This window comes from Paenibacillus sp. BK720, from assembly GCF_011761545.1.
Taxonomy (GTDB): Bacteria; Bacillota; Bacilli; order Paenibacillales; family Paenibacillaceae; genus Pristimantibacillus.
Genome location: NZ_JAASRQ010000006.1, coordinates 1 through 57,671, shown reverse-complemented (window position 1 = coordinate 57,671; position 57,671 = coordinate 1). Strand labels below are relative to the sequence as shown.

The window sequence follows — 57,671 nt, the reverse complement described above, 5'->3', positions numbered from 1 at the left end:
GGTGAAAAGCGGCCCGCCAACAGGCGGCCGAAGTCAGATCAGGTCTGGTTACAGGTGCATAATAGAGTCCCGTGTCGTAGACGCGGGATTTTTTGTGTTCAGGGGGGGAAGTCGGGTCTTATCGAATGGGAATGGCGACTGGAGCATGAAAATGGTGGAGTTGCGGGAACTTAAGACCCTGCGGGGGTCTTATGGGGGGGAGCTAGTTTGGTTGGGATAAGACCCTGTCGGGGTCTTATCGAGAGAGGAATGGCGACTGAAGCGTGAAAATGGTGGAGTTGCGGGGACACAAGACCCTGCGGTGGTCTTATTGGGGTTGAGACTAGCTAGTTTTGGTTAGGATAAGACCCTGTCGGGGTCTTATCGAGTGAGGAATGGCGACTGGAGCGTGAAAATGGTGGAGTTGTGGGGACATAAGACCCTGCGGGGGTCTTATTGGGGGGAAGACTAGCTAGTTTGGTTGGGATAAGACCCTGGCAGGGTCTTATCGAATGGGAAGATGAACTTGAGCCAGTTAGAGTCTAGGAGTGGCGGCCTGCAACTTGTAAGTACGGACTCGATGGACAGTCGCTTTTGCAGGCTGTAAATAATTTAAACTAACCATTTCTATTAACAGTTTGCGTGCATACTTTGAGCTTATCGATAGTAATAGGCTGATATCTTTTGGCGTCACTGGTTTGCGGACAAGCTGCATATAGCGCAGAATTTCTTTTTGCTGCAAGGATAGATTGTTGTTGTTGAAGGTAAGACTGAAGAGCTTGCCGAACAGCTGCTGTAGGAGTTGCTGGCATTGGCGCGGCCTGCTCTTGACGTCGTCATAGGAGAAGCGGATCACCATCCAGCCGTCCAGGATGAGATGGTTCTGGCGCATGAGGTTGTCGGCGAATTGTCTGCGGTCAGCATCCCGCAAGTGTGGGCCGTAGCCGTCAATTTCGATGCAAATCTTGTAGGGCTCGCGCAGATAGGCATAGTCCAGAAAACGTTGACCATCCTTATAATCATCGACCTCGTATTCAGCGTGCAAATGTTCAAGCTTGCCAATAGCCGGCAGCCAAACCTGCTTAAGAAATAAGTCCTCTGCATGCCGTTCCTCGGATAATCTGCGTTTACGTTCACTGCCGCCTGCTTGAAGCTGAGACTCTAACCATTGTTCATAAAGGGTATCGAGTACCTTAACCAGAATAATCACTCCTCCTTAGCAAAATAAAAAGCACACGGCTCCCCCGTTGGAAACGAGAAAAAGAGCGGTGTGCTTCACACGCATGATTTCATTTGCATTTATTTTACAATAGTCGCATCAGAGTGTCGATTACCCATTTTATCCCCCTTGTCCTCATGTCCGTAACCACTGGGCGCATAGCGGCATATATTGTCACAAAGAGGAGGTGGCCGACCTGATTGCGATTTTTCTTCTTGTGATAGGCTGCTATGCTTTGGCCGCCGCATCGGTGCATGTGGCTTACAGGCTCAGGCGGGGTAAAATCCGCGAAAGCAAGCATTATGTTCTTGTTGCTCATGATCAGCATATGAAGATGGAAATGTTTCTACGCCAGTTTTCTTCTTATTCGCGCCGAATGGGGACGGATGTTCAGCTTACGGTAGTCGATAACGATTCCGCGGACCAGACCGCTCAGATTGTAGACCGTCTCCGGCGGGAGAACGGGAATATTACGGTTTTTGCGGATGAAGGTTCGAAGGATAGAAAGCGCTCACAATCTGGGGAAGATTCTGCAGGGCTTATCTGGATGCTAAGAAACGAAGGGATTGTAAGCAAGCCTGATCAGGCTATCCTTGTGGATTTGCAGAATCCATCCGATTTGTCGAAAATGCCGTTTTGAGCTATAATGGAAGTTAATTGGAAGCACGGAGTGAAGCACACCCCGATGATGCAATGGCATCGTTGAGGTGTGCTTTTTTGCGTGCGCAGGGAGGGAAACGGTTGAAGGCCTTTGTGTATGTCGTTCGTGTTTGCGGAGAATGGTCAGCCCGGATGTCGATTGCGCCGGAAGTGGACCGGTTGTTCTGGATGGAGGAGGGGCTAGCGGAAGCTAGTAGGATAGTAGATGGTCGTTATGGAGGGATGAGAAAGAAAGATAACGGACGGAGTGTTGCGGTCCAAACAAGACTTAAAGGGGAGAGAGCGGAAGAAGGATGGCTGTGGGAGGAGGCATTGCCATTGGGGGATGCCATTCGCTGCGTGGAGCTTTGGGAGCGAGATGCCGGGAGCCGTGCCTCGCGGGATAGCAGTGGTGTCGGTAGTGCTCAGAGTCGGGGAATTGCAGGGAGTGTAGGGAGTACAGTCGGCAGTGGCGGCGGGCCGCTGGCTTCGCTCGCGGCCTGCGTGGAGCAGGCGCGCCGCGAAGCGGGCGCGCCAATGCAAGGGCCGGGCCCGCAGGCTGCTGGCGATGCCAGCCTGCGGGCCCGGCGGTGGGCGCGAGCCGCCGCTGACGCGGGCGGCTCCAGCCCCGGCACCGCGCGCGCTGCTGCTCGCGCGCGGGAGGCCCTGGCGGCCGCTGCGCAGCAGGCCGCCGCGGCCCTGCAGGGCCGTGCGCTGCTTCGCAGCGAAGCGCACGCCCTGCTCGAGGGCGCCGCCGCCGATATGGGCGGCGCACTGCAGTTGGCGCAGCTGCTAGGCTGGCTGCGCCTCAAGGGCGCTGTCGCCGCCGAGCACGGCCGGCGGCGGCGCGAGTGCCGCTGCAGGCGATGCGGCAGCGGCGAAGCGCACATGCACCGCACGCCTTGCGCAGCGTGCGGGCGCATGTGCGCCTACTGCTCGGCATGCCTCACCATGGGGCGCAGCCGCGAATGCGAGCTGCTGGTGCTTGGCATGCCGGCATCTCCACTAGAGGCCGGCTCAACACCGGCCGACCTCAACAAGTGGCGGCTCAGCCCCGCGCAAGCTGCCGCCACGGAGTCGGCGCTTCAGTTCATCGAAGCGCCACACCAGCCACACCCTCCACAGAAGAACAAAGAGTTCCTCCTCTGGGCCGTCACCGGGGCCGGCAAGACGGAGATGATATTCCCGCTGGTCGAGTCGGTCATCTCCCGCGGAGGGCGGGCGCTGATCGCCACTCCGCGCCGGGATGTCGTCATTGAGCTCGATCCCCGCATCCGCAGGGCGTTCCCGCAGGCACGGGTCGTTACTTTATACGGCGGCAGCGAGCAGCGTTGGGAAGCGGGAGACATTACGCTGGCCACTACGCATCAGCTGATGCGGTTCCATCAAGCTTTTGATCTCGTCATTATCGACGAGCTTGATGCGTTTCCCTACCACGGCGATCCGATTTTGCATTACGCGGCGGACAAAAGCCGTGCGCCGCATGCCCCAAAGCTGCTGCTTTCGGCCACGCCGCCAACCGAGCTGCAGCGGCGTGTTAAATCCGGACAGCTGCCCCATGCCAGGGTACCCGTCCGCTATCATCGCCATCCGCTGCCCGTACCGGTTCTAATTCGCACACCGTCCGTCGCAAAGCTCCTTCAGACGGGAAAAATACCGAGAGCGCTGCTCGCGGCGCTTAACCATTCTCTAAACCGCGGAGCTCAGCTCTTCATCTTCGTTCAGCGGATCTCGCAGGTTGAGCCGATGGCCAAGCTGCTGGGCAGGCTGCTTAAGCAATCTGCCGTCGAAGGGACCTCGTCTCAGGATCCGGACCGGGCCGATAAGGTAAACCGATTCCGCAAAAGCGAAATCCGCGTATTAGTCACCACGACCATCCTGGAGCGGGGAGTAACCATTCCGCGCAGCGATGTATATATTTTAGACGCGGACGGACGGTTGTTTGACGAGGCTTCGCTGGTTCAGATGGCGGGAAGGGCGGGGCGTTCGGGAGAGGATCCGAATGGCTATGTCTATTTTTGCGGCAGAGAGCGAACCGGTGCTCAAGCTGCAACCATCAGTCAAATCCGCGGAATGAACCGGATTGCCCGCAAACGGGGATACCTGCTCCCGGAGGAACGGGCCGGTTCATGGTGGAGCCGAATCTTCAAGCGTTCCAATTAACCTTCTTTATATCTATCGCCCATACATCCGCCCGCTAGATCCAGCTCTTTCATCAAATACTGAATCCTATTAATAACAACACCGTCAAAGGAGGTCACTCATGCATGCGGCAAATCCTTACACAACTATTCCGGCGCTCCACCTCCGAGCTGCGCCACTCCTTGCATTATCTGAAACCCAGCTCGGGAGAATGCCCCTTTTGCGGAAAAGGAATAAAGCAGGCTTCACCAGGCCTATCAACGCCTCAAGCCGATAGCCGGAAAACGTATCTATCCTATCTCCCGCCCGCTTTTACCCGTTCAATCTGCTCCTCTTGCCTCGCGGCCATCCCATGGCTTATCCCAATCAAATGCCGCGTTTGCGGCAGGGGAATCACTTGTCCGGACTGCATCCGCCGGATGGACCCCATGTTTATCGCGAATCGAAGCGCCGTTCAGTACAGCAGCGAGATGAGAGAATGGCTGGCTCAATACAAGTACAGGGGGAATGAGAGGCTGGAGCCGCTGCTCGCCCAGATGATGCTCCCGGCCTTTGAAGCCATCACGAAGGAAGCGGAAAAACAAAGCTTTTCTGCGCAGCCACCCTCAATTCCCATCTGGGATGCCGTTACCTTCGTGCCGGTCAGCATGGAGCGGGCAGAGGAGAGAGGCTTTAATCAGGCCGAGCGGTTCGCTTCTATTTTGGCCAAGCATCATCGGCTTCCTCTGTATAACCTGCTCGTCCGGGAGCGGCATACCGGGAAGCAAAGCTTCAAAACCCGCCTGGAGCGAATGAAGGATACGCAGCGATTGTTTCACGCCAACCCGCATACGATGGCGCTTTTGCGGAACAATGTCCTAAGGTCCCCTATGAATGCCCAAGTCCGATCTATACGAATTCTACTAGTCGACGACATCTACACAACAGGCAGCACGATCGGAGCTTGCGCGGCAGCGCTGCATCAGCATTCGGAGGTCCCGCTCGACATTTATTCTCTTACTTGGGCCAGATCCTAGCGGCAGAAAGTCCTTTTGCAAGATTACTAGTGAAAAAACTCCCAATATCCGTTAAAATAACCGTAACAACCTTATGATTGCTGGAATGGGGAATCGACGATGAATGTAGAAAACTGCCCTCGGTGCGGGAAGATTTTTGCCAAAAACTTCCGTGATGTCTGCCCTGCGTGCATCCGGGAAATTGATAAAGAATACGAACTGTGCTCCACTTACTTGCGCGAGAACAAGGGCGCTGTTATTACCGAGCTGCACGATGCCACCGGCGTTTCGATTAAACAAATTACGAAGTTTATTAAAGAGGGGCGTATTTCGCTGCTGAATGCCCCCAATCTTATGTATCCTTGCGAAGTATGTGGTACACTGATCCGTGAGAACAATATTTGCGGCAACTGCCGCGCCCGCCTGCTGAAGGACACTCAACACATGCACGAGGATGAGGCAAGGAACGCGGCCCTCCGCGCGGAAGAAAGAGTTTCGTACAAAGGCATTGATAAATATAAAAACCGGCAAAATTAATATGTAGCCCCATAACTTGGCCTATTCATTTTCCTGCTAGCTGAACCGATAATACTTTTAAAGGTTATCGGTTTTTTCTATTGTGGGACCAAAGAGGTGATTATTCATGAAGATAAATGAAACGAATCGGATCGGCGCGTACAACCCCTACCAGAAGCAAATGGAGCAGCGGATAGATGGTGCAAATAAGAAGAAACAGAAGGATATCGTAGAGATCTCCGCGGAGGCAAAGGAAATGCTCTCTACCAGTCAAACGAACAATCCGGAAAGGCAGAAGCGCCTGGAAGAATTGAAGCAATCCATCTCAGCGGGAACCTACAAGGTTGACGCCGGCAAAATCGCAGACAAGCTGCTTCCTTACCTGAAGGGATGATCCGTAAATGAACGAGCATATCAGGCAGATTTTAATCACCCTGCAGGAGCTGTTGGATGCGCACCGCGAGCTTATCAGGCATGCCAACGAGAAGACGGAAGCCATCCGCTTGGAAAATGTGGAGGCGGTATCGCTTATTACAAGCCGCGAGAAAAAAAGCGTGCAGCGTATTGTTGACCTGGAACAGACCCGTCTGCTTCAGGTTGGACGGTTTACGGTTGAACAAGGCCTTCGCAACATGCGCTCCCTGAAGATGGAGAAGCTGATTCAGATGGTCTACCACGCGGAGCAGAAGCTGGAGCTTCAGCAGATGTGGAGGGAGCTGTCCGCCGCGATCAAGGAGCTTCAGGACGTCAATACGTTTAACCAGCAGCTGATCCGGATGAATCTGGATTATCTGCAATTTACGCAGGACCTGCTGCTTGGCGCCCCGGAGGACGAGGTTACCTATCACCGCGCCGTACAAGGAATGAATGTGCAGCGTGCTAGTCGCTATAATCTCAAGACTTAAGGGAGAGGACAAGATACGATGACATCGACATTTCATGGTCTGGAGACCGCGAAGCGAAGTATATTCACGACGCAAACGGCGCTGAACACGACCGGTCACAATATTTCTAACGCCAATACGTCGGGTTATTCCCGCCAGCGGGTTAACTTTACGGCTGCCCGTCCCATCGAAGCCTATGGCTATTCCCATTCCACGGCTGCGGGGCAGCTTGGTACGGGCGTGGAAGCAACCTCGATCACGCGGGTAAGAGACAAGTTCTTGGACAGTCAGTTCTACAGCGAGCATAAGTGGCTCGGGAATTACACGGTTCAGTCGGATACGCTCGAGAAGCTGGAGACCATTGTGAATGAGCCAAGCGATACCGGCCTGCAGACCGTGATCTCGAACTTCTGGAACAGCTGGTCTGACCTCAGCAAGACGCCTGAGAGCGCGGATGGACGCGCCGTACTGGTTGAACAGACCAAAGCGATGATGGACGCTTTTAACTATACATACAAACAGCTTACCGATTTGAAGTCCGACTTGACGGAAAACGCTCAAATCAACCTCGACAACCTCAAATCGATCTCCAGCACGATTGCCAACCTGAACGGACAAATTCAGCGAATTGAAGGCATTGGCGACGACGCGAATGACCTGCGCGACCAACGCGATGCTCTGGTTGACGAACTGTCCGGTCTGGCGAATGTCAAGGTGTCTGATTTATCTGACGGTTACACCATCACGATGGGCAACGTTACCTTGGTTGCGGGTAAATCCGCCGAAGGGTCGCAAGGGTTAACGCTGGACGATATGACGGCTGCGATCGAGAATGGCGACCTGAATAACGGGGCTATCTACGGCACGATGCAGTCGCGCGATAATTATGTTCAAGGCTATATGGATCAACTGAACCAAATGGCGAACACAATCGCGAATGGGGATCTCCAAGTTACGATTCCCAAAGGTTCGGTTCTTCCCGAAGGTACCGTGCTTAACGGCGTTACGTACGCAGGTGCCAACCGTACGCTGACGGAAGATTTGACCGTAACGGTGCAGGGTCTGAACGGCTTGCATCAGCTCGGTTATACGATGAACGGGGAGCAAGGCGAGCCGCTGTTCACCGATGCGGATGGCAATACGGACAATTTGACCGCAGCCAATATCCAGCTCAATCCAAAGATCGCAGCAGACCCTACGCTGCTTGCCACCTCCATGAAAGTGACGTTTAATGCCGACGGTACGGAGACGGTTGTAGCTGGTAACAACTCGATGGCCGTTCTGATGTCACAGGCGCGTGACACGAAGTTTGCGTTTGATGCGACGGACAACAATACGATTAACGGATTCTTACGCGCGGTAGTTGGCCAATTAGGCGTGCAGTCCAAGGAAATGCAGCGGCTGCAGTCGAATCAGCAAACGATCGTTGACCAGGTGGATTCCCGCCGTATGTCGGTCAGCGGCGTTTCCCTTGACGAGGAAATGTCCGATCTCGTGAAGTTCCAGCATGCCTATAACGCATCCGCACGCGTGATGACCGTTATCGACGAGACGCTGGACCGTATTATTAACAGCATGGGCCGCGTCGGCCTGTAATCGACAAGATAAAGCCGGAGGTGCAGCCACATGGCATTACGCGTAACGCAAAGAATGATGTCTTCCCAAATGCTTGGCAACATAACCAACAATCTCAACAGCATGAATAAGCTGCAAAACCAACTCGCTACGGGTAAAGCGATTAATAAGCCTTCCGATGACCCAATCGGGATTACGTTCGCATTGCGCTATCGCGGCGAGATTGCATCCAATGATCAATACACGGATAACGCAGATGCAGCTATGTCTTCCCTGGAATATATGGATACGACCATTGGACAGGCTACGGACATCGTTCAACGGTTCCGTGAACTAATCGTAAAAGGTGCCAATGGAACGTTGGAACAAACCAGCATGACCGCTATTCAAACCGAAGTTTCCCAGTTGTACAACCAAATGGTGGAGATTGGTAACGGCCAATTTAACGGGAAACAAATGTTTAACGGAGAGCAGACAGGCGTAAAGCCTTATTCCACTCTTGGGCTGGATCAGCAGTCCGATCCTTCGGCAGATCCTCCAATTCTAAAAGCCTTCAGTAACCAGACGGATACCGGAAGCATTCAATACGAGCTGTCTCCGGGGATGACGATGGACGTAAACATGACGGGCAACGATGTGTTTGGTGCTCCGGTTACGGATGAATCCGATACGACTAGCGATAACCTGTTCCAGCTTATGCACCGTGCTTACGATATGCTGGGATCTGGTGATCAGGAAGGTCTGAAGGATCTGCTTGGTCAGATTGATACAAGAATGAGCACGATGCTGACCGCAAGAGCTCAGATCGGAGCGCGGGTTAACCGCGTGGAAATCGTGCAAGGAAGACTTTCGGACGTGGATATTAACCTCCAGCAAATGCAGCAAAAAGTAGAAGACGTCGATATGGCCGAAGCAATCACGAATATTACAACCTTAGAGAACGTATACCAAGCTTCCTTATCGGCAGGGGCAAAGATCATTCAACCGAGTCTTGTTGACTTCCTGAGATAGGGTGGTTTAATGGCTATTGGACAAATTCAAATTCACCAGCAGCCAGCCCTTATTGGAATTCAGGTAAGGCCGCCGGAGCAGCATATCGAGCAGCCGCAGGCCACGATCGATATGCGCCAGATCCCGGCAAAGCTGTCGATTGAGCAGCCTATGGGGGTACTGGAGGTCAACCAGGACCGGGCCTGGGATGCGCTTGGGCTGGCAAACAACCTGGAAGTAACGAGCAGAATTTATTCGCAAGCCAAAGAAATCGCGCTGCAAGGCGTTGCCCGCCGGATGGAAGAAGGGCGGCAGCTAGCGGATCTTGCGCATGTGAAGAGTAATCCTGTAGCCAGCTTGTCAAAAGACTGGCGGATCGAAGGACCGCCGATGCCCGTTACGGGACCAGCGTCTATTGATAATGTGGATCTATCTTTTACGCCGGGCAAAGTGCAAATATCGGTTGAGCAGGGCGGAGTCGAACTAAACGTCACGCCTAACCGCCCCATTCATGAATATACGCCGGGTAAAGCGGAAATTTACATGAGGCAATACGCCTCCGTGCAGATAACGCCGCCAAGCATCGACACGGTTTTATAGGATTTTACATTGTTCATAGAATTCGGTTTAATAACTATAGGCCTTATGCGTATCTTTATACGGGGCCTGTAGTTTTCTTTTTATATATTGAAGACGAAGAGGGGATTCGATTGACTACCTACCAGTTCGATAACGGAATACCGGGCTTTGAACATCTGCGGCAATTTGTGTTTTCCGAGGTTGAAGGAGAAATGCCGGTCAGGCTGATGCAATCCGTGGAGGACGAGAATATCGCGTTTCTTATTGCCAGCCCCTTTTATTTTTATAAGGATTATGAATGGGACTTGCCGGATTCGGTCATGCAAGAGCTGAGGCTGGATGACGAGAAGGATGTTGAGGTCTGGTCCGTAATTACTCTCAATAAAGATCCGAATAAATCGACGATAAATTTGCTGGCGCCAATTGTATTAAACAAGACGACAAAGCGCGGCAAGCAGCATATTATCCACGACCATGCTTATAGCCCAAGAGCGCCTTTATATCAAGCCTAAGGAGGAGCGTTATGCTCGTATTATCTCGTAAGACGGATGAATCGATTATGATTGGCGGCAATATTGAGATTGTCGTTCTTGGTGTCGAGGGCGAGACGGTAAAGCTGGGTATTCGCGCCCCCAAGGATATTGAAATATTCCGCAAAGAACTGTATATGAACATTCAAGCTTCCAACCGGGAAGCAGCGAGCAGTCTGTTTGCTATTAACGATGTTGTTCAGCTGCTTAAACAAAATCGATCGGACAAATAAAAAGAACAGAGAAAAAATAGAAATTTTTGTTTTTCCTCTATAAAAAATCCCGAATGCTGTCGATATAAATAATAAGCGCGGGGGAGGGGCGGCCGACCCTTTCACCGTAAGCTTCCGCAAGGATGCGGAACTAACAGACATTCAGGGAGGAAATAACAATGCGTATTAATCACAATATTGCAGCTCTTAACACTCTGAGCCAGCTGAACAACGCTTCTAGCGCTCAAAGCAAATCGATGGAAAAACTGTCTTCCGGTCTTCGTATCAACCGTGCAGGTGACGACGCTGCTGGTCTGGCAATTTCCGAAAAAATGCGTGGCCAAATCCGCGGTCTGGACATGGCTTCCAAAAATGCTCAAGACGGCATTTCCTTGATCCAAACAGCTGAGGGCGCTTTGAACGAAACTCATAGCATCCTGCAACGTATGCGCGAGCTGGCTAACCAATCCGCAAACGGAACTAACACGGATACAGACCGTGGCGCTCTGCAAGACGAAATGAACCAATTGACTTCCGAAATCAACCGTATCGGCAATACAACTGAGTTCAATACTCAAAAATTGCTGAAAGGCGACGGTTCGCAAAACCTGGCTAAGCTGGGCGTAGATATCGGCGCTGTTTCTGTTGATACTGCTGGTACTGATGCTTCCTCGACTGAAGCAAAAGTTTCTTTCAATCTGGGTACTCTTGCAGCAGGTAATACTGCAGCTATCAACCTGAACGGTCAGGCCTTTACAATTACTTATGCAAACACAGCTGGTGCAGCTGCAGGTGACACTACTGCTACAGCTACAACAGCTTCCATCGCATTGGGTGGCGCAACATTGGCAGCAGGTGACGATGCAGCCGTAACTAAAGCTACTGCAGACGCTTTGCAAAAGTTCATTGACAATAATGATGCTTTGAAAGGAAACTACAAAGTTTCCCAAAACGCTGCTGGTGATATCACAGTTGAAGCAGTTAAAGAAGGCGCTATGTCCGGTTCTAAAGGTACTATGAGCGTTACAGCTGCTAATAACGTAACGTTTGGTGGTACATATACTTCCGGTACAACTATTCAAGGTACTAACACTAATGCAACTGCCGCAAGCAAATCGATTGACCTCGCTGGTCTGGATTTCACGAAGCTTGAAGGTAAAGGAATCACTATCGGCGGCCAACAAATCGAGTTCTACAATGCTGATAAAGGCGCTTACAAAGGTAACGCTCAAGGTATTGATATTAGCGATGTTACAAACGAGGATTCGCTTGTAGACGCAATCGTTAAACAAGCTAAAATTGATGGTGTAACACTCTCGCAAGACCCAGCAGCTGCTGGTGCTGCTCAGTATAACCTAGTTGTAACTTCCAATGAAACCGGCCTGGCTAGCAAAGTAGAAGTTGCTGACGGCGGCGTTCAAAAAGACTTCAAAACATCGTTCCAAATCGGTGCTAACACTGGTCAATCCATGAGCTTGGAAATCGCTGATATGCGTTCCCATGCTCTGGGTATCACTGGTAAAGCAGGCGACAAAGGCTTTACTACTGATAACTCGGTAACTGACGGCACTAACGACCTGAAAAACGAAGCCGCTCTGAACATCTCCACTAAAGAAGATGCTTCCAGCGCTATCGCGATTCTGGATAAAGCTACTCAATCCGTATCGAGCGCACGTTCCAAGCTGGGTGCTGTTCAAAACCGTCTGGAGCACACAATCAACAACCTGGGTACAGCTTCCGAGAACCTGACTGCTGCTGAATCCCGTATCCGTGACGTTGATATGGCGAAAGAAATGATGGAGCAAACGAAGAACTCGATCCTTGCACAAGCTGCTCAAGCTATGCTTGCTCAAGCGAACCAACAGCCGCAAGGCGTACTTCAACTCCTCCGTTAATCTTTAACCATAACGGAATAAAGAGAGACCTTAGGCGACTAAGGTCTCTTTTTTATAGGATTTGCTTAAGGTACCTATAATAATCGCTTTTTTATATGCCGATATAATAGGTAACATCAATCTGGCAGGAGGAAAATTCGGATGAGTTCAAATTTCTCTATCTCAGGATCGAATTTTCCATCGGAACGAATTTCAGCATCTGAAGCACCAAAGAGTATTCCAAGCAAAGAAGATTATGCAGAAACTTCGGTACAGATGGAAGCAGTTGCTCAAGGAACGCGAACCTATACCAGCTTTGAAGATGTTAAGATGGCAGAGCTGCGTGGCGAAAAGATAAGCATTGGTGAGCAGCAGTTATTTAAAAATATTGAGCAGGCTGTTAAAGCTATGCGAGGAAGACCAACAGAATTGCAATTTGACGTACACAAACAAACCCATCTTGTCGCAGTAAAAGTGAAGGATAAAGAAACGGGCGAAGTATTAAGAGAGATCCCTCCGGAGAAGTCTCTGGACTTTATCGCAAAACTATGGGAAATGGCAGGCTTAATTGTTGACGAGAAACGGTAACGATCAGGAGGGATAAGAGTGAGTACTTTACGCGTAACCGGGTTAGCATCGGGTATGGATTATGAGAGCATGATTAAACAGATCATGGATGCCCAACGAGTCCCACTAGACAAGCTCAACCAGAAGAAACAGATTAACCAGTGGAAGCAGGACGATTATCGGGCGATCAACAACAAGATACTGGATTTCAAAAATGCTGCATTTGACATGAAGCTACAATCCGGTTATTTGACGAAAACTGCTTCTTCCTCAAATACAAACGTAGCAACGGTAACAGGAACAGCAACAGCGATTGAAGGATCGTATACGTTGCAGGTTGAGCAGTTAGCCAAAGCAGCAACGCTCAAAAGCGGAACTTTAAACGGATCAACCGTTGGCAAGGATACAACGATTACCGTCAATGGGGTTAATGTTGAGGTTAAGAGTTCGGATACCTATCAGGATCTGGCCAATAAGATCAATGCAGAGTCCGTGAAAACAGGGGTAAAGGTAGCCTATGATTCTACCCTGAAGACAATGTTCTTTTCTTCCGCCAAAACAGGCGCAGCTGCGGATATTGATCTTAGGGGTTCGGATGTAGGAAGCATTTTAGGCCTGACTACCAGCACAACAGCTGCGACCACAACAGGAAGTGTGAAGCTGGCATCTGATACTTCATTAGCCTCTTATGCAGGAAAAGCATTCTCCCTTAAAATCGGTGGGCAAGAATATAAGGTTGATCTTACCGATAAATCGACAGTTGGTGATCTGGTTTCGAAGATGAATGATTCGCTTAAGAATACGGGTGTTTCTTTATCTTTGAATTCCGCTGGCAATCTGGTTATTGATAATCCGGATAAAAGTAAAACGATTGACTTTACAACAGGCTCCGACGCTGGTGTGGTAGGAGCGCTTGGTTTAACGGGTGCTACGCCTACCGATACAGCACCGTCCATTTATACACAAGGTCAAAACGCTAAAGTAAAGTTTAACGGCGTAGAAGGCGAATATGACTCAAACACTTTCACCATTGCCGGCCTTAGCATTACGGCGAAGTCGGAAGGAGCCGATGTAACGAGCATTGGCGTTACGCAGGACGTTGATTCTGTATTCAACAAGATCAAATCCTTCGTAGATAAGTACAATGATCTGATCGGCTCGATCAACTCGGAGTTGTCTGAGGAGAAGTATCGCGATTTTGCTCCGCTGACCGACGCTCAGAAGAAAGAGATGACGGATGATCAGATTAAACAATGGGAAGATAAAGCAAAAAGTGGTATGCTGGCTAATGATTCCGTTCTTACATCAAGCCTCTATTCGATGAGACAAGCCTTATCTTCCTCGATTAGCGGCCTAGCGTCGGGGCAATTAAAGAACCTGTCCGATATCGGGATTTCTAGCTCATTAATTAGCGGAACCGCTGTTAGCGGCAGCTACTTGGATAAAGGCAAGCTATATATTGACGAGACAAAGCTCAAACAAATGATCGCAGAGAAGCCGGATGAAGTTATGGCTCTGTTTAACGCAGATGATAAGGATAGTAAATCCACTGCGGGAGACGGTGTTGCCACAAGGCTGTATAATCAAGCGAGTGCTATTTTCAGTCAGATTGTAGATAAAGCGGGAACAAGCACATCCGTTAAAAATACGTTTGTTCTTGGTAAAGAATCACTCGATCTGGATAAGCAGATCTCGGCTCTCCAGACCCGTCTCGACGACATGGAGACCCGTTATTACAACCAATTCACCCAGATGGAAACCTACATCAGTCAGATGAATTCACGCAGCTCAAGCCTTGCTTCGCTGCTTGGTTCCTAGGAGGCTAATAACCTATGCAATACCAACCGCGCAATCCATACATGCAGACTTCGGTTCAGACGGCTAATCCCGCTGCTTTGCTTATCATGCTTTATGACGGGGCGATTCGTTTCTGCCGTCAGGGCATTGAGGCTATCAAGGAGCGGCGGAATGCGGACGCGCATACGAGTCTCATGAAGACGCAGGAAATCATTAGCGAGTTCATTATTACCCTGGACCGTTCGAATCCGGTATCGGAAAGCTTGCTGCTGCTTTACGATTATTTCAACCACCGGTTAATCGAAGCCAATACCCGCAAGGATGCCGCCCCGGCCGAGGAGGTGCTTGGACACCTGATCGACCTGAAGGCAACATGGGTCGAAGCGGCCAAACAAGTCAATCAGATGGCGGGACAAGCTAATGGAAGCTCTTTTACAGCGACTCATTCAACTGTCGTCTAATTTGGTTGAGCGGTTGGACAGCGCCGATCTGGAACAGTTCGACGCATATATGCAGCAGCGAGAAGAGCTGTTCCGGGAGCTGGAGCAGTCGGTTGTCCCGGCGGAGCAGATGGCCGTGCTCCGGCTGGAAGCGGACCGGTTGATTTCCATCGAGTCGGTTATCGTTGCCAGGATGGTTACGCTGCGCGACGAAGCAAGGCAGCAATGGGATAAAATCCAGCAGGGACGCCGTTCCCAGGCTAGATACGACTCCGCTTACGGCGGCGGAGACAGCCTCTTTTTCGACGCCAGAAGGTAGAAAATGGGGCTGTCTAAAAAAAATGTATTCGCTTACAAGGAAATATTGACAATAGTGTGTCAATGGTGGTATATTCGACTTGTGGGCCATAACATAACTAAGACGCCTCACAGTATTTGAAGATGAAGGGACTGTTTATGTATGCAAGGTAAAGTTAAATGGTTTAACGCAGAGAAAGGTTATGGATTTATCGAGACTGAACAAGGCGGCGACGTTTTCGTTCATTTCTCCGCAATCCAAGCTGAAGGCTTCAAAACGCTCGAAGAAGGCCAAGCGGTTGAATTCGACATCGTAGAAGGCGCTCGCGGTCCACAAGCTGCAAACGTAGTCAAACTGTAATCATCTAGGCTGACTCATTCAGCCACATTATATGGTTCGATTGACAAGTGCCTATTCTAAGCTCCGGGAAACCGGGGCTTTTCATTTTTTTATCCACCTGTTCACTGTCATGATCCATAACTTGTCCACATATTAATGAAGAAACAGGTTCAGGCAATCCTCCGAAAATATTATCAGAAAATTCTAAATAAATAAAAAACTATTTTGAAATAGGCTCCGGCATATGTTATAATAAGAATACGTAAAGGAGGAATGCCCCATGAAATACATCATTCGAGGTCATCGTATTCAAGTGACAGAAGCTTTACGAGAGTATGCTGTGAAGAAGATCAGTCGATTGGAAAAGTATTTTGAAGCTCCTGCCTCCGAAACAACCGTCACGTTGTCTGTTACCAAAGGCAAACACGCGGTGGAAGTAACCATCCCGCTGGTCGGCGTTATGCTGAGGGCGGAAGATAAGAGCGAGGATATGTACGCCTCCATTGATGTTGTGGTGGACAAACTGGAACGTCAAATTCGCAAACATAAGACTAAGATGAACCGTAAGTTCAGGCAAGAAAGTGGCGTCAAGGCTCTGTTCAAGGAAGGCATCAGCCAGACGGCCGTATCCGTTATGGATGAGGAAGACGAACTTGAGCTCGTCCGGACGAAGCGTTTTATGCTGAAGCCGATGGACGTTGAAGAAGCCATTTTGCAAATGAACATGGTTGGACATAATTTCTTTGTATTCTCCAATATCGACAATAAGGAAGTGAACGTTGTTTATAAACGAAGCGACGGGAAATACGGCCTGATCGAGCAAGTATAAAATCTGAAGCCGGCAATCATTTCTGCATTCTTACTTATTAAATTAGCCAATCACGGCCTTTTCTCCGACGGGGAAGAGGCCTTTTATATGAATGTATTCCTGCTTATTGCTGGAAATAAACGCGATGCGTTGCGGGCGTCACGACAAACTGTTACAATTTAAGGCAAACAGGCGTATTTATGAAAGGGGAAGACCATGCTCGGACTAGTGAAAAAAATATTCGGTGATGCGAACGAGCGCGAGGTCAAGCGTCTCACGCGTACGGTAGAAGAAATTAACGGACTTGAGTCCAAGATATCGCCGCTGTCTGACGATGAGCTGCGTAATAAAACGGAAGAGTTCAAGGCCCGTCTTGAGAAAGGCGAGGACATTGACTCGATTCTGCCGGAAGCTTTCGCGGTAGTGCGCGAAGCGTCGAAGCGTACGCTTGGCATGCGCCATTTCGACGTGCAGCTGATGGGCGGTATGGTACTGCATGAAGGCAAGATCGCGGAGATGAGAACCGGTGAAGGTAAAACTCTCGTTGCGACGCTTCCTACTTACCTGAACGCGCTGCAGGGCAAAGGCGTACACGTTATTACGGTCAACGATTACCTTGCCTCGCGCGATAGCCAGATCATGTCTGCCCTTTATAACTTCCTTGGACTGACTGTCGGCTGTAACCTTCACGGCTTGACGCATGAAGAGAAGCAAGAGGCTTATGCTTGCGATATTACTTACGGAACCAATAATGAGTTCGGCTTTGACTATTTGCGCGATAACATGGTGCTGTACAAAGAGCAAATGGTTCAACGCCCGCTTTATTATGCAATCATAGACGAAGTCGACTCCATCCTGGTCGATGAGGCGCGTACGCCGCTGATCATTTCCGGACAAGCTCAAAAATCGACGGAGCTGTATTACGCCGCCGACCGTTTTGTCAGCCGTTTGAAAGCGGAGGAGGATTACACGGTTGATATTAAGCTTCGCAACGTAACGCTGACGGAAGCCGGCGTGGAGAAAGCGGAGAAAGCCTTTGGCATCGAGAACTTATTCGATCATGCGAACGTAACGCTGAACCACCACGTGCAGCAAGCGCTTAAAGCGCATGTCATCATGAAGCGCGACGTGGATTACGTGGTTAACGAAGACGAAGTCGTAATCGTCGACGAATTCACGGGCCGTCTGATGGCTGGCCGCCGTTACAGCGACGGTCTGCATCAAGCGATTGAAGCGAAAGAGCAGCTGAAGGTTCAGAACGAGAGCATGACGCTTGCGACCATTACGTTCCAGAACTACTTCCGTATGTACCGCAAGCTGTCCGGCATGACCGGTACGGCGAAGACGGAGGAAGAAGAGTTCAAACGGATTTACGGTCTCGAGGTTATTCAAATTCCGACAAACCGCGCTTTGATCCGTAAAGATATGCAGGACGTCGTCTACAAATCCGAGAACGGCAAGTTTAAAGCCGTTGTAGAGGAAATTGTAGAGCGCCACAAGAAGAACCAGCCGGTACTCGTCGGTACAATCTCCATCGAGAACTCGGAGCGTCTGTCCGACATGCTGAAGAAGCGCGGCGTACAGCATAAAGTACTGAACGCGAAGTTCCATGCGGAGGAAGCGGAAATTATCTCCCGCGCGGGTCAAGCGGGCGCGGTTACCATCGCAACCAACATGGCGGGACGCGGTACGGATATTTTGCTTGGCGAAGGCGTTCACGAAGTAGGCGGTCTGCACATTATCGGTACGGAGCGCCACGAAAGCCGTCGTATCGACAACCAGCTGCGCGGTCGTGCCGGCCGTCAAGGCGACCCGGGCTCCTCGCAGTTCTATCTCTCCCTGGAGGATGAGCTGATGCGCCGCTTTGGCGCGGAGAACATTATGGGCATGATGGACCGTCTGGGTCTGGAAGAAGACCAGCCGATCGAGAGCCGCCTCATTACGCGTGCCGTTGAGTCCGCTCAGAAGCGCGTAGAGGGCAGCAACTTCGATACCCGTAAAGTCGTCCTGCAATATGACGATGTCATGAACCAGCAGCGTGAGGTTATCTATAAGCAGCGCCGTGACGTATTATATTCGGAGAATATCCGCGAGATCGTTATGGAAATGATCGTGCCGGTTATCGAGCATGTGGTTGAGGCGCATACGGAAGGCGATATTCCGGAAGAGTGGGATCTGCAGGAAATCGCGGATTACGCGAACTCGAACCTTCTCCCTGAAGATACCTTCTCGAAGGACGATCTGTGGGGCAAAGAGAAGGAAGAGATCATCGAGCTTATCAAGGATAAGGTTGTTGCTTATTACGACGAGCGCGAGGCTGAGCTTGGCGCCGAGACGATGCGCGAATTCGAGAAGGTTGTCGTTCTGCGCGCGGTAGACAGCAAATGGATGGATCACATCGATGCGATGGATCAGCTCCGCCAAGGTATCCACCTCCGTGCGTACGGCGGTACGGATCCGCTTCGCGAATACCAATTCGAAGGCTTCGAGATGTTTAAGGAAATGATCTACAGCATCCAGGAGGAAGTCGCGAAGTATATCATGAAGGCACGCGTGGAGAGCAATTTGGAGCGTCAAGAGGTTGCGCAAGGCCAAACGACGACGAATAGCCCGGCCGAAGCGGAGAAACGCCCCGCGAAGCGCGAAGAGCGTACGGGACGCAACGACCTTTGCCCATGCGGCAGCGGCAAGAAGTACAAAATGTGCCATGGGATGGGTAAGTAACACCTGACCTAAGCTATTCGCATAAGGTAACATACACGGTTAACGCGCCGGTAAGCCCATTGCGGGCGAACGGCGCGTTTTATGCGGTCTGCACGGATTTACAGCGGCCCGGCCGCGCATACTTAATTTTGAGGTGAAGCTACGCGATGATAGAAACAAACGTAAAACAGGATTTGCGTGAAGTGGCGAAGCGGCTCCAAGAACTCAGGGGGTCTCTTTGACTTAGATCTGAAGCTGGAGCATATCGCAAACTTTGAGGAGAAGATGACCGCGCCGGATTTCTGGGACGATAATACGAAGGCGCAGGGCATTATTTCCGAGCTGAATGCGATTAAGTCGGTCGTTGAGCATTATGAACGGCTGAATACGGAATGCGAAGATCTACAGACATTGATTGAGCTGGCTGACGAAGAAAGCGATGATACGCTGGAGGCGGAAGTCGTTGGAGGCATTGCTTCCCTGAACGAGAAGGTAAACGGCTTTGAATTGCAGCTGCTGCTGAATCAGCCGTACGACAAGCTGAATGCCATTCTCGAGCTGCATCCGGGCGCGGGCGGCACCGAGTCGCAGGACTGGGGTCAAATGCTGTACCGGATGTACACGCGTTGGGCGGAGAAAAGGGGCTTCAAGGTTGAAGTACTCGACTATCAGGATGGCGATGAAGCGGGCATTAAGAGCGTAACGATCGCGGTTAAAGGATATAATGCCTACGGCTATCTGAAAGCGGAGAAAGGCGTTCACCGTCTTGTCCGTATCTCGCCGTTCGATTCCTCCGGCCGCAGACATACGTCCTTCGTATCCTGCGATGTTGTGCCGGAGATTACGGAGGATATCGAAGTCGAGATCCGTACCGAGGATCTGAAGGTCGATACGTACCGCGCGAGCGGCGCCGGCGGCCAGCACGTCAACAAGACGGAGTCGGCGATCCGGATTACGCATATCCCGACAGGGATTGTCGTAGCCTGCCAGCAGGAGCGTTCGCAGATTCAGAACCGCGAGCGCGCGATGAACATGCTCCGTTCCAAGCTGTATGAGCGCAAGATCGAAGAGCAGCAGAAGCACCTTGCCGAGATTCGCGGCGAGCAGTCGGATATCGCATGGGGCAGCCAGATCCGTTCTTACGTTTTCCATCCGTACAGCATGGTGAAGGATCACCGGACCTCGGTGGAGACGGGCAACGTTGGCGCCGTAATGGACGGCGACCTGGATGCTTTTATCGACGGTTATTTGCGCAGTCAGATCCGTCACGACTAAGGAAACGGCAAGTTTATATGCATAGCTTTGGGGAAGAGCTCCAACACTTATTAAGGTTGGAACTCTTCTTTTTTTGTGCGTGATCAGAAATACATACGATGGAAAGACATGCGCGGCATGAATAACATAACAGAGATTGACTGACAGAGAGGCGGCATGGTGATCCATGGACAGCAAGAATAACGGGGTAAAGGTTTCAAAACGCAGCAGGCGTCCGGCAGGCAGAAAGGCGACGTCGCTTGATGTCTTCTGGAGCTTTTTGCAGGTCATTATAGGTTCGTTTGTAGTAGCGCTAAGCTTTAATCTTTTTCTCGCACCGAATGCAATCGCTTCCGGCGGCGTATCGGGCATATCCATCCTTGTGCATAAAACGCTTGGCATCACGCCGGCTTATACCCAATGGGCGCTGAATATTCCGCTCTTCCTGGCGGGGCTGTTCCTGCTCGGCAAACGGTTTGCGCTCAAAACCTTGCTTGGCACCATTGTGCTTCCTTTATTCGTCCTGCTTACGGCTGACTGGTCGCCGCCTACCGATAATATGCTGCTTGCGGCTATCTATGGGGGCATTGGCGTAGGGATCGGGCTTGGCATCGTATTCCGAGGGCGGGGCTCAACCGGAGGCCTTGACCTGGCCGCGCAGATTCTGCACCGTTATACCGGCATTCCGCTGGGGCTTGCGGTGGCCTGCTTTGACGGCTGCGTGATCGCGGCTTCGGGTATTTTTATCTCGCCGGAGGCGGCTTTGTATGCCCTGATCGGATTGTTCGTCACCAGCAAGACGATTGATATTATTCAAAGCGGCATTCCGCTCTCGAAGGTTGCTTTTATTATCAGCGACCATGCCGATCTGCTCGTGAATGCCATCCTGCATGACCTCGACCGTGGAGTTACGAAGCTGGATGCGCATGGCGGCTACACGAACGAGAAGCGCCAGGTGCTGATGGTCGTTGTGGGACAGATGGAGGTGGCCAAGCTGAAGCAGCTGGTAAGAGCGGCGGATCCGGGTGCTTTCGTCATTATCAGCAACACGGCGGAGGTTGTCGGGCAGGGGTTCAAATCGGAATAAATTGTACGGAAAATGACATCTTTTTTTCATTGTATTAATATGAATAGGACTGTATAATAATACGAAACAACGTAATATTTCCATGTGAACCTAATTCATGTACAATATAGATTTAGATGATCTACGTAAGTTGAATCCATGCTTCGGGTTCAACTTCTTTAAGGGAGAGAACGTTATGAGCGAGAAATTGAAGGTTGCGATCGTCGGCTCTACCGGTTATGGCGGTATTGAGCTTATTCGTTTGTTGGCTAGCCACCCGTTGGTGGAGATTACGTCGGTTATTTCCTCGTCCAGCGCGGGAATGCCGATCGCGGAATGGTTCCCTCATTTGACGGACATTCAGACCGCTTTGCTTGACGACGTGGATCCGCAGGGGATCAAAGCGAAGGCTGACGTCGTCTTTACGGCAACGCCGGCCGGAGTGGCGGCTAAGCTTGCTCCGCAGCTGCTGGATGCCGGCCTGAAGGTCATTGACCTTTCCGGAGACTTCCGTCTGCAGGATACGGCTTTATACGAGAAATGGTATAAAAAAGCACCGGCGGATGAGCAATACCTGAAGCAAGCTCTCTATGCTCTCCCTGAGATTAACGGCGACAAAGCGCAAGGCGCTTCGTTTATTTCGAACCCGGGCTGCTTCGTAACGTCCGCGCTGCTTGGTCTTGTTCCTGCCGTGAAGGCAGGCTGGATTGATCCGGCAACGATTATTATCGACTCGAAATCGGGCGTGTCCGGCGCGGGCCGCGGCGCAAGCCTTGGCACCCATTACTCCGAGCTGAACGAGAACTTCAAAGCCTACAAAGTAAATCAGCATCAGCATGTCCCTGAAATCGAGATGGTGCTGTCGGAAGCGGCAGGCCGGGAGGTTGTGACCACGTTCACGCCGCATCTGGTGCCGATGACAAGAGGAATCCTGTCGACCATGTACGCTACGGTGAAGGGCGAGCATAACGCCGCCGATTTTATTGAACTCTATAAGCAATTCTATGAAGGCCGCCAATTCGTCCGCATCCGCAAGGAAGGCGTTCTGCCGCAGACGAAGGAAGTTTGGGGCTCCAACTATTGCGATATTGCTTTTAACTACGATGCAAGAACGGGCCGCATTACGATTATTTCGATCATTGATAACCTTGTTAAAGGCGCGTCGGGACAAGCGATTCAGAACCTCAACCTGATGATGGGCTGGGATGAAGGCCTTGGCCTGCAGTTCGTGCCGGTATATCCGTGATCTTGAAAATATGGCATTAAGAATATTCTTTATACTTATTCATTTTAGAATTGAGCAATTATTCGTACAAGGTGAAGGAGAAACGAGGAGAAATGGGACAGGTGCAACAAGCTAAAGCGCTGTATTCGGTCGTCTCGGACGGATCGATTACGACTCCTAAAGGATTCAGAGCCGGTGGTCTCCACTGCGGCCTGAAGAAGACAACCCGCCATGATCTTGGCGCAATCGTATGCGAAGTGCCGGCGGCATCCGCCGGCGTCTACACCACAAACGTGTTTCAAGCTGCGCCAATCAAGGTGACGCGCGAGAGCATTGAATCGGATGGCTTCCTGCGCGCCGTTATCGTGAACAGCGGCAATGCCAACGCGGTAACGGGCAAGCAAGGCGAAGACGATGCTTACGAGATGCGTTCGCGTTTTGCCGAGTCTATTGGCGTGTCCGCGGATCAGGTTGCGGTCGCTTCGACGGGCGTGATCGGAGAGAATCTGAAGATGGATAAGGTACGTGCGGGTATCGACGCTCTTCCGGCGAAGCTGGAGACGGACCGCGATGCGGCTGACGGCTTCTGTCAAGCAATTCTGACCACGGACCTTGTGCAAAAAATGGTATGCGTCTCGGTTGAGATCGACGGCCAGACGGTACATATTGCCGGTGCGGCCAAAGGCTCCGGCATGATTCATCCGAACATGGCCACGATGCTTGGCTTTGTGACTACGGATGCGGCAATCGGAAGCGTTGCGCTTCAAACGCTGCTTCGCGAAGCGACAAACTATACGTTTAATATGATTACGGTTGACGGCGATACAAGCACCAACGATATGCTGGTGGCCATGGCGAGCGGTCTTGCCGGCAATAGCGAGCTGACGCCGGAGCATGAAGGCTGGGCGGCTTTCTCGGCAGGTCTTCGTTATGTGTGCGAAGTGCTGGCAAAAGCAATCGCCCGCGACGGCGAAGGCGCAACCAAGCTGGTTGAAGTGCAAGTGCACGGCGCTGTGAACGACGAAGCGGCTACGGCGATTGCGAAGACGGTTATCGGCTCTTCCCTGATGAAGTCCGCGGTGTTTGGCGCTGACGCGAACTGGGGCCGGATTATCGCGGCGGTGGGCCGCGCAGGCCAGCCGGTGAACCCGGATACGGTGGACGTGCGGATCGGCGATATCGTGACGCTGGAAGGCTCCCGTCCGGTTGCTTTTGACGAAGATGCGGCACTGGAATACCTAAAGGGCGATACGGTTGTGATCCGCGTCGACCTGCATATGGACAACGGCACGGCAACCGCTTGGGGCTGTGACCTGACTTACGATTATGTCCGCATTAACGCGGCATACCGTACGTAACGCTAGGGCAGAGGAGAACGGATTAACGATGGCACAACGTTTTGTAATGAAATGCGGCGGCAGCACGCTGGCTGCGCTTCCGGATTCCTTCTTCGGCGAGCTGCGCGAGCTTCAAGAGTCCGGCGTTCATCCGGTTATCGTCCATGGCGGCGGCCCGGCGATCTCCGAGACGCTGACGAAGCTTGGCATTGAGACGGAATTCGTAAACGGCCTGCGAAAGACCGATGACGCCGTGCTCGACGTGGTCGAGATGGTGCTTGCGGGCCGAATCAATAAAGAAATCGTCCGTAAAATCCAGACAAACGGCGCAAAGGCGATTGGCCTCTCCGGCGTGGACGGTTTGCTGATCCAGGCGAAGCCGGTCGCTAACAGCGCGGAAATCGGTTTTGTCGGGGATGTAACGGATGTGAATGCGGAAGTAATCGAAGGCGTTATGACGATGGGCTATATGCCGGTTATCGCTCCGATTGGAATTGATGCAAACGGTCAGCGCTACAACATTAACGCGGATACGGCGGCAGGCGCCGTTGCTTCCCATCTTGGCGTGGAGCAGATGATCGTGGTGACGGACGTGCCGGGCATTATGCGCACGGTAGACGGCGAGAAGAGGGTACTGCCTTCCGTCACCGTAGCAGAGATAGAAGAGATGATTGCAAGCGGCGAGATTTACGGCGGCATGATCCCGAAGGTACGCGCGGCGGTGCAGTGCATTCAAGGGCGCGTTCGCGAGGTTGTTATCGTCAGCGGCGAAGAGCCGGGTGTTCTTAGCCGGGCCGTGCGAGAAGGCGGCGTAGGCACAAGAATCGTACAGGAGTAGAGAAAGGCGGTTATAGTCGATGAGCGAGACGAAAGTAGCGGCAGCGCCCGAGCAATCCTTGCTGCCAACGTATGCGAGATATCCAATCGCGCTTGTGAAGGGCGAAGGAAGCTGGCTGTGGGATGATAAGGGCAACAAATACCTCGATTTCATGAGCGGTATTGCCGTAACCAACCTTGGCCATGCGCCTCAAAAGGTAAAAGAAGCGCTGATCAAGCAGCTGGATGAGCTGTGGCATGTGTCGAACCTGTTCCGCATTCCGAATCAGGAAGAGGCGGCGCATCTGATTACTTCGAACAGCAGCGGCGATGCCGTTTTCTTCTGCAACTCCGGCGCGGAGGCGAATGAAGCGGCGATCAAGCTGGCTCGCCGTTATCAGCAGAAGGTACTGAACAACGGACGATACGAAATTATTACGTTTGAATCCTCCTTCCACGGCCGTACGCTGGCAACTCTGACAGCTACCGGGCAGGAGAAGGTGAAGGAAGGCTTTGCTCCTTTGCCGGAAGGCTTCAAATACATTCCTTATAACGATATCGAAGCTTTGAAAGCGGCGATCTCCGATAAAACGGCGGCCGTGATGCTCGAACTGATCCAGGCGGAAGGCGGTATCTTCCCGGCTGATCAGGCGTTTGTGGAAGACCTGGTGAAGCTGTGCGAAGAGAACGGAATTCTGGTCATCATCGACGAGATCCAGACGGGCATGGGCCGTACCGGCAAGCTGTTCGCTTACGAGCATTACGGCATCGAGCCGGATATTTTCACGCTGGCAAAAGGTCTCGGAAGCGGGTTCCCGGTTGGCGCGGCGGTGGCGAAGGATAAGCTTCGCGAAGCGTTTGGCCCGGGCAGCCACGGTTCTACCTTTGGCGGCACGCCGATCGCGACGGCAGCGGTTAAAGCAACGGTTGAGACGATTGTTGGCGAGAACCTGCCGCAGCGTGCGGCCGAGATGGGCGCTTATCTGATGGATGAGCTGAAGAAGGAGCTCGCGGGCAATTCGTTCGTGAAGGAAGTACGCGGCCAAGGCCTGATCGTGGGAATCGAATGCGTGGAGCCGGTTGGCCCCGTTTTGACGGCGGCGCAAGAGCAAGGCCTGCTCGTCATTTCCGCAGGACCAAACGTCGTGCGTCTTCTGCCTAACCTTCTGGTGACGAAGGAAGAGATCGACCAGGCTGTGGCGACTCTAAAGCAATTGTTGGCTAACGCGGTTAAAGCCTAAGGGCTGGAAATTGAAATATAGGTTTTAGGAGGGTTACGCAATGGTAGATACAGTAAAGGAAGATTTGGCGGCAAGCCTAAAAGGCCGGGATTTTCTTATGCTTCTGGATTACACGCCGGAAGAAATCCGGTACCTGATCGATCTTGCGATCGATTTGAAGAAAAAGCAAAAGGCCGGCGAGGTTTATCAGCCGCTGAAGGGTAAGACGCTTGGCATGATTTTTGAAAAATCGTCCACCCGTACCCGCGTATCGTTCGAGGTTGGCATTTACCAGCTGGGCGGCCAAGGGCTGTTCCTGAGCGGTAACGACCTGCAGATCGGCCGCGGCGAGCCGATTCTGGATACGGCGCAAGTGCTGTCCCGTTACCTGGACGGCATCATGATCCGTACGTTCGCTCACCGCAACGTGGTGGAGCTGGCGCGCGGAGCAACGATCCCGGTTATTAACGGTCTTACGGATTTGTCGCATCCCTGCCAGGCGCTGGCGGATTACCAGACCATCCTTGAGCACAAAGGACGTCTTGAGGGGCTGAAGCTGGCTTACATCGGCGATGGCAACAATGTAGTTCATTCCCTGATGATGGGCGCTGCGAAGCTGGGCGTTGATATCTCGATCGCGACGCCGGAAGGCTACGAGCCGGACGCGGATCTTCTGAAGCAATCGATCGACAACGCGAAGGAAACCGGCGCTCGTATTCACCTGTGCCGCGATCCGAAGGAAGCGATTGCCGATGCGGACGTGGTATACTCGGACGTTTGGGCCAGCATGGGTCAGGAAGCGGAGCAGAAGGAGCGCGAGCTTGCTTTTGCCAACTTCCAGGTGAACGAAGCGTTGGCCAAATACGCGAAGAAGGATTACCTGTTCATGCACTGCCTGCCTGCACACCGCGGCGAGGAAGTAAGCGAAGGCGTTATCGACGGCCCGAACTCGATTATTTTCGACCAGGCGGAAAACCGTCTGCACGCGCAAAAAGCGATTATGGCAGCAATCATGTAGCATTGAAATAGTTTTCAATAATTCAAAGGGGTGCTAGGAGAAATTATGGCGAAGGAAAAAATTGTACTGGCCTATTCCGGCGGTCTGGACACGTCCATTATCTTGAAATGGTTGAAAGAAACGTACGATGCGGAGATCATTGCGTTTACGGCCGACATCGGTCAAAAAGAAGAGCTCGACGGCCTTGAAGCAAAAGCTCTGGCAACGGGCGCATCGAAGGTATACATCGATGACCTGCGCGCTGAGTTCGCAAGCGACTTTATTTTCCCGATGTTCCAAGCGGCAGCGCTGTACGAAGGCCAATACCTGCTTGGCACATCCATTGCCCGTCCTCTGATCGCGAAGCGTATGGTTGAAATCGCCCGCGCGGAAGGCGCTACGATGATTGCGCACGGCGCAACGGGCAAAGGCAATGACCAAGTGCGTTTCGAGCTTGGCGTAGCCGCTCTTGCTCCGGACATCAAGGTTGTCGCGCCTTGGCGCGAAGAGCGCTTCCGGGAAGAATTCCCTGGCCGCGCGGAAATGATCGCTTTCGCCGAGAAGCATGGCATTCCGGTAACGGCATCGGCTTCCAAGCCTTACTCGACGGACCGCAACCTGCTGCACATCAGCTTTGAGTCCGGCATGCTCGAGGATCCTTGGTTCGATCCAAGCGCAGAGTCCAACGAAGAAATGTACGTGCTGAGCGTATCCCCGGAGAGAGCTCCGGATCAAGCGGAATACGTAGAGCTTACTTTCGAAGCAGGCAACTGTATCGCGATCAACGGCGAACAGCTGAGCCCGCTGCAAGTGATGGATAAATTGAACGAACTGGGCGGCAAGCACGGCGTAGGCCGCGTGGACATGGTGGAGAACCGCTTCGTTGGCATGAAGAGCCGCGGCGTGTACGAGACGCCGGGCGGTACAATCCTGTTCACCGCGCACCGCAAAATGGAATCCCTGACCATGGACCGCGAGGTTATGAACCTTCGCGACTCCCTGATCTCGAAATACGCGCAGCTCGTGTACAACGGCTTCTGGTTCGCGCCTGAGCGTCTAGCGCTCCAAACGCTTGTAACCGAGTCGCAAAAGAACGTAACGGGCGTCGTCCGCCTGAAGCTGTACAAAGGCAATGTAATCGGCGCCGGCGTGAAGAGCCCGGTGAGCTTGTACAATCCGGATATCGCGACAATGGAAGCCGATCCTTCCCAAGCGTACGACCAGGGCGACGCTACAGGCTTTATCCGCCTGAACGCTCTTCGCCTGAAAGTATCGTCCGGCGTGGAACAAAGCAAGAAATAATATAAACCGAATAGTCATCTAGGCCGTTATGTGCGATGCATCTAGCGGCCTTTATGGCAATTTCGGGAGGGAGTGTACCAAGTGAGCAAATTGTGGGGCGGGCGGTTCACGAAGAAGACCGACCAATTGGTAGAGGAATATACGGCATCCATTATGTTCGATAAAGAGCTTGCCGAAGAGGACATCCAGGGCAGCCTGGCTCATGTAACGATGCTTGGCAAGCAAGGCATTTTGCCTGCGGACGACGTAGAGGCGATCAAGGACGGCCTGCACCGCGTGCTGCAGCGCATCAAACGCAATGATATCGAGTTCTCCATCTCCGATGAAGACATTCATATGAATATCGAAAAAACGCTGATCGACGATGTTGGTCCGGTAGGCGGCAAGCTTCACACCGGCCGCAGCCGCAACGATCAGGTGGCAACGGACATGCACTTGTACCTGCGCAAACGCGTCGTTGAATTCGTGGACATGCTGCAAAAGCTGCAATCCGCGCTGATCGAGCAAGCGAAAGCAAACATCGACACCATCGTGCCGGGCTACACGCATTTGCAGCGCGCGCAGCCGATTCTGTTCGCTCATCATCTGATGGCGTACGTTTCGATGTTCGGCCGCGACCTGGAGCGTCTGCAGGACAGCTACAAGCGCATCAACATGCTGCCGCTGGGCGCCGGCGCCTTGGCGGGAACTACGTTCCCGATCGACCGCCATTTCGTCGCCAGCCAGCTGAAGTTCGACCGCGTATACGAGAACAGCCTGGATGCGGTAAGCGACCGCGACTTCATCCTCGAGTTCCTGTCCCACGCTTCCATTATCATGATGCACCTTTCGCGTCTGAGCGAAGAGCTGATCCTGTGGTCGAGCACGGAATTCCGCTTCATTGAGCTGGATGACGCGTTCTGCACGGGCAGCAGCATTATGCCGCAGAAGAAGAATCCGGACGTTCCGGAGCTTGTCCGCGGTAAAACGGGCCGCGTCTACGGCAACCTTGTCGGCCTCCTGACGGTGCTCAAATCTCTGCCGCTTGCTTACAACAAGGATATGCAGGAAGACAAGGAAGGCATGTTCGATACGGTGAAAACGATGCAAGGCGCGCTTCAGCTTTTCGCTCCGATGATCGCTACGATGAAGGTGAACAAAGAGCAGATGCGCCAAGCCGTTAACCAGGACTTCTCGAACGCAACGGACATCGCCGACTTCCTCGTTGGCAAAGGCCTGCCGTTCCGTCAAGCGCATGAGGTTATTGGCAAGACGGTACTGTACTGCATCGAGCAGAACAAATACCTGCTTGACCTGACTTTGGAAGAGTTCAAGCAATTCTCGCAGCTGTTCGACGAGCGCATCTACAACGTGCTTCAGCCGGAGCAAGTCGTTAATGCACGTAATGTGTACGGCGGCACGGCAAAAGTACAGGTCGAGGCGGCAATCGCCCGCGCCGAGCAGGTGCTGGAGCAAACCGCCGCTTGGGTAACCGAGTACGCCGAGAAGAGCCGTTAATTTTTTTTGAGAGAAGACTGTCAGTCCCGCCATTAGCGGTGCTGGCAGTCTTTTTATTTTGTCCTTGTCAGCTTAACTTAAGGACACTCTGCGTCGCAGGCTGCTTTGCTCTTACGCTGCACAGAATACAGCATAATGGAGCATTGCAGCCCAGTAACAGAAGATATCCTGCACAAAGTGCAGGATATCGGGATAAATATATTGCATTTCGTGCAATGTGATACGCGCCGTGATGATGCATTCGAGCGGAGTAGCATACTATCAGATCCCATCCTCAACCACGCCGCCGGAGCTTTGCGAACCGGACGAACCGCCGGCGCCTGCTGCAACGTGAACAACGATTGGCTGCGCTCTGTACGTGTCATGCGAGATCCTCTCGCGGGAGACCTGTTTGCCATCTTTGTACATGGTCCGGTACGTATCCACTACGTAACCAACGGAGCCTTTCTGAACGGTAACGCTTTGCCCTGCGCCGAGCGATTTGTCCGTTACCTTTTGCACGGCAGGCTGCACCGTCTTGACGATGTTTGAATCAATGTCGTAGCGGATATTCTCCGGCATCGTCCCGAAGAGCTTCACCGTCAGCTTGCGGTTCTCCACAACCGTACGGATGATCAGCTGTTTGCCGGTCGAGTTACGGAAACGGAAATCGATCGAGCCGGATGCGAAGGTGGCATCCTGGCCTTTCGGCAGATAAGCGACGGGCAGGGAGTGATTGCGCCGTTCTACGATATCTATCCCGGCCGTGCGGATAATCGCGTTGTACAGCGTACTGGACACCTGGCAGATCCCGCCTCCAATACCCGGCACAAGCCTGCCGTTCGAAATAACGGGCGCTTCCTTATAGCCGTATTCCTTTTCGGTCTTCGCGACTACGTCTCCGTACGAGAACACCTCTCCAGGCTTAAGCACCCAATCATTTAACGCCTTGGCTGTTGAGGTTACGTTGTAGGCCCGGCCTTCGGCGCTTGTTGCAAAGTCGGTTGTGAACTCCATTATTTTGCGGTCGATGCCTTCATCCTTCAGCTTCTCCAGCGTAATCTCCGGATGAACCGTCTTTACGCCAAGCGGTACGGTCAGCGCTTGCTCCGGCTCTCTGCCGAGCTGGCCTTCGGGCACGGTGATCCACGAAGCCACCTTTTCCTCCAATGGTCCAACGTCGATCCGGTAAGCGTCGGTGTGGGCCGTGTAGACGACCTCGTCGTTTTCCGTTATTTTACGCGTGGCATTTACGGGCTTATTGGTGTCAATCCAATCGAACTCCGCGCGGACAAGCTTGTCGAAGACGGCCGGATCATAGCTTTGCTTCAGCTCAAAGGAGGCGGGGAAATGATAGCGGAATTTCGAGCGGGTCCATACATTTCCGGCGCGAAGCTTTTTAAGCTCCTCCTTCACCCCGACGAACTCAGCGTTATAGCCGATCTCTGCCGCCTTCCACGTTTGGCTGCCCTCCGCCTTAGCTTCGGCGTTTCCCTCGACGGTAACCGTACGGCTCTCCAGCAGCTGCTCGTATTGATCCAGCTTTTTCAGCGCATCGTCTATGGACAGCCCCCCGATATCTACCCCTCCGGCCGTAACCTTCTCGGGTACGGTATCCTGCCCGGAATAATAGGATAGGGCGCCGTAGCCGACGGATGCGACCAAGAGCAGCGCAAACACGATAATGACCCACAAGTGCAGCTTTTTCCACATGATAAGACCACCCTTTCCGTTCAAAATGGCAATGTTTCATGTATATGCAGGTGTTGAAAGGTACTTGTCATTTGCCGGTTATTGTTCAATTTCGCCAATAGACGACAGGCTCTGTTTGTCGAAAGCAAGGCCTATTTCCAGGGAAATCAACGATTCAATGGTTTATGAGAATTGTGAAAAATGAGGAAATAAGACCCAATATGAAGGATTTCGTACATCCTTGTCGAATTAGTAAGACTGATAAAAAACAGGATGTGATAATGTTGATAGAGATGCAAGACATATGGAAGACTTACACCGACGGTACTCACGCCCTGCGCGGCGTATCCGTTCGAATAGATCGCAATGAATTTGTTTACCTCGTCGGCCCGTCCGGCGCCGGCAAATCTACCTTCATGAAGCTGATCTACCGTGAAGAAGTGCCAACGAAAGGCCAAATCTCCGTCAACGGTTTCAATATTGGCAAGCTCAAACCCCGTAAAATCCCGTACGTTAGACGCAATATCGGCGTTATATTCCAAGATTTCCGACTGCTTCCGAAGCTCACGATCTACGAAAACGTAGCCTTCGCTATGGAAGTTATCGAAGCGCCGCGCCGCCTTATCAAAAAGCGGACGATGGAAGTGCTCGACCTTGTCGGACTTAAGCATAAGCATTCCAGCCTGCCGGCCCAGCTGTCCGGCGGCGAGCAGCAGCGTGTCGCTATCGCGCGCGCCATCGTCAATAACCCAACCGTTATCGTAGCGGACGAGCCGACCGGCAACCTGGATCCGGAGACCTCGTGGGGCATTATGAATCTTCTCGAGGAGATCAACTTCCGCGGAGCAACAATCGTAATGGCTACGCACAACAAAGAAATCGTGAACACGATGCGCAAACGCGTCATCGCCATCGAGAACGGCAACATTGCCCGTGACGAAGCAAGAGGGGAGTACGGGTATGAGAATTAGCACGCTCCTCCGCCACTGCCGCGAAGGCTTCAAGAACATCATCCGCAACGGTTGGATGTCCTTCGCTTCGATCAGCTCGATCTTTTTCTCGCTGTTCCTGCTTGGCGTATTCGTCCTGTTGGCACTGAACATCGACAGCATGGCTTCGAATATCGAGAGCCAGGTGCAAATCCGCGTCTACCTGCAGACCGATATCGATCAGCAGAAGGCCAATGAGCTGGAGAACAAAATCCGCAAGCTCTCCGACGTCAGCAAAGTCGAATTCGTGTCCAAGGAGGAAGGGCTCGAGCTGCTTCGCAAAAACCTCGGCAAAGACGGCGATGCCTTGTTAGACGGCTACGATAAAGACAGCAACCCGCTGCCCGATTCCTTTACCGTCGAGGTATTTGACCCTCAGAACATAGGGGTGACGGCAGACGAGATTTCGGCGTTGAACAACGCCGATAAGACGAAGCCGATTACAAGCGTCAAATACGGCCAAGGCACGGTCGAGAAGATGTTCAAGATTACGAATGCGATCCGCAATATCGGTCTTGTTATCGTTATCGGCCTAGGCATAACCGCGATGTTCCTGATCTCTACAACGATCAAAATGACGATTCTGGCAAGACGGCGCGAGATTGGCATTATGAAGCTGGTAGGGGCGACGAACTCGTTCATCCGCTGGCCGTTCTTCGTAGAAGGCGCCTTGATCGGAATTGTGGCTTCGGGCATTACGACCATCGTTGTGCTGCTGGCCTACTCGAAGCTGGTGAACATGAACGAAATGGAATTGGGTCTGCTGATGATCAAGCTTATACCGGTAGAGGATTTGGGATGGAAAATCACCGTCCTGCTTATGGGTCTCGGTACCTTGATTGGCGTATGGGGAAGTACGTTATCCGTTCGAAAATATTTGAAAGTGTAGGTGACCGCGCAGGTGAGTGTGAAAAAAGGGTTTATCGTCCTAACGATGTTGACTGTGTTTTTGTTGCAGCCTGTTGGCGGAAATGCCGCATCCTCCATAGATAAAATCAACAAGGATCTTGCCGCGGCAAAGAAACAGATTGAAGAGGCGCAGAAAATCGCCAAAAATGCCGATGCCAAGAAGGCCGATATTGCCGTGAAGAAGGAAGATGCCCAACAGGCCATCCTTAAACTAAACGCGCAATTGGATCAGGTTGCGGACAACCTCAATTACGTGCAAGACCAAGTGGATACGAAGGAAGCGGAGCTTCAGAAGGCTGCCAAGGAGCTGGACACGGCCATAGAGCAGGTGAAGGAGCGGGACGAGCTGCTTCAATCCCGCCTCAAGCTGATGTATGAGAACGGCGCGGTTTCTTACCTTGAGGTCCTGTTCAGCGCCACCAGCTTCTCGGATTTTCTTGACCGGTTTGATTCGCTTCACTCCATTTTGAGCCAGGACCGCACGATTCTCGAGCAGCACAAGAAGGATCAGGCGATGGTAGAGGAGAAGAAAGCAAACGTCGAAACGGCTCTTGGAGAAGTAAAGACGATGTATACCAAGCTCCAGAAGTACAAAGGGGAGCTGGATGAAAAAGAGGAAGAAAAGGAAGTCCTCATCGCGAACTACAACAAGGAAATGGAAGAGCTCGAGGATATCAGCGAGGAGCAGGAGCAGCAGCTGCTTGCCCTTGCAAAGAAAGTATCCGATCTGAACAAGAAGAAAAACGCGATCAAAAAGCCATACTCCGGCGGCAAGCTGGGGATGCCGCTTCGCAGCAATTACCGGATCAGCTCGAACTTCGGCTACCGGATCCATCCGATTACCCATGTGAAGAAGCTTCATGCCGGTATTGACTTCGCAGTGCCGCAGGGCACGGATGTTTACGCCGCTGAATCGGGCGTTGTTATCGTTGCCCAAGTATGGAGCGGATACGGCAATACGATTATTATCGATCATGGCAACGGCCTATGGACGTTGTACGGCCATCTCCGCAATGGAGGCATTATGGTGGAAAAAGGCCAAAGCGTGAAGAAGGGCGAGAAAATCGCGGAGTCCGGAAATACCGGCGATTCGACAGGACCGCATCTTCACTTCGAAGTCCGGAAAAACCAGGTAGCGGTTGATCCGGCGGGCTATTTGAAATAACTTTTGCTTGGAAGGCATACCGGGAATGCGGAATTGTTCCGTTTATTCGCCAGTATGCCTTCTCCTGCATTAGGAAGAGTTGTAAATAAATATGGACAGCTTATCATATACTAATGAGGTTCACTTCAAAACAGGTTAGCGTTAAGGATAGGGTGGTGTCGAACGTGTATTTTAAAGGAAGAACCGTGTTTGTCCTTCTTCTGATGACGATGGTGGCATCGGTGCTCGTAACATTAACGATAGGCGACCAGGTCTTCTGGGCTAACGGCAAGCAGGCTTCCGTGTCGGCTGCCGCGTCAAGCGAAGGAAGCGGGCTCAGCAAGAAGGAAGAGTCGAAGATTAATGCGGTTCTGGGGTTAATCGAAACCAAATATTTCAAGGATATCGACCGGGACGAGCTGGTGGACGGGGCGGTCAGAGGGATGATGGAATCGCTTGACGATCCTTATTCCGTCTATATGGAAAAGGATGTCGCCAAGCAGTTTTCCGAGTCTATCGAAGGGTCGTTCTCAGGCATTGGAGCCGAGGTTACACTCGAAAAAGGAAAAGTCGTGGTGGTCGCGCCAATCAAAGGCTCGCCGGCAGAACGCGCCGGACTGCTCGCCAAGGATGTCGTCTTATCGGTCAACGGCGAGAAGCTGGACGGCTTAACGTTAAATGATGCAGTCGCGAAGATCCGTGGTCCCAGGGGGACGAAAGCGAAGCTTCGGATTGAGCGTGCAGGCAATACCCAGCCGATCGATCTCATCCTTGTCCGCGACGACATTGATGTAGAGACGGTATACGCGAATCTGCGCAGCGACGGCGTAGGCGTGATTGAGATCCGTCAGTTCTCCCTTAACACGGCGGACCGTTTCAAGGAAGAGCTCGCCAAGCTGGAGAAACAAGGCATGAAGGGTCTTGTTATTGACGTGCGGAACGATCCGGGCGGTATTCTGCCGGTTGTGGTTGATATCGCGCAGCAGTTCATACCGAAGGGCGAGACGATCGTGCAGGTCGAAGACCGCGACGGCCACCGCGAGAAAACAACCTCGCAGGGCGGCGGCAAGACGTATCCGATTGCCGTGCTGATGAACAAAGGAAGCGCGAGCGCTTCCGAGATTCTCGCCGGGGCCCTGCAGGAGCGGGCCGGGGCCACTCTCGTAGGGGAAACCTCCTACGGTAAAGGAACGGTACAAGTCAGCTATAACAAGACGCTTGGGGATGGCAGCCTGGTGAAAATGACGATTGCGAAATGGCTGACGCCGGATGGCAATTGGATTCATCAGAAGGGGATCAAGCCAACGGTGGAAGTACAGCCGCCGAAGCTGTATACGGTGGCAAGGCTTACCTTAACGGAGACCTTGCGCAAGGATATGCTGGGCGAGCAGATCCGGAACGCGCAGGTCATGCTGTCCGGCCTTGGCTACGCCACGCAGCGGGAGGACGGCTATTTCAATCCTTCCACCGAGCAGGCCGTTAAGGATTTCCAGAACGCATCCGGACTGCCGGTTACAGGCGAAATCGACACGAAGACGGCGTCGTCTTTGGAGCAGGCCGTAGTGAAATGGATTAAAGACCAGAAGAACGATAAGCAGCTGCTGGAAGCTATCCGGGCGGTCAGCAGGAAATAAAGACGTAACGGCGAATTTATAAAAGGTTGGCTCCTAAGTTGAGTCAGCCTTTTATTTTGGATGAGGATGGGAGTGTGGCGATTGGATGCAGTCCATGCATTACTAGACCAGTTCGGCCGGGCATTTGTACATTTGCTTGCGCAGCCTTTTTATTATATTGCTGTATTATTTATTATCCTTCAGTACACGCGGCAGATCAGTCTGGAAAGACGGATGTTCGCCGTGAGGCTGCACATCTGGCCGCGGCTGGTGGCCAAGGCGGCTCTAACCGGACTTGCGGCCGGGTTGCTCGCTTCCGTGGCAGGAGCCTTTATCGGCATAACTCTAACCGGGGACGCTGTTTTATGGCTATGGGGTTCTGCGGTTGTGCTGCTCATGTTCCGCATCCGCTATCTGTGCTTTGCTTACGGTGCGGGAGCATTGGCGCTCCTGCAATGGATCGTCGGTTTCACTTCGCTCGAGAATAGCGGCGGATGGCTCGGAGACGCAGCGACCTCGCTTGCCGGACTTGATATGCCGGGGATTTTCGTACTGGTGGCGCTTCTTCATCTTGTAGAAGCCTTCCTTGTCCGGAGACAAGGAAGCAAGCTGGCTACTCCGCTTTTCCTCGAGGGGAAGCGGGGGAAGCTAGTAGGCGGCTATATGCTGCAGGGCTTCTGGCCTGTTCCGCTGCTGCTGCTCGTGCCGGCAACCGGAGGGACATCGGTTGTGGATCTGCCTTGGACGCCTTTATTCGGCGGCGATTGGACGCAGGGCTGGACCGTTGCGGCCTTGCCGATGATTATCGGCTTCAGCGAAATGACGCGTACCATGCTGCCTGAGACGAAAGCCCGCCATGCGGCAAAAGGGCTTATGTGGTACAGCCTGCTGCTGACCGGTGCGGCGCTGCTCGCCTGGTGGCTGCCGGCCCTGCTGCCGCTTGCCGCTTTATGTTCGCTGCTTCTGCATGAGGCTATCATCTGGCGCAGCCGTGTCGTGGAATCCGCGCAAAGCCCGCTATACGTGAATGATCATCGCGGCTTGCGTATTCTGGGTATCGTGCCGGGTACGCCGGCTGAGGGAATGAAGCTGCACGCCGGCGAGATTATTTCGAAGGTGAACGGCATCAAGGTGTTCACGAAAGAAGACCTTCACGAAGCGCTGCAGAACAATTCGGCGATGTATAAGCTTGAGGTGCTGAACAGAGACGGCGAGATCAAGTTTGTTCAGCGGGCCCGTTATGAAGGGGAGCATCATCAGCTCGGGGTTATCTTATCTCCCGATGAGCGGGCGACATATTATGCTGCGGCGGAGCCGGCAACGCTGATCGATCTACTGCGCCGCGCAAGGACGGCAAAGCGCAGCCGCGGCGTTTACGCGGAGGATGAAGATCGCTCGGGTACTTTGAATGTCTGAATAGAAACGGGGCTTTTCCTGGGCGGCTGCTTAGGGAAAGCCCTTTGATTTTATGTTTGCATCAGCCTCTATAGACGTCTATAATAGAGGGGAACACACATTCGGATATGCTGTGCGCGTATCGATTTGGCCGCGAGACGGTTGCCTGCTTCTTCTAAGTTTCAAGGACGTTGATGCCGTTTACGCTTATATATATTGACTATAATGATTGATGAGTAAGGGAAACGGGGTGGATGACGCAAGTGAATGAGATTTCGGAGCAATTATTTCAATTAAAGTCGGATTACACGCCGCAGGGCGATCAGCCGGGAGCCATCAGAAAACTTGTTGAAGGCGTGAAAAACGGAGAAGCCAAGCAGACCCTGCTTGGCGCGACGGGGACGGGCAAGACGTATACGATTGCCAATACGATAGCGCAGCTTAACCGGCCGACGCTGGTTATTGCCCACAACAAGACGCTCGCGGCACAGCTGTGCAGCGAGTTTAAGGAATTTTTCCCGGACAATGCAGTAAGTTATTTTGTCAGCTATTATGATTATTTTCAGCCTGAGGCCTATATTCCATCTACAGACACCTACATTGAGAAGGATTCCAGCATTAACGACGAGATCGACAAGCTGCGCCACTCCGCGACCAGTTCCTTGTTCGAACGCAGGGACGTCATTATCGTAGCGAGCGTTTCCTGCATTTACGGTCTCGGTTCGCCTTCCGAGTACGGCAGTCTGGTCTTGTCGCTGCGGGTAGGCATGGAGAAGTCCAGAGATACGATCCTTCATAAGCTGGTGGATATTCAGTACCAGCGCAATGACATTAACTTTATCCGCGGTACGTTCCGCGTCCGCGGCGATATCGTAGAGATTTTTCCGGTTGCCAACAATGAACGGGCGATCCGGGTCGAGCTGTTTGGCGACGAGATCGAACGGATTACGGAAATCGATGTGCTTACCGGCGAGATTGTAAGCGAACGCGATCATGTTGCCATCTTCCCGGCGTCTCACTTCGTTACCCATGAAGAAACCATGAAGATTGCCCTTGGCAATATCGAGCGTGAGCTGGAGGAACGTCTTGCGGAGCTGCGGGAGGAAGGCAAGCTGCTGGAAGCGCAGCGTCTGGAGCAGCGCACTCGTTACGACCTCGAGATGATGGCGGAAATGGGCTTCTGTTCCGGCATCGAGAACTATTCGGGACCTTTGACCTTCCGGGAGCGCGGGGCAACGCCGTATACGCTGATGGATTATTTTCCGGACGATATGCTGATCGTCATTGACGAATCGCATGTTACCCTGCCGCAGATTAGGGCTATGTACAATGGTGACCGCGCGCGGAAGGAAATGCTCGTTAATCACGGCTTCCGTCTGCCGTCCGCGCTGGATAACCGGCCGCTGCGCTTCGAGGAATTCGAGGAGAAGGCCAAACAGCAGATTTATGTGTCGGCGACACCGGGACCTTACGAGCTGGAACACTGTCCAACGATGGTTGAACAGATTATCCGTCCGACAGGCCTGCTGGATCCAATTATTGAGGTTCGTCCGACGAAAGGGCAAATCGATGATCTGTTAATCGAGATCCGCGACCGGATAGCCAAGGATGAACGCGTCCTTGTCACCACGCTGACGAAGAAGATGGCCGAGGACCTGACGGATTATTTCAAAGAAATCGGCATCAAAGTGCGTTATTTGCACTCGGATATAAAGACGCTGGAGAGGATCGCCATCCTTCGCGACCTGCGTCTCGGTACATTCCATGTGCTTGTGGGGATTAACCTCTTGAGGGAGGGTCTCGATTTACCGGAAGTATCCCTTGTTGCGATATTGGATGCGGACAAAGAAGGCTTCCTTCGTTCCGAACGCTCGCTCATTCAAACGATTGGCAGAGCTGCGCGCAATAGCGATGGCCGGGTTATCATGTACGGGGATAAGATTACCGATTCCATGGATAAGGCGCTTAAGGAGACGGAGCGCCGCCGTACCATCCAAATCGCATATAACGAAGAACATGGCATTACGCCTCAGACGATCCGCAAGAAAGTGCATGATGATATAAAGGCGACGAAAGTGGCCGAGGAGAAGTCGGAATATTTGACTGGCGTAGGCTCCGAGAAGATGTCGAAGAAGGAACGCCAAGCTTTGCTGCAAAGGCTGGAAGCCGAGATGAAGGACGCGGCGAAGAATCTGCAGTTCGAGAGAGCCGCGGAGCTGCGTGACGCTTTGCTGGAACTGAAAGCGGAGATGGGCTAGAGACAAGGAATGGGAGGAACGTAAGAAGTGGCTAGCGACAAGATTGTAATCAAAGGGGCTCGAGCCCACAATTTGAAAAATATCGATGTTACCATACCGCGCGACAAATTTGTCGTGCTGACGGGACTAAGCGGCTCCGGTAAATCCTCGCTTGCTTTCGATACGATTTATGCCGAAGGCCAGCGCAGATACGTAGAGTCGTTGTCCGCTTATGCCCGGCAGTTTCTCGGACAGATGGAGAAACCGGATGTCGATTCCATTGACGGCTTGTCTCCGGCGATTTCCATTGACCAGAAGACAACAAGCCGCAACCCGCGATCGACGGTGGGTACGGTAACGGAAATTTACGATTATTTGCGTTTGCTTTATGCCCGGGTCGGAAGACCGCATTGCCCGGATCATGGCATCGAGATTACTTCGCAGACCGTAGAGCAGATGGTTGACCGCATTATGGAATATCCGGAGAGGACGAAGCTGCAAATTCTGGCTCCGCTTGTTTCCGGCCGTAAGGGCGAGCATACCAAGCTGCTTGCCGATATCCAGAAACAGGGCTATGTCCGCGTCCGGGTAAATGGCGAGCTTCGGGAGCTTAGCGAGAAGATCGAGCTCGAGAAGAACAAGAAGCATAATATTGAAGTGGTTATCGACCGTATCGTGGTGAAGGCGGATATTCAAGGCCGATTGGCGGATTCCTTGGAGACTGCGCTGAAGCTGGCCGACGGCCGTGTTATTGTTGATATTATTGACCAAGAGGAGCTGCTCTTCAGCTCCAACCTGGCTTGTCCGGAATGCGGCTTCAGTATTGAGGAGCTGGCTCCCCGCATGTTCTCTTTCAACAGTCCGTACGGTGCCTGCCCGGAATGCGACGGTCTTGGCGTGAAGATGATTGTTGACCCTGACCTGCTTGTTCCGGACTCTAGCAAAGCGATTAGCGATGGAGCGTTCGAAGCATGGGCGGGAAGCACGTCCAATTACTACCCGCAATTCCTGAGCGCAGTGTGCCAGCATTACCATATTCCGCAAGACGTACCGGTATCGGATCTGACGGCCGATCAGATGAAGAAGCTGATGTTCGGCACGGGCGGCGAGCGTGTACGGTTCCTGTACGAGAACGACTTTGGCCACCGGAAGGAAGCTTACGTTCCTTTCGAAGGAATTGTTCATAATCTGGAGCGCCGCTACCGGGAGACGGCTTCCGAAGGCATCCGCGAATACATCGAAGCTTATATGAGCGCGAAGCCATGCGGTACCTGCAAAGGCCATCGTTTGAAGAAAGAAAGCCTTGCCGTTACGATTAACGGACAAAATATTTCCTTTGTAACTTCGTTATCGATTGGCGAAGCGCAGCGTTTCTTTGATTCCCTTACCTTAAACGAGAAAGAGCTGAAGATCGCTCACCTCATCCTGAAAGAGATCAACAGCCGATTAGGCTTCCTTGTGAACGTCGGCCTGGAATATTTGTCGATGAGCCGTGCCGCAGGCACTTTGTCCGGCGGAGAAGCGCAGCGGATTCGTCTGGCCACGCAGATTGGTTCCAGTCTAATGGGCGTACTGTATATACTGGACGAGCCAAGCATTGGTCTGCATCAACGGGATAATGACCGTCTTATCGAGACCTTGGAGCATATGCGCAATCTTGGCAATACGCTCATTGTCGTCGAGCATGACGAAGACACGATGCTTGCCGCCGATTATATTATTGATATCGGGCCAGGCGCGGGTATTCACGGCGGCATGGTAACCGCCGAGGGAAGCCCTGAGGAAATTATGAAGGACGATAACTCGCTGACCGGCCAATATTTGAGCGGGAAGAAGTTTATCGAGGTTCCGCTCGAACGCCGTAAGACCGGTGAGAAGTGGCTGGAAATCCGGGGCGCCAAGGAAAATAACCTGCGCGGCGTTAACGTGAAGATCCCGCTGGGCATTTTTACGGCCGTTACAGGCGTATCCGGTTCGGGCAAATCTACGCTCGTGAATGAGATTCTGTATAAGACGTTAGCCCGCGACCTGAACAAGGCGAAGGTACGTCCAGGCGAATACAAGGAATTACGCGGTCTTGAGCATTTGGAGAAGGTTATTGATATTGACCAATCTCCGATTGGCCGTACGCCTCGTTCGAACCCGGCTACTTACACGGGCGTATTCGATGATGTACGCGATCTCTACTCCACAACCAATGAAGCGAAGGTTCGCGGATACAAGAAAGGCCGCTTCAGCTTTAACGTGAAGGGCGGGCGCTGCGAAGCCTGCAGAGGCGACGGCATCATCAAGATTGAGATGCACTTCCTCCCGGATGTATACGTCCCTTGCGAGATTTGCAAAGGCAAGCGTTATAACCGCGAGACCCTGGAAGTGAAGTACAAGGGCAAAAATATCGCCGAAGTACTGGAGATGACAATCGAGGACGCAACGAAGTTTTTCGAGAATATTCCTCGTATCCACCGGAAGCTCCAGACTCTGCTTGATGTCGGTCTCGGCTACATGACCTTAGGCCAACCGGCGACCACTTTGTCGGGCGGCGAAGCGCAGCGCGTGAAGTTGGCTTCCGAGCTGTACCGCCGCAGCACCGGCAAGACGCTATACATTTTGGACGAACCAACAACAGGACTTCATGTCGATGATATCGACCGTCTGCTTACGGTCCTGCACCGCCTCGTTGATTCCGGAGAGTCGGTTCTTGTCATTGAGCATAACCTCGATGTGATCAAGACAGCCGATTATCTGATCGATCTGGGACCGGAAGGCGGAAACGGCGGGGGCACCATTGTTGCGTCAGGTTCGCCTGAGGATGTCGTTAAAGTGACCGGCTCTTATACGGGTAAGTATTTGAAGCCTATTATGGAGCGAGACCGCGAACGCACGGTGAACCGGCACCGCGCAGTCGAGGAAAGCGTAGCGGCAGGCGCCGTGGAGTAAACGTAAGGCAAGAGAGGCTCTTCTTATCCGGCAGGGAGGGAGAGTCTCTTTTGTATGTTTAGTTATAAATAGAGGCAGAATTGGACAAATTAACTTGCAGAGTATACTGGTATGGCAACGTTTTAAAGAATAAATGTGGGAAAACGTGACAAACTTGTTACGAAATCTGAATCGGACTTGCATGATTTGCCACTTGAAGATAACATAGAGGTAATATAGGCTACGTGCGAATAAAAGGGGGTCACTCGATGTTTTTGGCAGCAGAGGAAGCAGCTAAATCGACCAGCAACATCAATACATTTGACTGGTTCATGCTTGCGTTTACCATTTTAATCTTGATTGGCTTTGTACGTTTAGTAAAAGCTCGCCCTAAGAAAAATGTATTTGCAATCGGATTCACTACGATAGCTTTGCTTTTGTTTCTTTACATAGACTACATTATGATTTTTAAAGTTTGGATGGCATAAATACAAGGCCTGCCGGCTCTCCGGCAGGCTTTTTACATTTATAAGCGCCAGCTCATGAACCGAGAGGAAAATGGGCTGGCGCTTTTTCGTTTCCCGATTGACATATGCTAGGAGATCCTTTATTATCTTATTTAATAGTCATCTAATTAGATAAATATTAAATTAGATCTGTGAAAGGAAGGGAAGATTCCATGCAGTTGGATAAGGTAGTGAACTACCATAAAGCATTAGCGGATCCGACACGTATCCGGCTTCTGATCCTGCTTGCCGAAGGAGAGCTCAACGGGCAGGTATTGGCGGAGAAGCTAGGCGTAACGCCGGCTACCGTCACTCATCACGCAGCCAAGCTTCGTGAAGCAAGCTTGATAAATGAACGGAGAGAGAAGAACACGATCTACTTTTCGCTAAATGACTACTTTATTAAGAATGGCTCTAATGCTGCGGCTAATTTGATTTACCGGACATCTCAACAGAAAGGAGGAGAAGAACAAATGAACGAGGAATTTGAGCGCGTAAGGCAGTCCGTGATCAAGAACTTCATCACTGCTGCGGGGCAGCTGAAGTCTATTCCGGCTCAGCTTAAGAAAAAGCTTATTATACTCGAGTATATGGTCTTCAAGCTGGAGAAGGGGCGTAAATACACGGAGAAGGAGCTTAACGAATTCATCAAAGGCTTCCACCAGGATTTCGCGACAATCCGCCGCGAATTTATCATGCACCAGTTTATGTTCCGGGAGAACGAAATCTACGAGCTTAACCCGCAAGAGATGTGGGCGAAGTGGGAGACGTTGTCCTAATTCTGTTACGGTGCAGGTGATCTAGTCATGAGTACAATATTTTTTCTTGTTAGACATGGCATAAAAGAAAAAGCAATCGGGGATGTAAAATTAACCGATGAGGGGATAAAGCAAGCAGAGTCTACAGCAAAACGATTTAATCATGCACCTGTTACAGCGATTTATTCAAGTCCTCTCCAGCGAGCTAAAGAAACTGCCCAATGTATCGCTCAGGAAAAGAAATTACCGATAGAAGTTGATGTTCGTTTGCGGGAACGCGCTAACTGGGGAGACCTGCCGGGACAAACTTTTGAAGAGTTTGTTGCCATGTGGGAGCGTTGTACGCATGAGCCTGAATATATACCGCCTATAGGCGATACATCAAAGCAGGCGGGTAAGAGATTAGCGTCATTATTAACAGAGTTAGCAGAGACGCAGCCTTTTCAAAGCAACATTGTAGTTGTTACGCATGGAGGATTAATAACGGATTTCATGGTTCATTCTTTTCCAATTAATGAACTAACTGTTTGGCATCCTGATTTTGTTACCGTACAGAGCCAATTAATCGTTGAATGTTCTGTGACGATATTAAGCTGGGAAAAGGGCAAGTTTCAAATTTTAGACTTTGCATCAGTCGAGCATTTATAAACGGACGTATTCCAATCAAACAGCCTGCCCGGCATAAGCCAGGCAGGCTGTTTTTCTGCTTTCTTCTTTAATTCGTTTGTGTCTTGAGTGAGCGGAGCGAAAGTATGTTTCTGGAGAAGCGCTAACGTTCGCCTTTGACCGAGGATTTCAACCGCATAGCGGTTAATTCAAAGAAATCCGGCGGTCAACAGCGATCGGAAGAAACATACTTTTGCGCAGCGAATATCAGTCACAATCGAATTATACCCACCACATATCGCCAACAGGCTCTTTAATCAGAACTTGCTGCAGGTTTTGAACAGCTTTAGAGAAGCCTTCTTCAACGGACATCAGGCCGTCTTCATGCTCGATGCTGACAACGTAGTCGTAGCCAACGAGACGCAGCGTGCTGATGATGTCTGCCCAAGTTTTCAGGTCGTGGCCAAAGCCAACGGAGCGGAACTGCCAAGCGCGGTCCAGCATCAGTGTGTAGGACTGCATGTCCGTTACGCCGTGTTTGTTCACGTTGTTGAAATCAATGGAAGTGTCCTTCGCATGGAAGTGATGGATCGCGTTTTCGCGGCCCAGGATTTTGATTGCTTCGACAGGGTCGATGCCTTGCCACCACATGTGGGAGGGGTCAAGGTTGGCGCCAATTGCTTTGCCTGCAGCTTCGCGAAGGCGAAGCAGGGTAGCAGGCGTATGGACGGAGAAGCCGCCATGCAGCTCGAGGCCGATTTTTACGCCGTTTTGCTCAGCGATACCGCCGATTTCAGACCAATATGGAATAACTTTTTTCTCCCATTGCCAAGCGAGGATCTCTTGGAAATCGTTTGGCCATGGAGCAACCGGCCAGTTCGGATATTTTGCATCCTCATGGTCGCCAGGGCAGCCGGAGAAGGTGTTTACAACAGGTACCTCAAGGCGGTTAGCCAGCTCGATGGTTTTACGAATAATCGCATCGTCCGCGCTGGAAATCGCTTTTTGCGGGTGAAGCGGGTTAGCGTGGCAGCTAAGCGCGCTGATCATCAGTCCACGCGATTCTACCGCATGTTTAAACGCTTTCAATTTGCCGGCGTCGGCAAGCAGTGCATCCGGGTCGCAATGCGCGTTGCCAGGGTAGCCGCCTGTACCAAGCTCTACCGCTTCAAGACCTTTGGCAGCGATATAGTCGAGTGCTTCTTCAAATGGTTTTTGCGAGAAAAGTACGGCAAATACGCCTAATTTCATTATTATTACCTCCTAAGGTTTGGCTGTCCCTATTATAGCATTCTAGTCGCGCGTATATCTAATTTTTACGAAAGAAAAACCAAAATCGCATATAAACTAGGCAATTCAAATGAAAGCATTCACGAGGCGCGGCAAGATTGCGTGTTCCGCTTGCGAGAGGTCTAAAAAATCACGTCAAAATTCAGCTGAACAAAAGGTTATATGATGTCGTATTTTTGGATTTTAGTCCGTTAGAAAAAGGATGTTTGAATTAACAATTTCTTTACATAACATTCAGATTTATGTTTTACAAATTCTGCTTGTTGTCTAGTACTTTGGCATGATACATTTAGAACGTGTTTCCTATAAATGGATTCTCGTTTTTGATTGGATCTGGGAGAGTGATAGAGTGAAACGTAGTATGCTTCGCGCAGGCGCCATCGTCCTAACGGGAGGGCTATTGGTAGCCGGTTCAGCGTTTGCAGCGGGAACGGCAACAAGTCCCGGAACAATGAAAATGAGCGCGACCAAGATTAACGGAGAGGTGTACGTCAAGGCATCGTCGCTGACGAGTGCTTTGGGAGGTACGGGCGCTTACGATGCGTCAACCAAGACTTATGCCTACACTCCTCCGGCAGATGTACCGTCTGTCGTCAGCAAAGTCTCTCCTTCCGTTGTAGGAATCATCGGCAAGCCGGCGGACGGCGGCGATCAGCGTTATGTTTTGGCACATGGGACAGGCGTTATCATGAAAGCCGACGGCTGGATTTTGACCAACGCCCATGTCGTAAAAGACTTGACCAACATTACGGTTGTAACCGCGGACGGCAAGCAATACAGCGGGAAAAGAAGCAATGTCGACGAAGTAAGCGATCTGGCGCTTGTCAAAATCAACGCGACCAAGCTGCCGGTAGCAAAGTTTGCGGCATCGCCGCTGCAAGCGAAAGTCGGCGAGACGGTTATTGCCATCGGCACGCCTGTCTCCTTCTCGCTTCGCAACACGGCAACAACGGGCGTACTCAGCGGCATGAACCGCTCGGTATCCTCCTATTACCGTCTGCTGCAGACGGATGCCGCGATTAACCCTGGCAATAGCGGCGGCCCGCTGGTGAATATGAAAGGCGAAGTCATCGGCATCAATTCCATGAAATTCGTGGATGAAGGCATCGATAACATGGGCTTTTCGATTCCGGTGGATACCGTTTCCTACGTAACGGGACATTTCTTCAAGTACGGCTATGTGAAGCGCTCTTCCCTAGGAATCGGGTTGGAAGAGAGCTATGCGGCTATCGTTGGTTTGCCGACCGATGACGGTTTAACCGTTACCTCAGTCAAATCGGACTCGGCCAAGAAGCTTGGCATTCAGGTTGGAGATGTGCTGTATTCCGTAGCGGGTCACCAGATTTCTTCTATTGTAGAAGTGAACGAGCTTTTGAAGTCGTATTTACCCGGCCAACAAATTGAAGTAACAATGATGATCGATGGCGATTTGGTTACCCGTAAACTGACGCTGACAACGGCTTAATATTATATTCCTTAATAAATAGGGAGAGTAGAGAGAATGAAGATGAAACGAATTATGTTTATGCTGTTAGCGGTCTTGCTGGTCGTAACGATCGTGCCGGCAGCGGCTTTCGCAGCCGACTCCGCGAGCGGCAACGTAGAAATCCGCCTCAAAACAAACAGCTCGACCGTTGCGATTAACGGAAAACAATCGACGGTGCAGGCTCCTTTTGAAAAAGCAGGAACAACGATGGTACCGCTTAGCATTATCACGAAAGCTTTCGGCGCAAAGCTGAAGCTGCAAGACAACAAAATTATTACCCTTACTTACAACAACAAGACCGTAGTCGTAACCATTGGCAGCAAAACCGTAAAGGTAAACGGCAAAGACCAGACGGTGGCGGTTGCTCCAGTCGTAATCAAAGGCACAACGATGGTGCCGGTGCGTGTTATCGTTGAAGCCTTTGGCGCGAAGATCGGCAAAGACAAGAAGACGGGCGAAATCGTAATCACCGGTACTATTGCTCAATCCGGCAACGGCAATAGCAATTCGGGCGGCGGTTCGACAAACCTGGACCCTGACTATGGCAAAACCAAGTTCGGCGACAGCTACTATGGCTGGACAATGAACTATCCGCCAGGGCTGAAGCTCTTGAATCAAAATGACGATGGCTCATTTGTGATTTGGGGCAGCACAACAAGCGACACAAGCGTAATTATTTCCACGGAGAAGGTTTCCGACGTTCTGACCAAAAGCGAAATTCAGGACAAGATCGTATCCGGCTGGTTAGGCGATGACGAGGTTGTTATTGATAAACGGACTATTACCGTGAATGGTCTTAACTTCGAGAAAGTGGTTACCAGAACGACCGAACGCGGTTTGCTGTTCGAATACCGTGCTCTTCAGAAGGGCGATACGCTTTACTATGTCATGGGCGGAGTAGCCGGCACGGATAAAACCGCTCTGGATCCCTATCAATCGCTGCTTGACAGCTTTATTCCGTCCTTCGACAGTAACGATAAAACGATTAAAGATATCACTAAGGTCTCTAATGGTTTGATGTCTATTAACAACAAAGAATACGGCTTGTCTCTAAAGCTTCCCGCTGGTTGGTATATGGACAAGGATAGCAGCAACCCGACTTACGTCAGCGAGGACGGTTACTTCTCCTTTAGCATTTCCTCGGTGAAAGAGCAGGACAACCCGCAGCAATGGCTTGCGCGGAGACAACAGCTTTTGCATGATGATTTCCTGCCGAACTACATTAAGAACGAGAAAACCTCTTCCCTTACGTTAAAAGACGGCAATGCGCTTGTTTTAACCTACGAGTTCACTTATGACCAGAAATTGTGGTACACCGCTAACGAGGTGCTGCTGATTGCCGGCAAATACCGTTATGCGATTGACTTCAACTATGATTCCAAGACAGGCTCGCAAGGGGAAGCGTTATTTAAGTCTACGATGGCAACGGTAGATATCGATACCGCATACGTGGAGAAAAATTATGGCCAAATGGAAGATGAGTTTGACTTAGACCGTTCCGAGGTTACCGTCAAAACAAGTACCAAATACGGATACTCGGTTGCTCTTCCTGCTTATTGGTTCGGGGTTAACACCGATTTCAACAAGGATTCCGTTGCTTACGTCGATAGCTTCGGGCACATGATTCTTCAAAATATCGAGGATATGAGCGCTTCAAGCACAGCTCAATCCGTTCAGCAATCCTTGCAGAAAGAAGGGGTTACGGTCTCCGGCAGCACCTCCTTCCAGATCGGAAGCGCGAATGTCATTAAATTCTCGGTTCAAGATGTTACGGAAGACGATATTCCGATTACGGATGTTTTTTATTTCGTAGAGAACAAAGGCAATACGATCATGTTCCTCTTTGGCATTAATAACGCGAATGCGACAACCAGCGCTTTAAATCGTTTTGACACGATTGTTAAATCGATCAAATTCCAATAATCACGACTGATAGAAGGAAAGAAGCCGGTTCTCAGACAGAGAATCGGCTTCTTTTCTCTTCCCTGCCAGTATTGGGTGGTGGCATCTGCTGCCGCGGTTTGATAAACTAGCAATAGCAGGTTTACAAATGGAGGAATGAATGTCGAATGACGATAGATATAAAACGAGAGGATATCGAGCTGCTGGCTCCTGCCGGCGACTGGGATTGCATGCGCGCAGCAGTGGCCAACGGCGCGGATGCCATTTTTTTTGGCGTAGAGAAGTTTAATGCGCGTGCTCGAGCAAACAATTTCCGGAGCGAAGAGCTGCCGGAGATTATGGCGTTTCTTCATACCTATGGCGTAAAAGGTTTCTTGACCTTTAATATTCTCGTATTTGAAGACGAGCTTCGGGATGCGAAGCAATTGATAGAAATGTGCATCAATGCCGGCGTGGATGCGGTCATCGTGCAGGACTTGGGTCTTGTGAAAATGATCCGCGAGCTGTCTCCGGATTTCCCGATCCACGGCTCGACGCAAATGACGATCACCTCGCCTGAGGCGGTGGAATTCACGAAGCCTTTCGGCATGGAACGCGTCGTTCTCGGTCGCGAGAATAACCTGAAGCAAATTCAAAAGATCGGCGAACAGGCCAAGCTTCCGATGGAAGTATTCGTGCACGGCGCGCTCTGCGTATCGTACTCGGGCCAATGCTTGACCTCGGAGATGTGGGGCGGCCGTTCCGCGAACCGCGGGGAATGCGCGCAGGCCTGCCGTCTTCCTTACGATCTGATGGTAGACGGCGAGCATAAGCCGATGGGCGATGTCGCTTACTTATTATCTCCGAAAGATCTGGCGGCTATCGACCTGATTCCGGAACTGATTCAAGCGGGCGTAACTTCCTTCAAAATTGAAGGCCGTCTGAAAAGCCCGGAATACGTAGCGAACGTGGTGAGCAAGTACCGCCGCGCGATTGACAGCTATTTTGCGGGTGACCTCACGGGCCCTTCGAAGGAGGAAGTCCGCGAGCTGCAGCAAAGCTTCTCCCGCGGGTTTACCCATGGCTTCCTGAAAGGGACGAACAACAAGCAGCTTGTTGACGGCACCTTCCCGAAAAGCCGCGGCGTTTATCTGGGCCGGGTAGAGCGTATTCTCCGCGACGCGGTGACGATCCGCCTGGAAGCTCCGCTCAAGCGCGGTGACGGTATCGTATTTGACGCCGGGGATCCAACGAAGAAGGAAGAGGGCGGACGCGTCTACGACCTGCGGCGTCACGGCCAGAAAATTGAAGGCGAAGCACAGGAAGGGACTCTTCTTGAGCTCGTTGCCGGACGCAATGACGTAGATCTTCGCAAGGTCCATGTCGGCGATAAGATCTGGAAGACGAATGACCCTGCTCTCGACAAGCGTCTTCGCGCAACGTTCGAGACCGAGAAGCCGTACCGCGTATTCCCTCTGCATCTGAAAGTAACGGGCAGCGTTGGCGAACCGCTCCGCACCTGGTGGACGGATGTGCAAAAGGGCATCACGGTAGAGGTTGAATCCGAGCTGCTGCTGGAGCAGGCGAACAAACGTCCGATGGACGCTGCGCTGCTTGAAGATCAGCTTGGCCGCCTTGGCGGCTCGCTCTATCAGCTGGACCGGCTGGAGGTCGCGCTTGAGGGCGACGTTATCGTACCCGTACGCGAGCTGAACCGGATGCGCCGCGAAGCGGTCGAGAAGCTGACAGGCGAACGTCCGAAGCCGCCGGTATACGTGAAGCATATGATCGATCCGCTTGACGATGCGCCAAACGCAGTCGCAAAAGCCAAGTCCTCCAAACAGCAGGTATCCGAGCCGAAATTGACGGCTCTCTGCCGCAATCTGGAGCAGGTTGAAGCAGCTGTTCAAATGGATGTCGAGATGATCTATGCGGACTTTGAATTTATCAAGCAGTTTCCTGCCGCAATCGAAACAGCGCGTAAAGCCGGCAAGCCTATTGCTCTGGCTACGCCTCGCATTCATATGCCGGGAGAGAACGGCTACCATGCAAATATATTGAAACTCCAGCCGGATGCCGTGCTTGTCCGCAATACGGGGGCGTTATACTACTACCTTCGTGCGCGCGCGGAGAACCCGGGCAAGCCGTTTCCTAAGCTGATCGGCGATTTTTCGCTTAACGTAGCGAACCATAAAGCGGTCGAAGTATTTGCCGAAGCGGGCCTGGATCTGATTACACCGTCCTATGACCTGAACATTCAGCAGATGGTCGATATGCTCGAGCAATCCGACACCTCGCGGCTGGAAGTCGTTATTCAGCAGCATCTGCCGATGTTCCATACGGAGCATTGCGTATATTGCACATTCATGAGCGAAGGCACCGATTATACGAACTGCGGGCGCCCTTGCGAGGATCACCGCGCATCCCTGCAGGACCGGATCGGGATGTCCCATCCGGTGCGGGTAGACGAAGGCTGCCGCAATACGGTGTACAACGCCATCGAGCAATCGGGCGCCGAGTATATCCGCAATTTCCTGGAGCTTGGCGTTCCTTCCTACCGCGTTGAGTTCTTGGAAGAGACCGCGGACAAAGTACGCGAAGTGCTTGGTTTGTACCGTGACGCGCTGGACGGACGAATCAGCGGCACAAAGGTATGGAAAACGTTAAAAGCAACGAATCAGCTCGGCGTTACGCGCGGGCAGCTCGTGAAATAAGGAGAACCGCCTTTATGAGTGGAGCATGGTACAGCGGCTGGAGACATGTGTTCAAATTAGATCCGGAGAAGGAAATTTCGGACGAGGCTTTAGATGCCGTCTGTATGTCCGGAACCGATGCGATCATAGTTGGCGGCTCCAGCGGCCTTACGTTTGAAAATACGGTTGACCTCATGGCGCGCATCCGCCGCTATGAGGTGGACTGTGCCCTCGAGGTTTCGACCCTTGACGGGGCCGTTCCCGGCTTTGACGGTTATTTTGTCCCGATCGTCCTCAACACGGACAAGTCGGAGTGGATTATCGGCCGCCAGATCGAAGGACTTAAAGAATACGGCTCTTTCGTGCCGTGGGAAGAGACTGCTTCGCAGGGCTATATCATCCTCAATAATGAAGCAACGGCTGCTGCCGTTACGGGCGCCGACACGGAGCTGGACGAGACGGCTGTGGTTGCCCATGTCCGCATGGGTGCGAGACTGATGCATCTTCCGGTCATTTATATCGAGTATAGCGGGCGTTTTGGCGATATGGCCTTGGTCCGCGCAGCGAAGGATGCGGCTCAAGGGGCTCAGCTTTTTTACGGCGGGGGCATTCATAATGCCGATACCGCAGCGCAGGCAGCCGGCATTGCCGATACCATCGTGGTTGGCAATGTCATCTACAACGACCTGGCGGCTGCGCTGTCGACCGTTGAGGCCGTCCGCGCGGCAGCTCGGCGGTGAACGGGCAAGCGTATGCCCGAAGCAAGCTGAAGACAGAAGCTTTTTCAAGAGATGCAAGGCAGCACAGAGCTATTCCGAGAGCGTAAGAACAAGCTTTAGGAATAGCTTTTTATTTGCAAATTGACACATTACTGGACGTTGTCTACACTAACAGTAAGAAGCGAACGCAATGCGAACAGAACTTATAATTAAGGAGTACATTTATGTTTAATCCGATAAATATTGATCAAGCCGTACAGAAGCTGAACCCTCCGCAGAGGGATGCCGTTCAGGCGACGGATGGACCATTGCTTATCATGGCGGGGGCGGGATCCGGCAAGACCCGGGTGCTTACGCACCGTATTGCTTATTTAATCGAGAAGAAGCGGGTTGCGCCTTGGAGCATTTTGGCCATTACCTTTACCAATAAAGCCGCCAGGGAGATGCAGGCGAGGGTAGCGGCGCTGATTGGTCCTTCCGGTCAGGATATTTGGGTCTCTACCTTCCACTCCATGTGCGTGCGGATTCTCCGCAGGGATATCGACCGTATCGGCTTTACTTCCAATTTCTCGATCCTGGATTCCGCCGACCAGCTGTCGGTCATCCGCAATTGCATGAAAGAGCTTAATATCGACGTGAAAAAGTTTGAGCCGAAAGCGGTTCAGGCCGAGATCAGCGGTGCGAAGAACGAACTCATTACGCCGGAACGCTACGAGCAGAAGACGGGCGATTATTTTACCGATATTGTGGCGAAAGTATTTAAGATGTATCAGAAGCGGCTGAAGAGCAACAACTCGCTGGATTTTGACGATTTGATCATGACGACGATTCAGCTGTTCAAGGAAATGCCGGAAGTGCTGGAGTTCTACCAGAACAAATTCCGTTATATCCATGTGGATGAGTATCAGGATACGAACCGCGCGCAATACATGCTTTGCCGCATGCTGGCTGACAAGCATCACAATATTTGCGTTGTCGGCGACAGCGACCAGTCGATCTACCGCTGGCGCGGAGCGGACATTACGAACATCCTGAACTTTGAGGATGACTATCCGGAAGCCCGTACCATAATGCTCGAGCAGAACTACCGTTCTACGGCCAACATTCTGGAAGCGGCAAATGCCGTCATTAAGCTGAATACGGGCCGCAAGCCGAAAAAGCTGTGGACCGATCAGGGAGAAGGCGACCTGATTACCTTGTATCAGGCCGACTCCGAGCATGACGAAGGGTATTTCGTAACCGGCACGATCAGCAAAAACGTAAAAAGCGGCCGCAGATACGATGATCACGCCATTCTGTACCGTACCAACGCCCAGTCCCGCGTAATCGAGGAAATTCTGATCAAGTCGGACATTCCGTATCAAATTGTCGGCGGCATCAAGTTCTATGACCGCAAAGAGATTAAGGATTTGCTCGCGTATCTCAGACTAATCTCGAATCCGGACGACGATATCAGTTTGCAGCGGATCATCAACGTGCCAAAGCGGGGGATCGGCGATACGACGGTAGCGAAGCTGGCGGAAGAAGCCGTCCGTCAAGGCACGTCTATCTTTAGCGTGCTTGGCAATTTGCAAGGGATTGATCTGAACGCCAGAGCGCAAGGTCTGCTGCACGAATTTAAGGATATGATCGATAATTTAACGCAGATGGTCGACTATCTGTCTGTAACCGAGTTGACGGAGAAGGTCTTGGAGATGTCGCAATACCGCATTGAATTGCAGCGCGAGAAGACCCTTGAGTCGACGGCCCGCCTGGAAAATATCGATGAGTTCCTGTCCGTTACGATGGATTTCGAGAAGCGCAATGAAGACAAGACATTAGTCGCTTTCCTGACGGACCTTGCCCTTATCGCGGATATTGATTCCATGGACAAGGATGATGACGGGAAACCGGCGGACAACAATTCCGTTGTTCTCATGACGATGCATAGCGCGAAAGGCCTGGAGTTCCCGGTTGTCTTTATTATCGGGATGGAGGAAAGCATCTTCCCGCACAGCCGCGCGTTAAACGATAACGAAGAGCTCGAAGAAGAACGCCGTCTTGCTTACGTGGGGATTACCCGTGCGGAAAAGCAGCTCTACATGACCTGCGCGCGCAGCCGGACACTCTTCGGCCGCATCAGTGCCAACCTGCCTTCGCGTTTCCTGCAGGAAGTGCCGGACAACGTGAAGACGCTGGCTTCGCCGGGCGGGACGATTGGGCGCTCCGCGAGCAGCTTTGCCGGCGGCGCAAGCCGCGCAAGCTTTGGCAGCAGCGGCGGCAGCGCCGGCTTTGGCGCAGGGCGCGCGCCATCCTTCGGCGCGTCCGGCGCCGGAGCCCGCACCCCGGGACCGTCGGGTGCGGGAGTGCGCGTGAGCACGCCGCTTGACGCAGCAGCGAAAGCGGCGGCTACCGCCGGTTCGGCCGCGGGGAACGCCGCGGACCGGAACTTTGTTGCCGGCGACAAGGTCGCGCACGGCAAATGGGGCGAAGGCGTCATCGTTTCCGTCAAAGGAACGGGCAACGACATGGAGCTGCAAATCGCTTTCCCTGCGCCGGTTGGCGTCAAACGGCTTTTGGCCGGATTTGCACCAATAACAAAAGTCTAATTGGATGGAAGGATGGGACCCTCCCATGGAAAACCAGACGGCAACGCCTGAGCAGTTGAGCCGCATGCAAGAGCTGGCGGCGGAAATTTCCGCCCATAATTATTCGTATTACACGCTTGACCAGCCGACGATTAATGACGCGGACTACGACAAATTGTACGACGAGCTGGCAGCGCTGGAAGCGGCTACCGGCATTGTACTGCCCGATTCCCCTACTCAGCGCGTTGGAGGAGAACTGCTCAAAGGCTTTGAGCCCCACCGTCACCGGGCCCGCTTATGGAGTCTCGACAAGGCGCAGGATACCGAAGATCTCCTGGCGTGGAATCAGCGGGTATTGAAAGCCATCAATGACTATAACGCGAAGCATCCGGAGGAGGAGCCTCTTCCGCAGCCCAACTATGTCGTTGAGCTCAAATTCGACGGTTTGACCCTCAACCTGACCTATGAGAACGGCCAGCTTATTCAGGCATCCACCCGCGGCAACGGCGCGGTTGGCGAGGGAATTCTGGCACAGGTGAAGACCATTCGTTCCGTACCGCTGACTATTCCATTCAAAGATGGAATTATCGAAGTGCAAGGGGAAGGGATTATGAATCTGTCCGTTCTGGAGCGATATAACCAAACGGCGGCAGAACCGCTCAAAAATGCCCGCAATGCCGCGGCAGGCGCGCTTCGAAACCTGAATCCGAAAGTAACGGCGGAGCGGAAGCTGAGCGCTTTCTTCTATAATGTCGGCTTTGCGGAGGGCGTTTCGTTTGCGAATCACCGGGAAATGCAGCAGTTCTTGAAAGATAATCTGTTTAAAGTCAATCCGTATGCCTTGTATTTCGATACGATTGAAGAAGTGCAGGAAGAGTTGCTGCGGATTGCCGAGAAGCGCTTGGAGCTCGACTTCCTGATCGATGGCGCTGTCGTAAAGCTTACGGATATGCGTACGCGTGAGGCGCTGGGCTATACCGATAAGTTCCCGCGCTGGGCGGTAGCCTTCAAGTTTGAGGCGGAAGAGGCGGCAACGGTGCTGGAGTCTGTCTCCTGGGAAGTGGGCCGTACGGGCAAAATCACGCCGGTGGCACGCGTGGAAGCCGTTGAGCTAGCTGGAGTTACGGTACAGAACTGTACGCTTAACAATATCGGCGACATTGAACGGAAGAACTTGAAGTATGCCCTGGGCACTCTTGTGTCCATTCGCCGCTCCAACGATGTAATCCCTGAAATACTAGGCAAAGTGGACGAAGAGCCCGGTCAGGAAATCGTATTTCCAACCGTATGCCCGGCCTGCGGCACCGAGCTGGAGCAGCGGGGAGCGCATCTGTTTTGCAATAATAAGCTGGGCTGCCGGCCGCAAATTATCGGGCGTATCACCCATTTCTCATCCCGTGACGCGATGGATATCGAAGCCTTCAGCGTAATGACGGCAGAACAGCTGTATGCGGACTGCGATGTTCATGATCCTGCGGATCTCTATGCCCTTGGTTACGATGATTTGATTAAGCTGGACCGTTTCGGGGACAAGAAAGCCCGCAAGCTGCTCGATGCCATTGAAAAATCCAAAGACCGCGATCTGGCAGCCTTCCTCTTTGCCTTGGGCATTCCGAACACGGGGAAAGCGACGACCAAAATGCTTGCCGACCACTACGGAAGCCTTGATGCCGTCATGTCGGCAACGGCGGAAGAGCTTGTAGGCCTACAGGACGTTGGCGCAATCGTAGCGGACAGTATCGTGAGTTATTTTGCCGATCCGGTAATCGCGGCAAGTATTGCCCGCATGCGCGAGCTTGGCGTTAAAGCCGAAGCCGAGCAGCCGGCAGTTGTTCGTCAGGACAGCATTTTTAGCGGCAAGACGGTTGTATTAACGGGGACCTTGTCGAAAATGTCGCGTGATGAAGCGGCGAAGAAGCTTGAAGCCTTCGGCGCCAAAGTCAGCGGCAGCGTATCGAAAAAGACGGACTTCGTTATTGCGGGGGAAAGCGCAGGAAGCAAGCTGACCAAAGCCCGTGATCTTGGCATTACCGTAATAGATGACGAAGACGAATTGCTCCGTTTATTAGGCGAAGCCTGAGTTTTCATAGTATGCCGGAGCGCCGCGAGTCTTTGAAAAAAGGCTTGCGGCGTTTGTTTATGAAGCGGAGGAAGAATGTCATATATTACAAGTTGTATTTCAAAATCGGACATGGTATATTATTTCTTGTCGCTTCGGAAGACACCTCATCAATAGCGAAACGCATCGAAGCAAATAAAAATGTGAAACAAGCTGTTGACAAAGAATGAAGAAGCTGATAACATAACATCTTGTCACGACAAATTATGACAAACAAGTTCCTTGAAAACTGAACAAATGAATCACGTCGATTCAAACAAGTTTTAAATAGCTAGTTAAGTAATGAGCAAGTCAAACACCATTCATGGAGAGTTTGATCCTGGCTCAGGACGAACGCTGGCGGCGTGCCTAATACATGCAAGTCGAGCGGAC

Annotated in this window: 47 protein-coding genes and 1 rRNA gene; 45 read left to right on the top strand and 3 right to left on the bottom strand. The window is 52.1% G+C overall.

Translation table 11 applies throughout. The annotated features are described in order from the left end of the window. Positions 1–514 precede the first annotated feature (514 nt). Positions 515–1,189 carry a DNA-binding response regulator gene (locus FHT67_RS22040; RefSeq protein ID WP_167201357.1) on the bottom strand — a complete coding sequence of 225 codons (675 nt, stop codon included), beginning with the start codon at positions 1,187–1,189 and terminating at the stop codon, positions 515–517. A 226-nt stretch (positions 1,190–1,415) separates the two neighbouring features. Here FHT67_RS22040 and FHT67_RS22035 point away from each other — a divergent pair, with 226 nt between their 5' ends. From FHT67_RS22035 to argH, 28 genes are all read left to right on the top strand, one after another. After that, positions 1,416–1,838: a hypothetical protein gene (locus tag FHT67_RS22035; protein WP_208403439.1), complete on the top strand. Its 423-nt coding sequence runs from the start codon at positions 1,416–1,418 to the stop codon at positions 1,836–1,838. 761 nt (positions 1,839–2,599) lie between these two features. Next, complete coding sequence (locus tag FHT67_RS22030; RefSeq protein ID WP_243867407.1) at positions 2,600–4,000, top strand: ATP-dependent helicase ComFA; 1,401 nt, start codon at positions 2,600–2,602, stop codon at positions 3,998–4,000. A 398-nt stretch (positions 4,001–4,398) separates the two neighbouring features. Further along, positions 4,399–4,995, top strand: a complete 597-nt coding sequence (locus FHT67_RS22025) for a ComF family protein (protein ID WP_208403437.1) — start codon at positions 4,399–4,401, stop codon at positions 4,993–4,995. Between the two features lie 99 nt (positions 4,996–5,094). Further along, complete coding sequence (locus FHT67_RS22020) at positions 5,095–5,511, top strand: TIGR03826 family flagellar region protein (RefSeq protein ID WP_167201354.1); 417 nt, start codon at positions 5,095–5,097, stop codon at positions 5,509–5,511. A 106-nt stretch (positions 5,512–5,617) separates the two neighbouring features. Continuing rightward, the gene (gene flgM / locus FHT67_RS22015) at positions 5,618–5,884 is read left to right on the top strand and encodes a flagellar biosynthesis anti-sigma factor FlgM (RefSeq protein ID WP_167201353.1); all 267 of its coding nucleotides are present in this window, start codon (positions 5,618–5,620) and stop codon (positions 5,882–5,884) included. 7 nt (positions 5,885–5,891) lie between these two features. Continuing rightward, positions 5,892–6,395 carry a flagellar protein FlgN gene (locus tag FHT67_RS22010; RefSeq protein ID WP_132308862.1) on the top strand — a complete coding sequence of 168 codons (504 nt, stop codon included), beginning with the start codon at positions 5,892–5,894 and terminating at the stop codon, positions 6,393–6,395. Positions 6,396–6,413: 18 nt separating this feature from the next. Then, complete coding sequence (flgK, locus tag FHT67_RS22005) at positions 6,414–7,970, top strand: flagellar hook-associated protein FlgK (protein WP_167201352.1); 1,557 nt, start codon at positions 6,414–6,416, stop codon at positions 7,968–7,970. A gap of 30 nt (positions 7,971–8,000) precedes the next feature. Beyond that, positions 8,001–8,960 (top strand): flagellar hook-associated protein FlgL, encoded by a 960-nt coding sequence (flgL, locus tag FHT67_RS22000; RefSeq protein ID WP_167201351.1) that lies wholly within the window; start codon positions 8,001–8,003, stop codon positions 8,958–8,960. A gap of 9 nt (positions 8,961–8,969) precedes the next feature. Continuing rightward, positions 8,970–9,539, top strand: coding sequence for a DUF6470 family protein (locus FHT67_RS21995; RefSeq protein WP_167201350.1), 570 nt, complete (start codon positions 8,970–8,972; stop codon positions 9,537–9,539). A 110-nt stretch (positions 9,540–9,649) separates the two neighbouring features. After that, positions 9,650–10,030 carry a flagellar assembly protein FliW gene (gene fliW / locus FHT67_RS21990; protein ID WP_167201349.1) on the top strand — a complete coding sequence of 127 codons (381 nt, stop codon included), beginning with the start codon at positions 9,650–9,652 and terminating at the stop codon, positions 10,028–10,030. 11 nt (positions 10,031–10,041) lie between these two features. Further along, positions 10,042–10,281 carry a carbon storage regulator CsrA gene (gene csrA / locus FHT67_RS21985; RefSeq protein ID WP_167201348.1) on the top strand — a complete coding sequence of 80 codons (240 nt, stop codon included), beginning with the start codon at positions 10,042–10,044 and terminating at the stop codon, positions 10,279–10,281. Positions 10,282–10,439: 158 nt separating this feature from the next. Continuing rightward, the gene (locus FHT67_RS21980) at positions 10,440–12,155 is read left to right on the top strand and encodes a flagellin N-terminal helical domain-containing protein (protein ID WP_167201347.1); all 1,716 of its coding nucleotides are present in this window, start codon (positions 10,440–10,442) and stop codon (positions 12,153–12,155) included. Between the two features lie 141 nt (positions 12,156–12,296). Beyond that, on the top strand, positions 12,297–12,722 hold the full coding sequence (locus FHT67_RS21975) for a flagellar protein FlaG (RefSeq protein ID WP_208403435.1): 426 nt from the start codon (positions 12,297–12,299) through the stop codon (positions 12,720–12,722). An 18-nt stretch (positions 12,723–12,740) separates the two neighbouring features. Continuing rightward, positions 12,741–14,519 carry a flagellar filament capping protein FliD gene (gene fliD, locus FHT67_RS21970; RefSeq protein ID WP_167201346.1) on the top strand — a complete coding sequence of 593 codons (1,779 nt, stop codon included), beginning with the start codon at positions 12,741–12,743 and terminating at the stop codon, positions 14,517–14,519. Positions 14,520–14,533: 14 nt separating this feature from the next. Next, positions 14,534–14,959, top strand: a complete 426-nt coding sequence (gene fliS / locus FHT67_RS21965) for a flagellar export chaperone FliS (RefSeq protein WP_132308878.1) — start codon at positions 14,534–14,536, stop codon at positions 14,957–14,959. Next, positions 14,919–15,257: a hypothetical protein gene (locus FHT67_RS21960; protein ID WP_167201345.1), complete on the top strand. Its 339-nt coding sequence runs from the start codon at positions 14,919–14,921 to the stop codon at positions 15,255–15,257. The genes fliS and FHT67_RS21960 overlap by 41 nt, the downstream gene beginning before the upstream one ends. Positions 15,258–15,398: 141 nt before the next feature. Next, positions 15,399–15,596 (top strand): cold-shock protein, encoded by a 198-nt coding sequence (locus FHT67_RS21955; RefSeq protein WP_015847290.1) that lies wholly within the window; start codon positions 15,399–15,401, stop codon positions 15,594–15,596. 259 nt (positions 15,597–15,855) lie between these two features. Next, positions 15,856–16,404 (top strand): ribosome hibernation-promoting factor, HPF/YfiA family, encoded by a 549-nt coding sequence (gene hpf, locus FHT67_RS21950; protein ID WP_132308881.1) that lies wholly within the window; start codon positions 15,856–15,858, stop codon positions 16,402–16,404. Between the two features lie 195 nt (positions 16,405–16,599). Beyond that, complete coding sequence (gene secA / locus FHT67_RS21945; protein WP_132308883.1) at positions 16,600–19,107, top strand: preprotein translocase subunit SecA; 2,508 nt, start codon at positions 16,600–16,602, stop codon at positions 19,105–19,107. Between the two features lie 146 nt (positions 19,108–19,253). Continuing rightward, positions 19,254–20,361, top strand: a protein-coding gene (prfB, locus tag FHT67_RS21940) for a peptide chain release factor 2 (RefSeq protein WP_167201344.1) whose coding sequence is annotated in 2 segments (ribosomal slippage) — positions 19,254–19,325 and positions 19,327–20,361 — 1,107 coding nt in all. Because the reading frame shifts where the segments join, the coding sequence is not laid out codon by codon here. Between the two features lie 166 nt (positions 20,362–20,527). Continuing rightward, positions 20,528–21,427, top strand: coding sequence for a YitT family protein (locus tag FHT67_RS21935; RefSeq protein WP_167201343.1), 900 nt, complete (start codon positions 20,528–20,530; stop codon positions 21,425–21,427). A 175-nt stretch (positions 21,428–21,602) separates the two neighbouring features. Further along, on the top strand, positions 21,603–22,652 hold the full coding sequence (gene argC, locus FHT67_RS21930) for an N-acetyl-gamma-glutamyl-phosphate reductase (protein ID WP_167201342.1): 1,050 nt from the start codon (positions 21,603–21,605) through the stop codon (positions 22,650–22,652). A gap of 92 nt (positions 22,653–22,744) precedes the next feature. Then, on the top strand, positions 22,745–23,989 hold the full coding sequence (argJ, locus tag FHT67_RS21925; protein ID WP_167201341.1) for a bifunctional ornithine acetyltransferase/N-acetylglutamate synthase: 1,245 nt from the start codon (positions 22,745–22,747) through the stop codon (positions 23,987–23,989). Positions 23,990–24,017: 28 nt separating this feature from the next. Further along, on the top strand, positions 24,018–24,806 hold the full coding sequence (argB, locus tag FHT67_RS21920) for an acetylglutamate kinase (protein WP_132308891.1): 789 nt from the start codon (positions 24,018–24,020) through the stop codon (positions 24,804–24,806). A gap of 19 nt (positions 24,807–24,825) precedes the next feature. Continuing rightward, entirely contained in the window at positions 24,826–26,025 is a 1,200-nt protein-coding gene (locus FHT67_RS21915; RefSeq protein ID WP_167201340.1) for an acetylornithine transaminase, read from the top strand. A gap of 40 nt (positions 26,026–26,065) precedes the next feature. Further along, complete coding sequence (gene argF, locus FHT67_RS21910) at positions 26,066–27,022, top strand: ornithine carbamoyltransferase (protein WP_132308895.1); 957 nt, start codon at positions 26,066–26,068, stop codon at positions 27,020–27,022. A 45-nt stretch (positions 27,023–27,067) separates the two neighbouring features. Further along, positions 27,068–28,303, top strand: coding sequence for an argininosuccinate synthase (locus FHT67_RS21905; RefSeq protein ID WP_116393584.1), 1,236 nt, complete (start codon positions 27,068–27,070; stop codon positions 28,301–28,303). An 81-nt stretch (positions 28,304–28,384) separates the two neighbouring features. Then, positions 28,385–29,800, top strand: a complete 1,416-nt coding sequence (argH, locus tag FHT67_RS21900; protein WP_132308897.1) for an argininosuccinate lyase — start codon at positions 28,385–28,387, stop codon at positions 29,798–29,800. Between the two features lie 261 nt (positions 29,801–30,061). Here the strand turns inward: argH and FHT67_RS21895 are convergent, their stop codons facing one another. Then, on the bottom strand, positions 30,062–31,492 hold the full coding sequence (locus tag FHT67_RS21895; protein ID WP_167201339.1) for a VanW family protein: 1,431 nt from the start codon (positions 31,490–31,492) through the stop codon (positions 30,062–30,064). A 263-nt stretch (positions 31,493–31,755) separates the two neighbouring features. On the opposite strand from FHT67_RS21895, the gene ftsE reads away from it, so the two are divergent. The 10 genes from ftsE to FHT67_RS21845 all read left to right on the top strand — a co-directional run bounded on the left by ftsE (position 31,756) and on the right by FHT67_RS21845 (position 44,586). After that, positions 31,756–32,442, top strand: a complete 687-nt coding sequence (ftsE, locus tag FHT67_RS21890) for a cell division ATP-binding protein FtsE (protein WP_132308981.1) — start codon at positions 31,756–31,758, stop codon at positions 32,440–32,442. Beyond that, complete coding sequence (gene ftsX, locus FHT67_RS21885; RefSeq protein WP_132308901.1) at positions 32,432–33,349, top strand: permease-like cell division protein FtsX; 918 nt, start codon at positions 32,432–32,434, stop codon at positions 33,347–33,349. The genes ftsE and ftsX overlap by 11 nt, the downstream gene beginning before the upstream one ends. Positions 33,350–33,361: 12 nt before the next feature. After that, on the top strand, positions 33,362–34,534 hold the full coding sequence (locus tag FHT67_RS21880; RefSeq protein WP_132308903.1) for a murein hydrolase activator EnvC family protein: 1,173 nt from the start codon (positions 33,362–33,364) through the stop codon (positions 34,532–34,534). Between the two features lie 164 nt (positions 34,535–34,698). Beyond that, positions 34,699–36,147 carry a S41 family peptidase gene (locus FHT67_RS21875; protein WP_132308905.1) on the top strand — a complete coding sequence of 483 codons (1,449 nt, stop codon included), beginning with the start codon at positions 34,699–34,701 and terminating at the stop codon, positions 36,145–36,147. Between the two features lie 81 nt (positions 36,148–36,228). Beyond that, entirely contained in the window at positions 36,229–37,542 is a 1,314-nt protein-coding gene (locus FHT67_RS21870) for a PDZ domain-containing protein (RefSeq protein WP_167201338.1), read from the top strand. A 233-nt stretch (positions 37,543–37,775) separates the two neighbouring features. Continuing rightward, entirely contained in the window at positions 37,776–39,779 is a 2,004-nt protein-coding gene (uvrB, locus tag FHT67_RS21865) for an excinuclease ABC subunit UvrB (RefSeq protein ID WP_207918159.1), read from the top strand. 27 nt (positions 39,780–39,806) lie between these two features. Then, positions 39,807–42,695: an excinuclease ABC subunit UvrA gene (gene uvrA / locus FHT67_RS21860; RefSeq protein ID WP_167201337.1), complete on the top strand. Its 2,889-nt coding sequence runs from the start codon at positions 39,807–39,809 to the stop codon at positions 42,693–42,695. A gap of 248 nt (positions 42,696–42,943) precedes the next feature. Continuing rightward, the gene (locus tag FHT67_RS21855) at positions 42,944–43,162 is read left to right on the top strand and encodes a hypothetical protein (protein WP_116393576.1); all 219 of its coding nucleotides are present in this window, start codon (positions 42,944–42,946) and stop codon (positions 43,160–43,162) included. 191 nt (positions 43,163–43,353) lie between these two features. After that, complete coding sequence (locus FHT67_RS21850; protein ID WP_167201336.1) at positions 43,354–43,959, top strand: DUF2087 domain-containing protein; 606 nt, start codon at positions 43,354–43,356, stop codon at positions 43,957–43,959. Positions 43,960–43,986: 27 nt separating this feature from the next. Next, positions 43,987–44,586: a histidine phosphatase family protein gene (locus FHT67_RS21845; protein ID WP_167201335.1), complete on the top strand. Its 600-nt coding sequence runs from the start codon at positions 43,987–43,989 to the stop codon at positions 44,584–44,586. Positions 44,587–44,826: 240 nt separating this feature from the next. Here FHT67_RS21845 and FHT67_RS21840 read toward each other — a convergent pair whose 3' ends face one another. After that, positions 44,827–45,795: a sugar phosphate isomerase/epimerase family protein gene (locus FHT67_RS21840; protein ID WP_132308913.1), complete on the bottom strand. Its 969-nt coding sequence runs from the start codon at positions 45,793–45,795 to the stop codon at positions 44,827–44,829. A gap of 388 nt (positions 45,796–46,183) precedes the next feature. On the opposite strand from FHT67_RS21840, the gene FHT67_RS21835 reads away from it, so the two are divergent. The 7 genes from FHT67_RS21835 to FHT67_RS21805 form a co-directional block, all read left to right on the top strand. Next, complete coding sequence (locus FHT67_RS21835; protein ID WP_167201334.1) at positions 46,184–47,299, top strand: trypsin-like peptidase domain-containing protein; 1,116 nt, start codon at positions 46,184–46,186, stop codon at positions 47,297–47,299. A gap of 36 nt (positions 47,300–47,335) precedes the next feature. Beyond that, entirely contained in the window at positions 47,336–49,243 is a 1,908-nt protein-coding gene (locus FHT67_RS21830; RefSeq protein WP_167201333.1) for a copper amine oxidase N-terminal domain-containing protein, read from the top strand. Between the two features lie 146 nt (positions 49,244–49,389). Continuing rightward, positions 49,390–51,915: a U32 family peptidase gene (locus FHT67_RS21825; protein ID WP_167201332.1), complete on the top strand. Its 2,526-nt coding sequence runs from the start codon at positions 49,390–49,392 to the stop codon at positions 51,913–51,915. A gap of 14 nt (positions 51,916–51,929) precedes the next feature. Then, positions 51,930–52,634 (top strand): heptaprenylglyceryl phosphate synthase, encoded by a 705-nt coding sequence (gene pcrB, locus FHT67_RS21820; protein ID WP_167201331.1) that lies wholly within the window; start codon positions 51,930–51,932, stop codon positions 52,632–52,634. Between the two features lie 203 nt (positions 52,635–52,837). Then, positions 52,838–55,201 (top strand): DNA helicase PcrA, encoded by a 2,364-nt coding sequence (pcrA, locus tag FHT67_RS21815; protein ID WP_167201330.1) that lies wholly within the window; start codon positions 52,838–52,840, stop codon positions 55,199–55,201. Between the two features lie 25 nt (positions 55,202–55,226). Further along, the gene (gene ligA / locus FHT67_RS21810; protein ID WP_167201329.1) at positions 55,227–57,260 is read left to right on the top strand and encodes an NAD-dependent DNA ligase LigA; all 2,034 of its coding nucleotides are present in this window, start codon (positions 55,227–55,229) and stop codon (positions 57,258–57,260) included. Positions 57,261–57,600: 340 nt separating this feature from the next. Then, a 16S ribosomal RNA gene (locus FHT67_RS21805) occupies positions 57,601–57,671 on the top strand; the annotation flags it as partial.

What these genes read in the sequence shown, in the direction of transcription:
- FHT67_RS21915 (WP_167201340.1), top strand. Translation starts at nt 24,826, where the DNA reads ATGAGCGAGACGAAAGTAGCGGCAGCGCCCGAGCAATCCTTGCTGCCA.
- FHT67_RS21955 (WP_015847290.1), top strand. Translation starts at nt 15,399, where the DNA reads ATGCAAGGTAAAGTTAAATGGTTTAACGCAGAGAAAGGTTATGGATTT.
- secA (WP_132308883.1), top strand. Translation starts at nt 16,600, where the DNA reads ATGCTCGGACTAGTGAAAAAAATATTCGGTGATGCGAACGAGCGCGAG.
- argC (WP_167201342.1), top strand. Translation starts at nt 21,603, where the DNA reads ATGAGCGAGAAATTGAAGGTTGCGATCGTCGGCTCTACCGGTTATGGC.
- FHT67_RS21960 (WP_167201345.1), top strand. Translation starts at nt 14,919, where the DNA reads ATGGAAGCTCTTTTACAGCGACTCATTCAACTGTCGTCTAATTTGGTT.
- argB (WP_132308891.1), top strand. Translation starts at nt 24,018, where the DNA reads ATGGCACAACGTTTTGTAATGAAATGCGGCGGCAGCACGCTGGCTGCG.
- csrA (WP_167201348.1), top strand. Translation starts at nt 10,042, where the DNA reads ATGCTCGTATTATCTCGTAAGACGGATGAATCGATTATGATTGGCGGC.
- pcrB (WP_167201331.1), top strand. Translation starts at nt 51,930, where the DNA reads ATGAGTGGAGCATGGTACAGCGGCTGGAGACATGTGTTCAAATTAGAT.
- fliS (WP_132308878.1), top strand. Translation starts at nt 14,534, where the DNA reads ATGCAATACCAACCGCGCAATCCATACATGCAGACTTCGGTTCAGACG.
- FHT67_RS21840 (WP_132308913.1), bottom strand. Translation starts at nt 45,795, where the DNA reads ATGAAATTAGGCGTATTTGCCGTACTTTTCTCGCAAAAACCATTTGAA.
- FHT67_RS21845 (WP_167201335.1), top strand. Translation starts at nt 43,987, where the DNA reads ATGAGTACAATATTTTTTCTTGTTAGACATGGCATAAAAGAAAAAGCA.
- flgK (WP_167201352.1), top strand. Translation starts at nt 6,414, where the DNA reads ATGACATCGACATTTCATGGTCTGGAGACCGCGAAGCGAAGTATATTC.
- FHT67_RS21895 (WP_167201339.1), bottom strand. Translation starts at nt 31,492, where the DNA reads ATGTGGAAAAAGCTGCACTTGTGGGTCATTATCGTGTTTGCGCTGCTC.
- FHT67_RS22025 (WP_208403437.1), top strand. Translation starts at nt 4,399, where the DNA reads ATGGACCCCATGTTTATCGCGAATCGAAGCGCCGTTCAGTACAGCAGC.
- FHT67_RS21995 (WP_167201350.1), top strand. Translation starts at nt 8,970, where the DNA reads ATGGCTATTGGACAAATTCAAATTCACCAGCAGCCAGCCCTTATTGGA.
- FHT67_RS21980 (WP_167201347.1), top strand. Translation starts at nt 10,440, where the DNA reads ATGCGTATTAATCACAATATTGCAGCTCTTAACACTCTGAGCCAGCTG.
- ligA (WP_167201329.1), top strand. Translation starts at nt 55,227, where the DNA reads ATGGAAAACCAGACGGCAACGCCTGAGCAGTTGAGCCGCATGCAAGAG.
- flgL (WP_167201351.1), top strand. Translation starts at nt 8,001, where the DNA reads ATGGCATTACGCGTAACGCAAAGAATGATGTCTTCCCAAATGCTTGGC.
- argF (WP_132308895.1), top strand. Translation starts at nt 26,066, where the DNA reads ATGGTAGATACAGTAAAGGAAGATTTGGCGGCAAGCCTAAAAGGCCGG.
- ftsX (WP_132308901.1), top strand. Translation starts at nt 32,432, where the DNA reads ATGAGAATTAGCACGCTCCTCCGCCACTGCCGCGAAGGCTTCAAGAAC.
- FHT67_RS21905 (WP_116393584.1), top strand. Translation starts at nt 27,068, where the DNA reads ATGGCGAAGGAAAAAATTGTACTGGCCTATTCCGGCGGTCTGGACACG.
- FHT67_RS21935 (WP_167201343.1), top strand. Translation starts at nt 20,528, where the DNA reads ATGGACAGCAAGAATAACGGGGTAAAGGTTTCAAAACGCAGCAGGCGT.
- FHT67_RS21855 (WP_116393576.1), top strand. Translation starts at nt 42,944, where the DNA reads ATGTTTTTGGCAGCAGAGGAAGCAGCTAAATCGACCAGCAACATCAAT.
- FHT67_RS21825 (WP_167201332.1), top strand. Translation starts at nt 49,390, where the DNA reads ATGACGATAGATATAAAACGAGAGGATATCGAGCTGCTGGCTCCTGCC.
- flgM (WP_167201353.1), top strand. Translation starts at nt 5,618, where the DNA reads ATGAAGATAAATGAAACGAATCGGATCGGCGCGTACAACCCCTACCAG.
- hpf (WP_132308881.1), top strand. Translation starts at nt 15,856, where the DNA reads ATGAAATACATCATTCGAGGTCATCGTATTCAAGTGACAGAAGCTTTA.
- pcrA (WP_167201330.1), top strand. Translation starts at nt 52,838, where the DNA reads ATGTTTAATCCGATAAATATTGATCAAGCCGTACAGAAGCTGAACCCT.
- FHT67_RS21830 (WP_167201333.1), top strand. Translation starts at nt 47,336, where the DNA reads ATGAAGATGAAACGAATTATGTTTATGCTGTTAGCGGTCTTGCTGGTC.
- uvrB (WP_207918159.1), top strand. Translation starts at nt 37,776, where the DNA reads ATGACGCAAGTGAATGAGATTTCGGAGCAATTATTTCAATTAAAGTCG.
- FHT67_RS22030 (WP_243867407.1), top strand. Translation starts at nt 2,600, where the DNA reads ATGGGCGGCGCACTGCAGTTGGCGCAGCTGCTAGGCTGGCTGCGCCTC.
- FHT67_RS21850 (WP_167201336.1), top strand. Translation starts at nt 43,354, where the DNA reads ATGCAGTTGGATAAGGTAGTGAACTACCATAAAGCATTAGCGGATCCG.
- FHT67_RS21975 (WP_208403435.1), top strand. Translation starts at nt 12,297, where the DNA reads ATGAGTTCAAATTTCTCTATCTCAGGATCGAATTTTCCATCGGAACGA.
- FHT67_RS22020 (WP_167201354.1), top strand. Translation starts at nt 5,095, where the DNA reads ATGAATGTAGAAAACTGCCCTCGGTGCGGGAAGATTTTTGCCAAAAAC.
- FHT67_RS22010 (WP_132308862.1), top strand. Translation starts at nt 5,892, where the DNA reads ATGAACGAGCATATCAGGCAGATTTTAATCACCCTGCAGGAGCTGTTG.
- argJ (WP_167201341.1), top strand. Translation starts at nt 22,745, where the DNA reads ATGGGACAGGTGCAACAAGCTAAAGCGCTGTATTCGGTCGTCTCGGAC.